Raw genomic sequence first — 57,671 nt, 5'->3', positions numbered from 1 at the left:
CGCCAACTCCATGCGACTCACCCTGGTTGCTCTCTATCTGGATGAAAGCCTGCCAAACAAAGCCTTGGCCCTACTCGACCGGATGGCTCCCGATATACGCCTCGACCAGTACCACCCGCAAATGTTGTCTTCCCTGGTGGAGCGGGCCGAAGCTTACGCCAAGCTCGGCAATGATGACAGCGCCAAGAAGGCTGCTCTCGCTGCCCTGGCCATGAGTCATTCCGATGACATCAGTGAGTGGCTGATGGTGGCCTATCAGGTGCTTTATCAAGTCGAGAAGAAACATGGCCACAACGCTGCCGCGCTGTCGTATTACGAACACTACGTTATCCAGGACAAGGGCTATCTCGATGACATCAGTGCCAGAGCGCTGGCTTACGAGATGGCGCAGCAGAAGATGCTCGTCCAAAAACTGGAGACAGAAAAACTCAGCAGGCAGAACAATGTTCTTCGATTACAACAGGCATTGGACAGCAAGGCGGTAGAGACCAGCCGCCTCTACATCATCCTGCTGTTCCTCATCCTGATCTCCGTCACCTTCTGGCTGCTACGACTCAAGCGCTCGCAACTTCGCTTCAAAGAATTGTCTTCGCTCGATGGGTTGACCGGTATCTTCAACCATCAGCACTTCATGAGCGAAGCCGGTGATGCCTTGCGCGGCCTGGAAAGGAAATTCGGCAACGCCTGCCTGGTGTTCATCGACCTGGACCACTTCAAGCAGGTCAACGATACCTATGGCCATGCCATGGGAGACGCGGTATTGAGACGCACCGTCACTATCTGCCGGCAACAGCTTCGCCCTGCAGATTTGTTCGGGCGCCTGGGAGGCGAGGAATTTGGCGTGCTACTACTCGAATACTCCCGCGCTCAGGGCATGGTCATTGCTGATCGCATTCGCCTTGCCATTGAAGCGGCGCGAGTCGATGTGGACGGATCCATCGTGTCGTTTTCGGCCAGCATCGGGCTGGCTTCCACTGACACATGCGGTTACGAACTGCAACGATTGTGCAGGGAGGCAGATACAGCGCTCTACAAAGCCAAGCGCACGGGCCGCAATCGCGTCATCGCCGACGTCGAAAATAATCGACTGGCCGGAGCTTGAAACCTGGCGCACTCCCCGGTCGGACGCAACAGAAACTCATTCAGATCGATCCTATTCAAAATGCACCAAGCATGCGCTTTGGAGCAAACACTCAGCTAATGTAGCCCACTGACAATGATGTCTCCGTCGGGCGCTTGAGAAGCGGACAGATAAGCCATGCACTTCGAACCCTTACCCCTGAACTCGGTCATTGGCGCATTCCTCATCGGATTTCCCGCCTTGTTTTCGATCGTCAATCCGGTGGGATCGTCGCTTATCTTCTATGAGCTTACGGCCAGCCGCTCCCATCGGGAGCGCGTAGCGATGGCGAGGTCTGTGGCGATAAACGCTTCCTTGGTGCTGATGGGATCACTTTGGCTAGGAAGTTATGTGCTCAACGTCTTTGGCGTCAGCCTGGGCGCCCTGCGCGTAGGTGGCGGATTGGTCGTTGCCGTGACCGCGTGGAAGCTGCTCATGCCGAAGAGTTCCGATAACGCGGCGGACAATGACAAGGCGAGTGAACCGATCAATCCGAAAGCCAGCCTGACCTTCTTTCCGCTTACCATGCCGATTACCACCGGCCCCGGGACGATTGCGGTCGCCATAGCCCTGGCCTCCGAACGCCCGTTGGTCGATGAGGGCACGATTTCATTCTTCATTGGCTTGACCTTGGCCGCGTTGGCAAACGCCATCCTGGTGTTTGTGGCTTATGTATTCGCCGACCGCGTTCTGCTGAAACTGGGCGACTCGGGCGCTCGCGTCGTCACGCAGCTGATGGCGTTTCTTCTGCTCTGCATCGGAGTACAAATCATCAGCAGTGGCGGTGAAGGACTGTTCGCAACCTGGCTTGCGCAAATGGCTCACTCACACGGCAAGTGAGCGACATTGCTTCGCTCGCGACGGCAGTGCGGAAGCGTGAAGAAATCCTCCATTGAATAAGTGCTACGCACGGTGGGCCGCGAAGCAGCCCACCGGCGAAACCTGCCGTGATAGCAGAAAAGCGCAGGTCTATTTCGTCTTACTTGCTCTTCTGCAAGTACCTCACCACCTTGTTCATCAAGATCGGCTCGAAAGTGCCGGCTGTTTCCGGCTGAAGATCGCGCCCACCGGCAAGGATGAAACTGAAATCCGATCCGCCGTGTTGCGCGTTGCCATGGCATCCCATGCAACCGCCCATGCTGTAAGCCATGCCGCTATAGGCAACGTTCTTGAATGGCTTTCCATCCTCGCTGAAGTCCGTAATGGTATTCACGAGGGTTCCACTTTTGTTGTTAAAGAACCCATGCGGATAGGGGTAGAACTGACCGCTGAAAACCTGCAAGTCGTAATCCGTCTCGATCGTGCTGTTCGCCTGGTAATAGGTGGAAGCGTCCGGTTTGTCGTAGGTCTTGCCGGGCGTCAACTTGTCAATCGGACGAGCCTGCACGCTGACAAGCTTGTAGTAGGCCCAGGGCGTCTTCGGGTCTTTCGGGAAGTGCTTACTCATATATGCAGCTATTGCATCGTGAGCTTCCTTGTTGACCTCGATGACATCCTTGGCGATCAAATGCTCACGCCGCTCAACCTTGATGGTGCCGGTGACAAGTCCGGTATTGGAGAGGTTGCTGTAGTTGAGCTCTTTATCGGCATCGCCAAATCCGTCTACGCTGAACGCAAAGGACTGTCCAGCATGAGGCGTCGCGTTGATGGACTCTATGTTTGGTTTCAACGGATGCGGCGCATCGCCCAGATAATTGCCGTCAGGATCTTCCGTCGGCCGGCCGTCGGCACCCACGATATTGTCGGCCTGCTCGAAGGTCGCAAAAATGAAATACGGCGCCGAAGGTGTTTTTTGAATGATGTGCAGACCGACGAGCGCAAGTGTTTCGTCGATATCGTGTATGCCGCCTCCCGCAGCATCCTTGACGTAATAGCGTGCCTTCGTGGTGTAGAAGCGACTGCGGTCTTCCTTCGGCCCCAGCCTGCGCCAGGCCGCCTTTACTTCGATCGTACCGTAGGGAAAGCTCACGAGCTCCTTGGAGCCCGCTTGTGGATCTTTATGGTTGTATTGAATGTATTGCCGCGTCGCATGCATGTACGGTGTAAGGATCGATCCCGACCACCAACCTTTGGGACAGACGTAGTCGAACTCTACGCGGTTTGCTTTCGCCATGAACAAAATCTGGTTGCTCAGGGGACGCGCCGTGCCCGCCGCAGTCCCTGCAAAAATGTGATCTAACCCGATCTGGCTGTTTTCATCCAGATTGATCCAGGGCGGATTGGCGCCCGACTTGGGCCCGTTTTCATAGTTGTACTGGGGCAAGGTGTCGTAATCGCATGTGTAGCGTGGATAGTCCTTGCCGCTATTGGCAGTCGCCCCGGGTGGAAGACCTGTTCCGGGAAAAATCTCGACCTTGCTGCGGAAGGTATGCCATACCAACGGCCCGGTGTAGCGCGGATCACCGAATTGTTCGGCGGTATTCGGCATATCTCGTGTATCGGGCTTGCCAGTCTGGGCAACTGCCGGCCAGTTCAACGCAATAAATTCTTCCCAGGCAAAACGGGCCGCATCGGTAAGTGTGGCGTGGGATGCGCCACCCGGTATGTCGCTAGGCACGTGCGAGCTGATTTTAATCGGTGACGTTCCCTGCGCCGTCACCAAAGAAGCGAATAAACACGACGCGATACTGATGGCTATCCCAGCACGCCGGACGGCTAAACAAACTTTCATAAGCAAATCCCCCTGTTGAAAACGTATGACGGTGCGCTACTGCAGGTTCGCTAATGGAACCTCTTGTATGCCGCGACACCGAACGGCGCACCGGTTATCGGTGGCGGCATGACTACACGCGCTTCTTAGGCGCGAGGAAAGCGTGTTACAAATCGGCATCGCCACCGTCGGCTGCAGATCAACGTCAAGCTTGAAGCCGTCTCGCAATACCACAGATACGGGCTTGTCCGCCGTGCGTTATCGGAATCTTGAATAGATTGATCATCAGCCCATGGCGCGCAAGAAAACGGTTCGCGCGACGAAGACACTCAACGGGCCGCTAGCGACCAGCAGCCTTTGGAAATGTCGCACTGGGTGTCCCGATAACCGGACGTCGGCCGACATACGGCCACGACGACGGGGCGGCTGTAGCCGCACCAACGCAAACATGCATCCCCTGCCCCCTGTCCTTTTGCAGTCTTCTGAAATCTAGCCGAGGCGCATGTCTAGGCCATGTGAAGCTCGGCTGGACCTTATGGATGCTCCACGAGCGATCGAACCCCTAGGAAACGGCCATACGGATGGCAGGCACCCGTGCACACGCCATCTCGCCCAAAAACAAGGCCTATCGTCCATGTCCATCTGCAAATCGTGCCCATATAAAAGCTGACATGAGGATCCGGCCTGTTTGCAAACTAACTACAGGATGAGGCCGCGCACCGGGCACGGCCTCATTCTTACATCACTGCTGCGGGCGCTCTACATTTTTGCCGAGTGATTCCTTCTCTCTTCCTTTTCAATCCCATCGATCTTTTCGGCCATAAACGTATTGGCCAGCTGGGCTAGCGTGGAAAGTGCATCGCCACCATTCGTACCCAATGCAATCTTCGGCACGATGGCGATCTGACCTTCGCGTAATGCGTCCGCAAATTGCCGGCCCAGGTCATTGATAAGTTGCATCCGGGCACCTTCACCTGTCAGCGCCTCAGCTTTGGCGCGTATCGCACTGGCCTCGGCCTTGCCCACGGATTCGGTCGCGGCAGCCTTGCCTTCGCCAACCGCGATCTGGCGTTTGCGCTCCGCATCGGCATTGATGTTGATGACCTGCGCTTCCTTCGTCGCCGCAGCAATCGCCGCATCACCCTCATTCGTCCTGATTTTTACGCTGATTTCGGACTTCGTCAGTTCTGTCTGGATCTGGGTTCTCGCCTGCGCTTCGCGCAAGCTGCGCTCCTTGATGGCCGCTTGCTGCTGCTGGTCATAGGTGTCCATTTGCTCCTTTGCCACCTGGCGATCCCGTAGCTGATTGAGAATAGTGTCGATCCGCTGACCGGAAGCGTCGCCCGCGTTGCCGTGCGGTGTACCGATCAGCACTTCCTGCAATTCAAGGTTGTAAGCGGCAAAGCGCTCCTTCATGTCGATGCTCGCCTTTTCCTGGATGGCCGAACGTTCTTGCAACAGTTCGAGCAGGGTCTTGGTCTGTCCGGTGTTCTTGAAATACGCCGACACCATGGGATCCAGCGTCTGATCCACCAGGCGCTTGATGTCGCCAAAGCGCTGCACCACGAGTGGCGCCTTGCGGTAATCGATGTGCACGACCACCGACAGGGGCATCAGTGGCTCGAAGGCGTCCTTGGTAATCAGTGCGACTTCGCTCAGGTTTTCATCGTATTTGTGCGCGTTGGTAATCTCCTTCGACCATTTCAGAATGAAATTGGTCGTCGGCACCAGCTGGATCTTGCCGGCGAAGGTGTTGAAGGCATACTTGCCCGGCAAAAGCGGTTCTTTCCAAACGCCGCGGCAACCGTTGTCGACCAGTTCGCCATGCGAATAACCGTCGCCGGAGCGGTCGGCTCCTGCCTTGCCAAAATAGGAAACCACGACGCCTACGCTGCCTACCGGCACCACGGTCTTCCTGATGAATTCGACGGTGGCGAACAGGCGATTGAGATAATACGTACCCTCCACCAGCACTTGGTGCTGCCGGCCGCGTCGACCACCCGCACGCAGAAAGGCATTGATGTTCTGGAAATTGTTGTGGAACGTCGCCCTGTCAGCGGGGTTCTCGCCGACCCTCGGCGCGACAATTTCATCCGGTGGCAGAACGGGGCCATCGTGGATCGTCACCACGCCAAGCACATCGCGCGGATCCTCATCCGTCCGTTCTGACCTGTCTGCCACGGCGGAAGAAGCGCCGCCGATGACAACCGGCGTGAAACCGTTACGGTCGCGCAATGCTTGCCCCATGTGATCGACAGTGTCTTTCTCTTCGTTCGAGAGCAGCAGACCATGCACGCGCGCTGCGGTGATGATGGCGAACTGCGCCACGTTGATGGCATGTGTGCCTTCGCGAAGCAGGGCGCGCTGCGGCCCTTTCTGGCCACCCGCCTTGAGGAAGGCGGCCGCATCCTCGATCCCGGCGTCGACGATGGCTCCCAGCGTTTGGCCGTCCATCAGTTCACGGCCATCGCGCGCGAAGACATAGCCGAGTTCACCTTGGGGGATGGTTACCAGGTCGACCTTGTGTACGCGGTACTGGAAAGGGAAAAAGTAGTGAATGCCGCCCCGCAAAACCTGAGGCTGAAAGCCGACCTCGCCATTCAGCGCAAGCAGGCCGCGAGTCAGTGAGGGGGCGCCCCAAAGGCGCTCCACGATCCCGACGCGGTCGTTCGGGATATAGACCACGGCGTTGGATAGGAAAGTAAACGCCACCAACACCGCCATGGTTACTGCCAATGCGATAAGGATGATCATTTGTGGTTGTCCTGGCTGGAAAAGGTGCCTGACCTACGGTCAGGTCCGTGATACATGACAAGCGCGCACATCCGTTCGAGGACTTGCGCTACCTGTCTTTGGCTGCAGTGAACCGCGACCCGACGGCGTGCGTGGGACGTAACTCATGAAGATTCAGTGTCCGTGCCCTGCGCGACGTGGACGACCACGTGCGCTGGCACGCGATGCGTTACTACGCGAATGCGTGCCTTATGGCTGAAGTGTGGTGTCGTCGTCGATCCGCAGGACTCTCTGGAAAACACCCGCTGCACGACAACTTCCGGCAGATCATGGAAGACATGGAAAATGGAATGGGCATGGCGATGACCACGAGCAAAGCAAGCGCCTAGCTGCTCTCGCTTGAGACCTGGAAGAAGTGGGAGAAGATGTCCCGGTTAGACGGGATGCTTTCGTGCGGCCATTTTGCGCAACGCGACGAAACCGAGGGGACAATGCAGAATGCGGATCATGTTGGCCGTTCACTCGACCTTTGATGCGCGCAAGTCTACTCCGTTTTTTGGGCGATGCCAGTGACGTTATAACAGAGCCGTCGCAGCGAATATCACGGCGAAATCCGGCGCACGGGAAAATCGAAGTAAGTGTCCGGATAAGGCTCGTTCTTCAGCGTGAAATGCCACCACTCCGTATCCAGCGGTACAAATCCGGCATCCACCATGAGTGATTGCAACAACAGTCGATTCGCCCTGGCCTGCGGCGTGATGTGTTGGAAAGACGGATGCGATACAGGGCTAAAACAATCGAAGCCCGTGCCAAAGTCGAGACTGTTGTCCGGCGCACGCGCTTTTTGTGGCCCGGTGCAAGCCACCAGCGTGGCCTCCTGCGGAAAAACAGGTATCACGCTACCTGATGGCACGATGGTGAGGTCGATCGTGCTTCCCCGGCTATGGCCGGAGTGAGCGGCGATGTAGCCCTCATCAAATAGCCGAGCCTTGGGAACGGATGGATAAAATTCCGCAGCCATCTTCGTGTCGTGCACACGGCTTGCCCATTGCACGAAATCGTCCACTGCTCGTTGTGGCCGATAACAGTCGTAGGCCTTGAGTGTCAGCCCCATGGCAAGGAGCCTGCCCTCGACGTTTGCCAATGCCCTAGCGGCTGGCTCGGTAAGCAGGCACACGCCCTGCTCATAACCGCGGATTCTTCGTCCGACAAAATTGTGACGGGAGATGTACCGCATATCGAATTGCATCTGAGGAATCATTTGGCCGACATCGACGAAATTCGATGGACGCCGGCTTTCCACCTTGAAAGCGCTATCCCACGCTGCCGAAACGGATGAGGCGAGTCCGATGACCAGCCCGGCGATGATGGCATGGCTTTTGATGTTCATACGCACTCCATTGGTTCATCGATTTCCATCCGATCCGTGACGCCCATGCGATCAGTAAAGCTGATCCCTGATACGGGTCAGTTCGTCTTCCCGCTTCGCGAGATCGGCTTGCGTCGCTTTCTCCGCATTGTCATCGATCTTCTGCGAGTAATCGTCATGGCCATGGGGGACCACTGCACTACCGTACTCACCTTCGTAAATAGCATTGAGCATGGCGACATCCTGGACCGCTCGGAAAAACCAGGCTCGCATCGCAGGATCCAGATCAAGCGTCCTGGTGCGCGCAGACTCCCACAGTTCGCCAATGGCCTTCTCCGACCTGCTTTTTGCAGCCTCAGCAGCTTCCCTGTCTTTTGGGATCTGACCCTTGAAGAAGCCGAACATATTGTCCCGTTGCATGGCCTCGACGCTAGACTTGAACTCATAAACAGCGTTTTCGCATGCGACCAGCTTCGTCCATAAATCGTCACTTGCACTTCTGGTCAACGATGCCTTGACCTGCTGCAGGTCAATACTGCTTTTGTAGCGCTCCAGGATAAAATTTCCATACAGCGTGATGAACGCCATCATCGCTCCGACAAAGAGCGCTATACATAGCTTCTCCGTGAGCATCATGCGCCACTCGTGATCCTGCCTGGATTGCTGCGCAAGATAGTCGAGCCGCACCCGTCGATCCAGCAACATGCAATCCCTTTCATATTGCGCTTGCAGGGTTCGATTCGCTTGCTGATCTATATAGCGACTGGTCTTTTTCATATGTCCTTGGCATCCATCATGGAGACGTTGATGCGGTGTCGTTGCACCGGTTTCTCAATCCATAGGCGAGCAATCACCGCAATAACTCCGGCAGGCTATTAGCAGCCTTTCTCACACAATGAGCCCGATCGCTTTTCCTATATGCTTGGAGTGACCTACCCCCGTCAGCTATCGGACATGCCTCGCGTCGATACCCATCCGCTTCGCTCCATGGCCGTGGCGATCAGCGTGTTGCTGGTTGCCATGGCATCGTATCAATGCGGTGCGGCCATCGCGAAACATCTGTTCCCCGCCGTGGGCGCGGAAGGCGCAACGGCGTATCGCCTCGGCCTGGGTGCCTTGATCCTGTTGATGCTGCGCCGCCCTTGGCGATCGCGCTCAACGAAGCAAAACAGACGTGCCTTGTGGGGTTATGGCTTGTCTCTCGGCGCCATGAATCTGATGTTCTACATGGCACTCCAGCGGATTCCCCTGGGCCTCGCCGTGGCACTGGAATTTACGGGCCCACTGGCCGTTGCGTTGTTCCACTCTCGTCGCTGGCTGGACATCGTGTGGATCGTGCTGGTCGGCATGGCGCTCGTGACATTGCTGCCGCTTGGACATACCGCGCAGCGCCTGGATCCGGCCGGCGTGGCTTACGCGTTCTGTGCCGGCGTCGGCTGGGCGCTTTATATTCTCTTTGGCCAGAAGGCCGGTGCTGCCTATGGAAACGACGCCGCAGCGTGGGGCACATCCATCGCCGCACTGCTGGCGTTACCTATTGGCTTTGCTCACGCGGGCCACGCGTTGCTTTCTCTTTCGCTGCTGTGGCCCGCCCTGGGGCTGGCCGTGCTCAGCTCCGCGCTGCCTTATTCGCTGGAAATGATTGCCCTGACGCGACTCACCGCCCGCACCTTCGGCGTGCTGTTGAGCCTGGAGCCAGCCTTGGCGGCGCTCGCAGGCATGCTCTTTCTTGGCGAGCGCCTGACTTCGCGGCAATGGTTCGCCATCGTCGCGATCATCATTGCATCCGCCGGCACCGTGATAAGTGTGCGACAGGTCGCGGCTGAACCACGGATACCGTAACGCCCTCGCCGTGCGGTCGGATGGTTTCCGCTAGCGCTTGCTGTCCTGCGCTTGCCGACACACGTGCCGCGCATGCTTGATGGCAACGCCATGCCACGCTCCTCAGCATGACTCACGAAAAGCGGTGCAGCAGCGCCATGCCGGGTGCGCAAGCCGATTCGAGGCGCATTCGCTCCTGCGCAGGCAAGGCCATCCATTTGGGCGGATTCTTACGTATCCGCCCGGCGGCCTGCGCAAGCCAGGAAGCATTATCGAGACGGGAATCCATAAAATGGACGATGCGCCGAAGCTCCGCTTCCGGCGCATCCAGCATCGACTCGTAGCGCACATGGAGTACCCGCTCGGCAGGTATCTGCTCCAGCATTTTCAGGCCCATGGCAATCATGCCGGACCACACCATGCCGATTCGCTCAATCGGCAGTTCGAAGCGCTGGAACACGTCGACGTCAAAACTTTCGGGCAACAAGCCGCGCCAGGCCGGCGGTAAATCCTCCGGTATTTCATCTGTCGGCGTGAGATAGAGCCCCGCGCCGAATCGTTGCCTGTACATGGCGCTGATCATGCCCATCCGCATCGGTGCAAAGCGGCTGGCCGAAAGCGCAAACTCCCGACCGTCGCGAAAGACGTGTATGAATTTGGCGTCTGGAAAGAAGTGCGATAGCGGATGCACCAGGCTGAGCGAAGCACCCGACCGCTCGCACCAGTAGCGACGACCCAAGCGTGTGCACAGCCATTGGAAGACGCGGAGATATTGCTGATGAACGCGATCTTCGGGCAGCGACTCGACGAACACGCGCAGTTCTTCATGCAGTGCGTCCGCGTCGTCGGTAAGCAGCGGAAGCGTCATGGCCAACAGCGGCGGGATGCCCGTTTCGCGGAAACGTAAAGCAGCGGCCAAGGGATAGCGAAACTCGTCAATGACAAGGCCACGCTCCATGAGGCGAAGCCACGCCGTATGACGGGGGCGCGGCTCGCTCAACACCGACCAGAAGTCCGGGCCATTGACGGGGTCCTTCCGAAAGCCCAGCGGATGGAGCGCGTTGAATAACTCGGAAAGGCTAAGGATGTCCGGATGCAAAGAAAGAAGCTCGGACAGCATCGTCGAACCGGAGCGACCCGTGCTGACGATAAACAGCGGCGCTTGGGACGGTTTTGTCATAACGGGGTTTGTACGTTATTGATCTCGAAACCGGAAGGGACGCGACGTCATTCTCTCGTGCGGCATCGGTCGCCATGAAGCCCGGACTGTCAGGGCGCAGGCATTGATTTACCGAACTGCTTCGTCGTGCGGCTCTCTCACCATGTTCTTTCCTTGGCAAATGCCATTCCGGCATATCTCGCCGCAGCACATGGCAAGCGTGCGATCGCGTGTTCGGTTTTACGGTTTTTCTACGGTCGCGTCGATGTTGTAGTGCAGCAATTTTACGTAATGAGCTTCTAACGTTCTCGCAGTTTTGCAAGGAAAAAGCGATGAACGTTAGGATTGTTTCAAAGCACCAAGACGTGCTTCACAGCCACCGTGCCGCAGCACGGCCCGAACAGCTATTTCTCAAGGCATCCGCCTTGTTGGCGCCGATGATTCGGTGGCGCAAGGCCATTGGCCAGTGCGGAGGCAGACACCACGCAAAGACGACTACCGCACCGGTCCTGTTGGGTCTTGTGGCGGCGGGTTTTTGTTTGCAGGCACAGGCGCAAACAGGCCCCTCTCCACCCGACACGACCACGGCAGCAGCCGCATCATCCAAAACGGCCAGAACGCTTGATGAAGTCACCGTGACCTCGCAAAAACGCGCCACGAATGAGCAGACGACGCCCGTCAGCATGAGCGTGGTAAGCGGCGATGCGTTGCAAGATCGCGGTATCACCAACTTCTCAAGCCTGGCTCAATCGACACCCGGCGTATCGCTCAAAAGCGAAGGCCCCGGCCAGACCGAAATTGAACTGCGTGGCATGACATCCAGCGGCGGCAATTCACCGACCGTTGGTTTTTATCTGGATGACATTCCGCTTACCGCACCAGCAGGCGCCCAAAACGGCAAGGTCGTCATCGATCCCACCTTGTACGACCTCAGCCAGGTCGAAGTGCTGCGTGGCCCTCAAGGCACTTTGTACGGCTCCGGTTCCATGGGCGGCACCGTTCGCCTGATCACCAACCGGCCGGACCTGAGCGGATTCAGTGGTTCCGCGGAGACCACGCTATCAGGCACGGATGGCGGCGGATTCAATCACGCCGAGAACGTGATGCTGAATATTCCGCTGGAGCAAGACAAGCTTGCGCTGCGTGTCGTGGCGACGCAGGCCGATACCAGCGGCTGGATTGATCGCATCGTTGAAAGTCCCTTCCCTCTTGTCAGCACCCATGGCGCGGTGCGCGGCGATGTGGAAAACGCACCCGTCGAAAAGCAGTATCCCGGTTCGAATGCACAACACCTCACGGGATTCAGAGCCACCCTGCTGTGGAAGCCGACCGATAACCTGAGCATCACGCCGTCCTTCTTCCTGGAGAACAGCAAGCAAAATGGCATCAGCGCCTACGACAGCGTCCCCGCCACGGATGCCCACTACCAGCCCTTCGATATCGCCGAGCCGCTGACCGACAAGATTTCCATTTTCAGCATCAACGCGAAATACAGTCTGGACACGGTCGACATCACGTCCACCACCGCCTATTGGAGCCGGCGTTCACAGCAGACAGAAGATGCCAGCGAGGATTTCAATAATCCCAATACCGGCGTGACATATGCTTCCAACTACGGCCTGCCAAATCCGGGCTATTACGGGCCCAGTGGCAGCGGGCCGGTCTGGGGTCATGAAGACGATCCTTCTCGCCAGTTGAGCGAGGAGCTCAGATTCGCCTCCAAGAGCGACGGACCCATCAATGGCGTGGGAGGACTTTTTTTCTCGGACTATTCGTCGACCTGGACGTTCAATGGCTCGACCGCCAATCCCTATGCCTTCATGGATGAAGGTACGTTCGAGCGAGCCACCACGACCCATTGGTTCGATGTCTTCTCACCCACGCACATGAAGCAATACGCGATTTTCGGCGACCTGACCTACAACATCACCGACTCGTTGAAGGCCGACTTGGGTCTTCGCTATTACCGTTACGATTACTGGTTTTCTTCGACCATCAGCGGCTGGGGTTCGGCACTGGGCGCCGCCACGCCGTCGGCATCGGGACTGATCACCCAGAATGGCGGCAGCTTTGATCCCAAATTCAATCTTTCTTATCAGCTCAACCCGAACATCATGGGTTACCTGACCATCTCGAAAGGCTCTCGACCGGGTGGCGGAAACGCCAGGTATCCCACCACTGGCGAATACTGGAGCGCGGTATTCAGCGCTTACAAATTCAACGGCGGGCATTGGCCGTCCAGCTACTCGCCCGACTTTGTCTGGAGTTACGAACTGGGCGAAAAGGGGGAATTCTTCGATCATCGCTTTTTGATCAATGCCGATGCCTATTATGAGAATTGGCGCAATATCCAGCTTGAAGCGCTGCCCGGCGACTGGGCTCTCAACATCAACGGAAAGGAAGCGCGCATTTACGGCAGCGAGGTAGAGACGCGCGCCATCCTCGGCCATGGCTTCGAGCTGTCTGTGTCGGGAAGCTACAACCATTCCTACGTCGATTCGGGTCCGCATTGGCAGATCACGCCGACCGACGTTCTCTCCGATGTCGCGCCCGTCGTCGGAAACATGATTTTCAGCTACACGAAGGATCTCGGGGATGTCTATTCGTTGAAGTTCCAGGTCGAGAATGCATACGTAGGCCGCCGTTACTCCCTGGCCTTCCCTTACGGTTACTCACTCAATGGCGAATACATCCGCCTGCCTTCGTACGACTTGACCAATATGCGCGTCACGCTGAGTTCGAGCGATGGCTGGAATGCCGCACTATTCGTCGACAACGCGTTTAACCGGCGCGCAGAACTGGAAAGTCTCTTCCAGGAAAATCTTCCCAGCGCCGCATTCAATCGCATCGTCACCAATCAACCGCGAACCATCGGTGTCGACTTGTCTTACAACTTTTAATGGAAATAAACGTTCCGGCCAGCGGGGCGATGATGTCCTCATCGCCCCGCTGGCCGGCCGCGTCCGTCGGACTAGGGTCGATGACTGGCTCAAGTCAACCGCTCATACGGAACTCCGATCCGCGGCCATGGTCGAGTTCTGAGCGTACCGGTTGGACGCGTTTAGGGGAGAGTTCAATGAAGAGGCGAACCTACAAGCTATTCGCCGTGGTCGCCGCGATGGCCATGGCAGTCCCAGCCATCGGAGCTACGCCGCCCAGCCTGTCCGTGGAAGGTCACGATCTAGCCGACTTGCATACGCTATGGAGCCGCTATCAGCAAGCTGTCGCGAAGAAAGATGCGAGAGCACTGCTGGCGATGTATGTAAGCGAGAATGTTTCGGTCATGGGCGGGATTGCTCCTAAATCCTACGCAATCATCACGGCAGCCAATAAACAACCGGTGCCACGTACCTTCCTGATGACCGCAAAGGAAAATGTTGTCGGTGAAATCAAGCTACCGCCAGATCAGACTGAAAACCTCGATATTCATTCCGATGGGGAAATCGGGTCAGTATCGTTTGACTATAGGGCCAAAGTAGGACATGGCCGGATCATCTGGACAACGGTCCATACAAACAAGGGATGGAAAATAGCTTCCGTCGTTTATTCGATCAATGTTCCTGCTGCGGACAGCAAGAGCACCTCGCGGTAACGATCCCTGTGGCGTATCCCGTGCGGTTGTAAGGGAAGGCAGATCTCCCGCACACGTCATCTCAAGCCGGGGTGTGCTCGCTTGGCGAACGTCCACGCTCCGCTGGCAGCATCGGACAGCATGACGCGTTCGCGTAAGTGTCACTCGACTTCGTGACGGAGTAACTTTCCCCAAGCAGAAAATCCCCGCCCGGGTGGAAGGGACTGTAACGGGTACGCGTCGGTCATCAATGGAAGATCGCCAGTGAGCGGTACACGTTCTCGTACCGCCGCACCGGTGTCATCGGCAGCGGCCACTGCTGCCTGAGCTTACCGGTTTGATACCGCATGGTCGCCATTCGCCTGGGCTTCCAGGGTGAGCACGGCATCGGTCGCCTTGTGCGTGTTTGGCCGCATCGTTACTTTGAACAATCCGGTGCGGGGATCCTGTGTGGTCGACAAGATGACGGCGCCTTCGGCATGTGCGACGACATGGCCCCGTGCGTAACCTGCCACCGTGATCGCCGTATCGTTTGCGGCGAATGCGAGTGTCAGCCGCGCACCATGGGCGAGATCCTGATAGGACGTCACGCGCACTCGCCCCATCGGAACGAACTTGCCCACATCGCCGATGACAGCCATGCCCGATGCCGACACCGGCGCGATGACGCGATAGGCAAACGCATCGGGGCCGACCAGTTTCCCAGTGATCGTCTGCTGGCTATCGGCCACCTCCAATGTTTCCGAGATCGGATCAAAAATGGCTACGCGTCCATGGAACCCGAGCGCCGCCGGCGCCACGGAGAAATCCATCGGCGGTTTCGCGGGATCATCGGCAAACGCCAGCAGGTAAGCGGTGCTGTGGTGGCCGTGACGGGTGAATGTGGCAGCGATGATCGGCGCATGGGTCCGCTCCGCCTGGGTCAGGTAGCTGACGTCGAGCGGCATGAGCGGTTGATCGGGTTTGACGATCTCTCCGTCAGCACGTGCGACTTTGAAAATAGTGCTGCGATCAAGATCCTCGAACGCATCGCCTACGCCGACCGGGCCGCCGGAAAGCGTCGCGAACAACATCGCTGCCGTATCCTTCGATGGCATGACGTCTGTCGCCGGCCATGCACCTACTTCGTGAATCAAGCGCGCGTTGAAGGCGAGCTGCGTCCATCGCGAACGTGCCAACCCATCGCCCGCCGCGCGGATGGTGGTCAAGTTCGGGTACTTCACGCCCTGCAGCATGTGCAGCGGATAGGCCATGCAGTACTGCATCGTGATGCCATGCGCGGCCATCGCTGCTGCCATGCCATCCATGAATCGCTCGCCCAAGCCGGGTACGCTGTGCAATGCCGGCGAGAACTTGTAAGTCGCGTCAAGCCAATCCTGAAGATAAACCGCGATGCCGCTGCTGGCGGCGTAGTTCGCCAGTTCGTTCCAATATCGACGATCGACCGCAGCGACGCCAGAGATCTCATAGCGCGCGCGATACGGACTGTCTTTGTCGATAAAACGGTTATGCGCCAGGAAAGGCAGATGGACGCGCTCATGGAAGGCCGCCAATCCCTTGGGGAATACGCCAGGCTGCGCCTTCCATTCGAGCAGGCCCCCGTAACGATTCCAGGCTTCGTCGGGTAACGCGGGATTCTTGATCCGGCCCACCTTCTGCTCGGGATTCCACGAACTCTTGGCGTACCACCAGCTATCGAGCTGCAGATAACCGAAGGGATAGCCGGCCTGGCGACTGCGCTCGATGAATCGCACCAGCGAGTCTTCGTAATTCAAGCCCTCGGCATAATCGTAGTTGTAGTAATAATGACCGCCCGCGTTATCGGTGAGTATGCCGATATAACGCAGGATGGGATCAGCATCGGGAGGCGCAGGGCTGCGATGGTAGAGCCCGCGCAACGCGGCGCCCCAGGCGTCGTAGGCCGTCGCGATATCCGGTGCCGCAGCGATCAGCGCCGTGGACGAAAAACCGACCGGCCATGCCTTTACTTCCGGATTCAGTCCGACCGCAACGCGCGTCCTGGCGTCGCCAAGCATGCTCGCGAGGAAGAAATCCGATGCCGGCGAGATGATCAGTGCCCGGCCGCTTTCGTTGAACAGCACCCATGGCGTCGATACATCCTGCGGCGCATCGAAGACGGGCGGAGCGAAATTCAATTGCCGATGCGACAGCGAATGCAGCCCGGCGGGCACTACGTTGAAATCAGGAAAGGCCGGTGACTGCGTGACGGGATGCTTCCCCACGACTTTCCAGGAAAACAGCAGAGCATCAGATTTTCCCGGTACCGGCGAGACAGCCGCCTCGATACCCTGGCTGAGCAAAAAGTGTAATCCGCTGTCGGCGGTGGTGACGCGCGACGCACCACCCGGCAGGCGACCTCCGAAATGCAGCCCGTCACTATCGAGCGTATAGGCGCCGGTCGCGTCGTCGATCGAAAAGACCAGCTTGCCACTTTGAATCTCATGTTGCATCGCGGCGCCCGCCTGAGGCAGCAAAAGGCACGTGCACAGCAAGAAAAAACCCGGAAAACCCAAGCGGTTTTTCATATCGGAGATGCCAAGGGGTAATAACCGAATGATTGACCGTCGCAGGAGCTGACGTCAATGAAGCACGTCATCAAACAGGAAGACGCCAGATTTTTCCAACAGTCGCGGTCATGATCGGCGCTCTTTATAAGTGCGTCGGACAACGACTTCCACTGCCGTTACATGGCGTCTTCGCCAATCCGACTGTGTGACGACATATCCAGTGTTTTTGCCATTTCGGTGGTGCCGTTCCAACCCAGGCCCTGATACAGCGGCTTGCCTTTCGCCGTTGCATGCAGAACGGCATAGCAGGCCCCGCGCGCGGCAAATTCCGCTTCCGCCAGAGTCATCAGTTCACGAGCCAATCCGCGATTTCGGTAATCGGGTTCGACAAAGACATTCAGGACATAGCCGCGTTTATCCTGCGTTGGATGCTCGGGATGCGGCGGCCAGTCGATCAGCATCAGGCCAATGCCGGCGACAGGCACATCATCGTCCAACATCACATAGCCAAAATACGATCCGTCCGACAGGCGCGGCATGACCCATTCGCGGAAATGCCTGGTCATAAGCATCAATACATCATCGCTTCTACCCGCATCCCGAAACATTTCTTCGCGGTGCCGACAAACGAGGTCCAGATCACTGGCACGGAGCGTTCGAATATCCATGATGATTCCGACGTAGCAAGGTCAAACCGTCTGCACGAAAGATGATTCCGCATGCCCAACCCATCTCAGAGGCCTGCAAGCGCGCAACCGAAAAATCAGAAATCCCCTACATACACGGACATGGTGTTTGGATATTTTCGGCAGGTCATCCGCGCTGTTGTTTGTTGGGCTACGCGGGTGGCCATTGCAGTGATGCAGTGAGCGCGGATCGCATGGGTGGCACCCCACACGACCCGCTAACCACAACCAGCTAACACGGAGTTGATCATGGCTGTCATGGATCATACGGCACGCGCACGCCTGCCAAAACCCTTCCGCCCGCTCGGCCCTCCGCCGGAACCGGGCCGCACCGATCCGCAACGCGCAGAACGTCATGCACGCCTCACCAAGATTGCTGAAACGGCCTTGGCGATAGGTGTCTTGCAGAGACTGCTGAGCAATAGCGAGGCCTTCCATCGGGCCATGGCGGAAAACATTCCACCGGGCATCCACCACTGGCCGTTGAACAGCACGCAAGTGGAAGGGCTGCATGCAGCATTGCATGTACTTCGTCAGCAGCACGATGAGCTGCTGAGGGCCGAAGGTATCGGCTAGGTCGTTCGCATCCGCATGATCCCTGCCCGCGACACATCCACTGGAGGCTGGTGTGTCGCACTTGGGATCGCGTGACTGCAAGCGATCTTCGTCGAACGCGGATGGTTCTCCGACTTCGCGCGACGACCTCGTTTGCTTATCGGCCTTGGCTGGAGGCAGCCACGGATACACCACCCATCGCGATCCTCCCGCCGCGCTGCACGAACCCGATGCGCAAGCCGTCCTGCTGAGCCATGTCTCAACCCTCGGCAATAGACACCCTGTCGGGCGTTAGGCGCGTTCTGCCGTAATAGCTTCCAGTTCGGCCAACACCGCTTCCGTAAGCACAAGCTCGGCCGCTGCGAGATTTTCGCGTAGATGCGCGGTGGACGAGGTGCCCGGAATCAGCAGCATATTCGGAGCACGTGCGAGCAACCATGCCAGCGCCACTTGCATGGGCGTGGCGCCGATACGCTGAGCCACCGCGGACAAGGTCTCGGACTGAAGCGGGGTGAAACCGCCGAGCGGAAAGAAAGGTACGTACGCGATGCCCTTTTGATGCAGCTCGTCGATCAGCGCGTCGTCGGCCCGCTGCACTAGGTTGTAGTGGTTCTGCACGCAGACCACCGGTGCGATGCGCTGCGCTTGTGTCACTTGCGCCGAGGTCGCATTGCTCAGGCCGAGGTGTCGGATCAACCCTTGCTGCTGCAGTTCGGCCAGTGCCGTGAACGGTTCTTCGATAGATCCTTCACTGGGCGCGTGGATATTGCCCATGATGCGCAAGTTCACGACATCCAGCACATCCACGCCAAGATTGCGTAGGTTGTCGTGCACGGCGCGCGTCAACTCGGCGGGGCTTTGCGCCGCGTTCCACGATGCATCGGCGCCGCGCACTGCACCCACCTTGGTCACGATCACCAGATCCTGCGTATAGGGATGCAGTGCTTCACGGATCAGCTGATTGGTGATGTGCGGGCCATAGAAGTCGCTGGTGTCGATGTGATTGACACCGGAAGCCAGCGCGTCGCGAAGCACCGCCAGCGCTGCCTCGCGATCCTTGGGCGGCCCGAATACGCCGGGACCTGCAAGCTGCATGGCGCCATAGCCCATGCGGTTTACGCTTCGATCGCCCAACAAAAAACGGCCTGCCTTCGAAAGATTGACCATGGATGCCTCTGGATAGGGTGGTTACGGCTGAGTCGGGGCGAACTATAGGCGTCGATCGATTGCGCGATAATCCCCAAAAATCTACACGGGTTGTGCGGGGTGCCGAACAATGGTCACGGATTTTCAGGATCTCTCCGCGTTTCTAGCCGTGGTGCAGGCAGGTGGATTCCGCGAGGGCGCCCGTGCCAGCGGCACCTCCGCCTCCAGCTTGAGTGAAGCCATTCGCCGGCTTGAAACACGGTTGGGTGTGCGCTTGCTCAACCGCACCACGCGCAGTGTTTCGCCGACCGAGGCAGGTGCCCGCCTGGCCGAACGGCTGGTGCCGGCATTCGGGGAGGTAGAAGCGGCATTGGACGTGATCAACCGCTTTCGCGATCGCCCCACCGGCACGCTTCGGCTCAACGTGCCGGCAAGCGCCGCTCGCCTGGTGCTCCCTGCGATCGTCACCCCGTTCCTCAAGACCTATCCAGAGATCAAGCTTGAGGTGGTGGTCGAAGACAGTTTCGTCGACATGCTCGCGGCCGGCTGCGATGCGGGTATCCGCTACGACGAGCGACTGGAGCAAGACATGATCGCCGTGCCTATCGGCCCGCGCTTCCAACGTTTTGCAGCCGCCGCCTCGCCGGAATATCTGCGCACCAGAGGCCATCCGGAACATCCACGCGATCTGCTCGCCCACGCCTGTTTGCGCGGTCAGTTTGCCAGTGGCGCCATGCCGACCTGGGAGTTTGAACGCGACGGCGAGCTGGTGCGCGTCGATCCCAGCGGCCCGCTGATCGTGCGCCTGGGCGCTGCCGTGGATCTGGCGATTGAAGCAGCCGTGGGCGGCTTGGGCGTGATCTATCTGTTTGAAGATTGGCTGCGTCCCTACCTTGATCGTGGCGTGCTCGAGCCCGTGCTTGAGTCATGGTGGCCACGTTTTACCGGTCCATTTCTCTATTACCCAGGGCGCCGTCATCTGCCGGCTCCGTTGCGCGCGTTCGTGGATTTTATTCGGGCGCAGCAACCCGGCTGATATCTCGCGCATCTGCACGATTCATCGGCGCCGCCAAAGGGCGCAGCTCGGCGGCGGAAGAAAGGCGCGAAGCACGGCTCTCGTTATGGCGGTGCCTGCTTCAATCGCTTGCGTAATGCACGGACGTCAGCCTGCGACGCGGCACTGCTTTGATTTCCCCATGCATCGCGTATGTATGCGGTGGGCACGCCTTGCGTGGATGGCACGCTTGGCGCCGTGCGGGACAATAGCTACTACCGTATCCGGCTGCGATGCCGTAAGTCCGACGAGTTCCTCCTGCGGCATAAGCTTCGCGATGCGCGGATTTGCAGCAAGGCCACTGGCGAGCCATCCGAAGCCCGCCAGAAAGTGTCTTTTACGCCCGCGAGTGCGCGTCGCTCTTTATCGCTACCGCGCCGTCCAGCGGCTCGGTAGCGCTCTCAACCGATGACCTCATGGTCTAAGCTAACTCGCTTCTTCTCCAAGGGAGTTCCTTGATGTCTACCACCCTCGTTCTGATCGAACGCTATTACGCCGCCTTCAATCGCGGTGAATGGCAAGCCATGCTGGATTGCCTGACCGATGACGTGGCCCACGACACCAACCAAGGCACACGCGAAGTGGGACAGGAAGCGTTTCGTGCCTTCCTGGCGCGGATGCAGCGCAGTTACCGCGAGCAGTTGACGGACATCGTGGTGATGGCCACATCCGACAGCAGCCGGGCCGCGGCGGAATACGTCGTTCACGGCGAATACCTGGCCGACGATGAAGGATTGCCCCCGGCGCATGGACAACGCTACGTATTGCCGGGTGGCGCGTTCTTCGATATTCGCGATGGCAAGATCGCCCGCGTGACGAATTACTACAATCTCAACGACTGGATCGCCCAGGTTTCGGATTGAACGCGAGGATCAGGCTATGACGGTGCGTATCATCACTTGCACCGGTGAAGCGGTTGCGCCCTATGTACGTGACCTGGCGCGGCTACGTACGACCGTATTCCGCGATTACCCGTATTTGTACGAAGGCAGTGCGGATTACGAAAGCGAGTACTTGAAAGCCTATGCGCGCTCGCCGCGCAGCGTATTTGTATTGGCATTGGATGGGGAACACGTGGTGGGCGCGTCCACCGGCATTCCACTGCTGGACGATCAAGCCGCTTTTCAGCTTCCTTTCCGCGAGCGAGGCTATGCACCGGAAGAGGTGTTTTATTTTGGCGAGTCGGTGCTGCTTCGCGATTATCGCGGTCACGGCATCGGACATCGCTTTTTTGACGAGCGCGAAGCCCATGCACGGCGGATGGGTGCGTTCAAGCTGACCGCATTCTGCGCGGTAGAGCGCAATCAACATGATCCTCGCCAGCCGGCGGATTATCGGCCGAACGACGCGTTCTGGACAAAGCGCGGCTACCAGCGCCAGCACGATCTGTTTTGCAAGCTGGAATGGCGCGAGCTTGGCGAACGCGCTGCCAGCCCCCATCTGTTGCGATTCTGGCTGCGCCCTCTGGAGGCTTGAACGATGAAGGTGACATTTGCCGTGAGCCAGTGGCAGATCGGCGCGCCGGCGCATTTCGATGATTTCGCGGGTCGCGTGGAACGCGAGCTGGGCGTGGCTGCCGCGCATGGCGCGCAGTTGGTTTTACTGCCGGAATATCTGGCACTGGAACTGGCCCATGTGTTCGGCCCGGCTATCTATGGCGATCTGCACCGTTCGCTGGAGGCCGTGGACACACTGTACCCGCAGTGGATGGCGTTGTTCGGGGAGCTGGCGCGGCGGCACGGCATGTATATCGTCGCCGGCAGTTTTCTGCGTCGCCAGGACGATGGGGTTTACCGCAACCGTGCCCTATTGTTCGATCCGCACGGCCAGCATGGGTGGCAGGACAAGTTGCGCCTGACCGGCTACGAGAAAGACGCCAAGGCGATTTCGCCGGGCGATGCGCTGAAAGTATTCGATACGGCCTTTGGACGCGTCGGCATCAACATCTGCTATGACGTGGAATTTCCGCTGTATGCGCGCACGCAGGTCGAGGCGGGGGCTGCGCTGCTGCTGGTACCCAGCTGCACGGATACCGCAGCGGGTGCCGCACGGGTACGCATCGGTTGCCAGGCGCGCGCGCTGGAGAATCAGATTCCCGTGTTGTGCGCTGTGACGGCCGGCGTGAGCGCATGGAGTCCGGCGCTGGATGTGAATACCGGTCGCGCCGGCATTTATGTGCAGCCTGATCGCGGCTTGCCGGATGCCGGCGTGCTGGCGGAACTGCAGGATGAATCGAGCTGGCTGATCAGCGAGATCGACGTGGAAGCGCTAAAGGCCGCTCGCGCGATCGGGCAAGTCGGCGTGGCTGGGGATTGGGATGGACAGCGACTGCCGGCAGTGCAGCGAGCGCGGCTGGCTGCCTTCGAAGGCAGTTGATGCGGCGAGCGTGCCTTCCCCTGCTTGCGCAGGGGAGGCGTGTTCCATGGGCATCAGGTTTCTTCTGGCCAGTACAAACGCCGCGGGTTGTCGACCAACAGTTTCTGCTGCAGTTCCGGCGTTACCGCGATGCGTGGAATGAAGTCGACCAGCTTGCCGTCGTCCGGCATGTGGCTTGTCATGTTCGGGTGCGGCCAATCGGTACCCCACAGCACGCGATCGGGAAAGTGTTCGACGAGATAGCGCGCGAAGGGTGCAACGTCGTCATACGCGGGCGGTCCGGCGTGTGAGAGACGTTCCGGACAGGTGACCTTGCTCCACACGTTTTCGTGTTCGGCCATCAAGCGCACGAATGACTGGAATTCCGCACCCTCGATCGGCTTGGTGACGTCGGGCCGACCCATGTGATCGACCACCACCGTGGTGGGCAGCGACGTGAAGAAATGCCAGCGTTCGGCAAGATCTGCCGCCTCGAAGTACACCACGACCTGCCAACCCAGCGGCGCGATGCGCTCGATGATCTTGCGGTAGTACGCATCCGGTTTTGGATCGACCAGGCGACGCACGAAGTTGAAACGCACGCCGCGCGCACCGGCAGCGTGCAGGATGTGAAGTTCTTCATCGCTCACGCTGTCGCGCACGGTGGCGATACCGCGCGCACGGCCATGGGAGGCCTGCAACGCATCGACCAAGGCGCGATTGTCGGCGCCATGGCAGGTGGCCTGCACGATCACGTTACGTTCAAAGCCGAGGAAATCGCGAAGGGCGAACAGTTTGTCCTTGCCGGCATCGCAGGGGGTGTATTTGCGCTCGGGCGCATAGGGAAACTGATCGCCTGGACCGAACACATGGCAGTGTGCATCCACTGCGCCCAACGGCAGCTTGTAATGCGGCTTGCTGGGATGGGGATCGAAATCCAGCCAATTGGCGTCTTGCTGGAACGCGTTCATCATTTACCTCGTGCTTTCAGCTGCGCATCGAGCCGCGGATAGACGCGGCGGGCATTGCCTTCGTAGACCTTCCGCTTGTCGGCATCAGGAATGGCCAACGCATCGATATAGCGGCGGGTGTCGTCGAAGTAGTGACCTGTGGTCGGATCGATGCCGCGCACCGCGCCCACCATCTCCGAGCCGAACAGGATGTTGTCGATATCGATGACTTCGAACAGCAGATCGATGCCGGGCTGATGATAGACGCAGGTGTCGAAGTAGACATTCTTCATGACATGCTCGCTCAACGGCGGCTTTTTCAGCATGTCTGCCAGGCCGCGATAACGCCCCCAATGATAGGGCACGGCCCCGCCGCCATGCGGAATGATGAATCGCAGCGTTGGAAAATCCTTGAACAGATCACCTTGCAGAAATTGCATGAACGCCGTGGTGTCGGCGTTGAGGTAGTGCGCCCCGGTAGCGTGGAAATTGGGGTTGCAGCTGCCGGAGACGTGGATCATCGCGGGCACATCGAGTTCCACCATTTTCTCGAAGAATGGATACCAGGCGCGGTCGGTGAGCGGCGGACCGTTCCAGTGACCGCCGGACGGATCAGGATTGAGATTGCAGCCGACGAAGCCGAGTTGGTTGACGCAACGTTCCAGCTCGGCCATCGCGTTGCGGAGGGTGACACCCGGCGATTGCGGTAACTGGCATACACCGATGAAGGTCTCCGGATACAGGCCGACCACGCGCGCGATGAGATCGTTGCAGTGGCCCGTCCATGTCTGGCTGACGGCCTCATCGCCCTGGTGATGCGCCATGGTGCTGGCACGCGGCGAGAAGATCGTCATGTCGGCACCGCGTTCGCGCAGCAGACGCAATTGATTCGTCTCGATGCTTTCGCGGATGTCATCATCGGAAATGTGCGGATAGACCGGGCGCGGCTGCGTCGGATCGCCGAAATGATTCAGCTGCGCGGTGCGGAAGGCATCGTGCGCGGTCGGCGCGGTGGTGTAGTGCCCATGGCAGTCGATGATCATGCAATAAATCGCTCGTTGGGTTCTGTGGGGGGAGAACGGTCACCAGCCCAGCATCTGCGCCACATGGATATCCACGCGCAGGCCGAGGACCAAGGCGTTGGGGATGTCGTGCTTTTGCTTGGTCGCGTAAATCGGGTCGGGGTTGATGATGTATTGGATGTTCGGCAGCACGCGCAGGCCGCGATACACGGCGATGCCGTAGCCGAATTCGCTGATGTATTCGTTGGCGTGGGGGGTGCCAAAACCGCCGGCCAGCTGACGCAAATCACCCAGGTATGCAATTTCCTGGTGATCGAAGCGGGTGTCGGAAATGAACATCTGCAGGGTGTCGTGTTCGCGCCCCGGGAAGGTGCCGGTCAGGACTCCGCCGACTGAGCCGAACTGTTTCACTGCCTGCGGATTGCCGGTATTGGCGAACAGGCGCAGGAACAGCTGCAGATTGCGCCCGGTCCCACGCCACACTGTCTGGTCGATCATGCCGTACCAGGCCATGCGTCCGCCGGTGAGTTTGGCCAAGGGCTTGTGTGCCAGCGCTGCCGCGGTGCCTTCAGCGTCGAAATATGGACTCGTGCCTGCATCGGTGTTGTGGTAATAGCCGATGCGATACGCATGCGGCAAGGTATCCGTGCCTGCCGGTACTTCATTGCCGAATTCGGTGGCGGTCAGTACGCCGGTGCCTCTGCCGAGATCGAAATCCAGGCCATTCTTATGCGCGAGATTGAGCGTGTTGTTGTAGTCGAAGGCGCCGGACTGGATATACCAGTCATGCTTGAAGTCGTAACGCACCACACCGCCCCAGGATGAATTGGGGTAGGCGGTGATGCCGATGTCGCTGATCGGTCCATACGGCGTCAGGCACATGGCGTTGCTCATGAAGACGCAATCCAGCGGCGAACGATTGAAGTACGTATTCAAAGCCACGCGGCCAGCGGTGATCGAGAGGCCGTTGTCGAAGCGATGATTGATGTCGAACTGGGTCAGGCGTCCGCCTGCAACCGGGCGCCAGGTTTGCTGCGAGCTGATCGAATTGCCGATGTATGTCCGCGCAAGATTGCCACCGCCGAACCATGCGGCGTAGAAATCGAAGGTGGTGTTCTTCCAGCCGAATAGTTTGTCGAAGTCGAAGGTGGCGCCGATTTTGATCCAGCCGGACTGCTTGTAGCCCTGGCGTACGCCGCCCACCGGATTGGCGGCGCCATTGCCGACGAAATCCAGCACGGGATCGATGCCATCCAGCATCTTGGGCTTATCCGGATGCTTGGATGGCGACGGCGGCGAGTTGCTGTCGGTCTTCGTGGCGGCGGATGAATCGTCTGTTTGCGCGGCGGCGACCGGCAGCAAAGCCATGCAGATCAGTCCGGCGAAAAACCACTTCGATGCGTTTTGGCAAAACATAGGCACAAACCTCCCCTACCGGCCCATGGGCCGGGACACTCTGTTTTGGTTGGGTGGGTGTCCGGTCGTCCGTGCGCCGGCACGTTTTAGTTATTCAGTGCAGCGTTGCTTCATGCGCTACGGCATGGCGTTCGCGCAGCGCGCGCCTGCCAATGGTGGCCGCCAACAGTTGCTGGTCGAGCTTGCCTTCCCAGCGGGCGATGACGACGGTGGCCAGGGCATTGCCGACCAAATTCACGAAGGTCAGCCCCTCAGCCAAAATGCGGTGGATACCCAGGATCAGCGCGATGCTCGCCACCGGGATCGTACCGGTGGTTTGCAACGTGGCGGCAAGCACCACGAACGCTGCGCCCGCCACACCGGCTGCGCCCTTGGACGTGAGCAGCAGGACGGCGATCAATGCGAGTTCGTGCCAGAAGGTGAGGTGCGTATGGGTGGCCTGGGCCAGGAATACTGCGACAGTCGTGAGATAGAGGCAGGTGCCGTCGAGGTTGAAGGAATAGCCGGCTGGAATCACAAAGCCGACCACGCTTTCCTCGCAGCCCGCCTGCTTCATCTTTTCGATCAGGCGTGGCATCACCGTTTCGGTGGAAGTGGTCGCAGCGACGACGACGATTTCGTCGCGGATGTAATAGAGCAGCCGCGTCAGGCTGACATTGCACCACCACGCCACGCTGCCCAGGACCAGCACCGTGAAGGCCGCGCACACCACGAAGAATTCCAGGATCAACTCACCTAGCGAGAGCAGCGATTGCGTGCCGAATTGACCCACCGTGAAGGCAATGGCGCCGAACGCGCCCAGCGGCGCGAAATACATGATGAAGCCGATGATCTTGAAGACAGCTTGTGCTGCGCCACCGATCACTTTCAGCACCGGCGCACCCGCCTCGCCCACCGAGGCCAGGCCCGCACCAAACAGCACCGACACGAACAGCACCTGCAATACATGGGCTTCGGTCAGCGCGCTGAACAGGGTGGTGGGAATGATCGCCATCAAGTATGCGGTGACCGATTCACTATGTGCGGTAGCGATGTAGCCTTTGATCGACGTGGTATCGATGGTGGCGGCATTCACATTCATGCCGGCGCCCGGTTGCCACAGATTGACGGCGATCAGGCCGATGATCAGCGCCAGGATGGTGATGGCTTCGAAGTAAATCAGCGATTTCAGCGCAACGCGGCCGACACTCTTCATGTCGTTCATGCCGGCGATGCCATGCACCACCGTCACGAAGATCACCGGGCCGATCATCATGCGGATCAATTTGATAAACGCATCGCCCAGCGGCTTCATCGACGTCGCAGCATGCGGCGCCAGCCAGCCGAGCAATGCACCGAGCACCGTGCCAACCAGCACCTGGAACCATAGTTGGCCCAGCAGGCCGAACCGTCCCCGTTGTTTTGCCGCAACCGCCATGATCTAACCTCTCAGAAATCGTTCGCCGCGCATCGCTTAGCCGAACAGTATGCCGTCGAACAATTTTCGCGCCGTACGCATGGTGCCGGCGCGTGTCACTTGGCGGTGGTCGTCGACTTCCAACATGCAAGCCATCGATCCGCTCGGATGTTCCACTTCGAGCATTTTGCGGCGCCCATCGGGTACGTTTGCCCATTCCGCCGCGGGACTGCCCTCGATCAGGCAAGCCGTGGCCACGCTCACCGCACCCAGCACGCCGATCGATGCGTGGCAGCGATGCGGAATGAAAGAACGCACGCAGATCGCGCCACCGGCGCGCGGCGGCGCGACCAGCATCATCTTGGGCACCGATTGTTCGCGTACGTCGCCCAGCCGCATGAGCGGACCGGCCTGCAGGCGGATCGATTCGAGCTTCGCCTTGAGTGTGTCGTTGGCATCGAGGGTGTCGCGCTCTTCGTAACCGCTGATGCCGAGATCCTGCGCGCGCAACACCACGCAAGGCATGCCGTTGTCGATCAGGGTGACGGTGATGCCGTCGATGGTGTCCGTCGCATGACCGGTCGGCAGCAAGGCACCGCAACTGGAGCCGGCAATATCGCTGAAAGTCAGGGCGATGGGTGCGGCGGTGCCGGGCACGCCGTCGATGCGCGCCGTACCCGCGTAGTTCACTTTGCCGGCGGGCGTCTTGATCGTGGCGGTAGCGAGCTTGCCGGTGTTGACCATATAGATGGTCACGTCGGTCTCGTCGGATTGTGCGGATATCAGCCCGCGCTCGATGGCAAACGGTCCAACGCCGGCCAGCATGTTGCCGCAGTTCTGGGCATCGCTGACCAGCGCCTGGTCGACGAACACTTGCAGAAACAGGTAATCCACGTCGGCACCCGGATGCTGGGAGCGCGATACCACCGCCACCTTGGAGGTGAGTGGATCAGCGCCGCCCATGCCGTCGATCTGACGTGCGTCGGGCGATCCATAAGCACGCAGCAGAAACGCGTCTCGCTCCTGTGGATCGGCAGGCAATTCGTCTGCCAGGAAGAATCCACCCTTGGACGTACCGCCGCGCATCCACATCGCGCGTACGGCGGTCAGTTCAGCTTGCTCAGACATATTTCAATCCCTTCTGGGCAAGCCGTTCGCGCATGTTGTAGATATCCAGGCCGAGTTCGCCTGCAGCGAGGCGATGACGTTTTTCTTCTTCGCGTGCTTCGCGCTCCTGTGCCTTTTTCAGTGTGTCGGCGGCTTGGGCTTGCGGCACCACGCAGACGCCGTCGTCGTCGGCGACGATCACGTCACCGGCATGAATCAAGGCACCGGCGCACACCACCGGCACGTTTACCGAGCCGAGTGTTTCCTTCACGGTACCTTGTGCGTGGATGGCTTTGCTCCATACCGGAAAAGCCATCGCGGTCAGTTCGCGCACGTCGCGTACACCGGCGTCGATCACCAGCCCACGGCAGCCACGTGCCCTGGCCGAGGTGGCGAGCAGGTCGCCAAAATAGCCGTCTTCACACGGGCTCGTGGTCGCGGCGACCAGGATATCCCCCTCGCGCAACTGTTCGATCGCCACATGCATCATCCAGTTATCGCCCGGCGGCATCAGCACGGTTACGGCCGAACCGGCCATGCGCGCGCCAGGAAAAATCGGGCGCAGGCTCGAATGCAGCAGGCCGGTGCGGCCTTGTGCTTCGTGCACTGTCGCTACGCCAGCCCAGCCGAGACCTTCGATCGTTGCCACGCTCGCTCGCTGGATTTGGGTCTTCACCACACTCATGAACGTTTCTCCTTCGAGTGGGTGGAGTCTCGGCTCGCGACCGCGCCAGACCAAGTTCGAAATTCGTAACGACTATTGCATTTGGTTATAGTTGAGTGATGACGGAAGTTCATGAGCTCAACATGCGGCATCTGCTGGCGATCGTTGCCGTAGCGGAAGCCGGCAGCATCAGCGCGGCGCTGCCACTGGTGAGCCTTTCCCAGCCGGCGCTCACGCAGGCGATCGGACGCCTGGAGAAACAGCTCGATACAAGCTTGTTCGCACGCCATCCAGGCGGCATGACAGCGACCGAAGCCGGGCAACTGCTGGTGCCGCGCATATTGCGTGCACGCGGCTACGTCGCGCGCGGCATCCGGCTTGCCCGCCGCACCATGCGCTTGCCGATGACCACCGGCCTGGAGCGACACGTGACCTTGGGCCAGTTGCGCGCCCTGACCGAAGTCGCTGACGGCGGTAGTTATTCGCTCGCGGCGGCGCGATCGGGCATCTCGCAGCCGGCGGTGTACCGCGCCATGAGCGAACTCGCCGAAGTGGTGGAATTCCCGTTGGTGCAACGGCGCGGCAAGACGCTGCAATTGAGTGCCGCCGCGACGCGCATGCTGCGTTTTGCGCGACTGGCGCGCAGTGAATTACAGGCCGGCTTGGATGAATTGGCCGCGCTGCGCTCGCAGGGCGCCGGCCGGGTGGTGCTGGGTACGTTGCCGCTCGCGCGCACTGTTCTGCTGCCACAGGTGCTCGCACGCTTTTCGCGCGCCAACCCCAGTGCTGCGATAAGCGTGGTCGAAGGGCCTTATGTGGAGTTGCTCAGCCATTTGCGCGAGGGCAGCCTGGACATGGTCGTCGGCGCCATGCGCAATCCCTTGCCAGTACGGGATGTGGTGCAGGAGGGCATGTTCGACGATGAGCCTGTGATCGTGGCACGCAGCGGCCATCCACTGGCCGGCCGTCCGCTCGATTTTCGTACCCTGCTCGACTATCCATGGGTGGTATCCGCTCAAGGCGCGCCAGTACGTGCTCGCTGGGAAAAGATGTTTCGCGAACGCAAGCTTGAGCCGCCACGCCTGCGCATCGAGTGCGGCTCCGTGCTCATCGTCCGCGGCCTGATGCTCGAAGACGACTGGCTGACACTGATGTCGCGCGACCAGTTCATGATCGAGCAGCGCGCGGGACTGCTATGCGAACTGGGCACCGCCGGCGCGAGCGTGCGTCGACGCATCGGCCTGACGACCCGTAGCGACTGGCACCCTACTCGCCTGCAGGCGCAGTTCGTGGATACGTTCAAACAGGTGTGCGCCGAACGGGGCCGCCAGCCTCGGAAATGGCCGTTCCGCTACCCTTGAGCAAACATTTTTGCTGCATTCGCAAATGAATTTGTGGAAGTCGCAACACTCGTCATATTGCCTCGCGACCGATTCCCATTGGCGAGGTAAATGCAGACGCCAGTTCACTTCAAGCCATAAGAAATAGTTAATTATGGGTGTCTGATGGGTCAGACAAAACTCGTCGGCATAAAACCGCGATGCTTGTCAGACAAGACGATGGCGCAAGTTCGATGAAACCCCTTAGTGTTGCAAGTTGCGTTGCGGCATTTCTATCAGGGCCTTCGTTGGCCCCAACCGAACTTTGGCCGAAGAACCTCAAGCTGTAGCATCACTCATCTGGCGCCGCCGATTGCGCCCAACGTAGGCAAGCAGCAAATGGTAGCCGGCCCCTTCATTGTCCAAGACATCGTGCAAGAAAAATTCACGGAGGTCCATTGGTGCGAGCGGTCTGAATACGGGAACAAGAATATTCCGGGCATCCACGTCATCACCCCTGAGTCCAAGGACAGATGGGATCGTTGGCGAGCCGTCCTGGATTGGTATGCAAAAAAGCTGCATTCAGGTCGTGCGGCAGTATTTCCGTGCCAGCCCCGCATTCAGGTCTTTTCCATTTCTGAAGAACTGACGGCCGTAGCAGCATATTTTTCTCGTCTCCTGGGTGCTCATTTTGTCCAGCGCAAACAAGACATAACCAAGGTCGATTCCATTTACGTATTCGGCAAGCCCGAAAGCATGACAAACCGCCTGCTGACGGAATTTCGCGACCGCTTCAGCCATACGAGCTTCTTGCCAGCCATCGACCTACCCGGCGCCAGCTTTATTGCGGCTAAGCTGCTTCTCGCAGGCATGGCAGATAAACCCGGCAACCATCTCATTTGCGATGCTTTGGCTAGCAATACCTCTGATTTTTCTGCGCTGATAACTCCGGCTGATTGCATACCTAGTAGTTCCACCGAGTTGGGCACCGTTGTCATTCAAGCTCATGGCGACAGCGCTCACGCCAACGTCGGCAATGTTGTGATGTGTGGGCGCGTTGGGAGAAAGGAGTATCTGTCGGATGGCTCATCCATTCCCGGCTGCGAGCATAGGCCAGACAGTCCGCATTGCAAACGCAAAAGCCCCAAGCATGCCGGCGTATGCGTCGCGCAAGACATGCAAGCGCAAAGTATGGCGTTTCTTACCTGCAACCCTTTTACCCTTGGGGACGGTCAGTATCCGTCAACGTCCAATCTGGTGATTAGCGCACTTGAAGGTTACGTTTCCGCCGTTATCGCCGCGCATTGCAGTTACATCGCTCACCCAGGAGAATTAACGCTGGCAGAAAGAACCCTGAATACCGGCGAAACACTTTTCCAGCTTTATTTGAAACTTCGTTCGCTACGAAGTGCATTGAATATCATAGATCCTTTTGTGTATTCAGGTCTTATCCATACATCTTTCGATAATCCATCTTCGGGCATAGATGTTGACGGTAACGATCTCGCAGAGCAACAAATGCAGACCTTATCAATCAGCGAGCTTGAATTGGCCCTAACCGCATGGCAACGCATGCTTGTTCAAATAGGGCGCAGATTTAGCGAGCACTTGGCATCACTACGCCTGATAGCTCTTAAAAGCCCAACGCATAGCGTGACCAATAGTAAAGAGATATTCCTTGCTTTTGAAAACGGCGTATCGCACTACCTTACCCTCACATTAGCCTTTCTTTCCGAAGTAGAGCACTGGAAAATCAATAAGTTCGGTCATAATAAGGCACTTAAGTTATTCCAACAGGCCATACGAGTTGGCAAAGATTGCGACGCACACCTTATTGAAAATTTGTTGGTCTGCTTTCAAAGCAGTGATTATGCGTTGGGTGAATTCGGAAAACGCAAAAGCAAATTGGAAAAGACTTCCTTATTATGTGAAAATTGCGGAAACGATTTATTCCAGACAAAATTTTCCTCATTTTTATTTGAAGGTATATCTGGATATCGCAGGACTTGCCTAACCTGTGGAGCATTCGAAATCGGACTACCTGCCGCCGGGCAGTTGTCCGTATCTGCCAGCACCACTTGGCGCAGAGGAGACGACGTATCGATAACGGCAACCCTGAAGAGAAAACGGGACGACCTAGTGTGGCAACAACTCGACTGGGGCTCGGTGTTCGGCTTTCATATCACACATTACGGACACGCACCGTATTTGTCCCGCGTGGTCGGTCCAGTTTCAAAAGGCAATGCAGCCATTAACTTCCAATGTCCACTCGAAATGCATCCTGATATCTATTCGATCACCGTGGCCGCGATTCTCGGCGGCCGGATATCAATCAAACGCATCCGAACTCGATGTGTATAATTTTTCGCCATTATCTGAATAACAGGGCCGGCTATCCTCGATAGGTATGGCGTTTTGCGGTTGCGCTGCAACCGCAAAACGGTTCAACCTAAACCGTGCAACCACACCTTATCACTCATGAAGCAATGGAGCATCTATTCGTTTGCATGCCTTGTCATGGCCACAGACCGTTTTTTGAAGACAATCCACCCATAGCATCAGCTCCAAGATCTGTCATCGTTAGAGCAGAGGCCGGCAAGAATATCGGTGATCGAGCAGGTATCAGCCAATTTAGAAGCGGATGTAGCCTGCGATTGAACTCCAGTAACGGTTGCCTTCGGTAACGTTTGATGGAGAACGGAGGTTGCGGGTATCGCGAACGTGATGGAAGCAGCCGCAAACACTTTTCCCATGACTTCAATTTTTTTACTCATAAGCACAATCACTCCTTTGGCTTTGATTAACGGAAAATCGCTGCGCGTACCGATGAATGCAGCGTTTCAGATACGATCAAATCGCGACTTTTGTGTCAAGAAGAATATATTTGCGCCAATCCAACACGCCAACGCGCCCCATTTCCAGCAAACGCGCCGGTGGCGTCTATATTTGCAGGTCAAGCTACAAAGTACTCGCGAATGGCTTCGGCGATCTCGTTCGCGTGCGTCTCCAGTGCGAAATGCCCGGTGTCGAAGAAGCGGACTTGTGCATCGGGAATGTCGCGCTTGAAAGCTTCCGCACCCGGCGGCAGGAAGAACGGATCGTTCTTGCCCCATACCGCCAGGAAGCGCGGCCGATGGTTGCGGAAATAGGCTTGGAACGTCGGATAGAGCGCGACGTTGCTGCGGTAGTCGTAGAACAGATCCAGTTGGACCTCGTCGGCTCCTTCGCGTGCCAGGTAGTAGTTGTCCAGCGCGATGCTGTCGGGGGAGACGAGCGATTCATCGGCCACGCCATGCGTGTATTGCCAACGTGTCGTCTCTGGCTTCAGGAATGCACGCAGTGCCTGGCGGTTCGCATCCGAGGGATCTTGCCAGTAGGCCTGGATCGGGTTCCACCCTTCGCTCAGCCCTTCCTGGTAGGCATTGCCGTTCTGAGAAATGATGCCGGTGATGCGCTCGGGGTGTTTGACGGCCATGCGGAAGCCGGTGGGCGCGCCGTAGTCGAAGACATAGATGGCGAAGCGATCGAAACCCACCACGTCGGTGAAGCGGGTCATCACCTCGGCAATGTGATCGAAGGTATAGGTGAATTGGCTGCGGGGCGGCATGTCGGACTGGCCGAAGCCTGGCAGATCGGGGGCGACGATGTGGAATTGATCAGCCAGCAATGGAATAAGGTCGCGGAACATGTGTCCGGCGCTGGGGAATCCGTGCAGCAGTAGCAGCTTCGGCTTTCCGGCCATGCCGGCTTCGCGATAGAAGATGTTGAAACCGTCTACATCGGCGCGACGATAACGAATGGCGTTCATGATGGTTCTCCTTTGATGAGGGGGATCCGCGATGCGGAATGGCTAATGGCTAAAGTTGCTTGAGCAGGGTCATGGCGTGCTTGCGTGTGGGCCATCGACTGCTGCCCGGCGCTTCCGGCCGCAGGTACGAAAACAGGGCAATACAGATCAATCCGAAACCAGCCAGCGGAGCGGTCGCCGACACCAACGCTGCCGTGGCAAAAATCAGGATCGTCACCAGCGAACGACGTCTCGCCATGCGCTGCATGCGTTGACACATCTGCGAAGGAGTTGCTTGCTTGAGTACTTCCGACTCGAACAGGCGGTAAGCAATGTTCACGATCACGAACATGGCGGCATACAAGGTGACCGGCGCTGCTTGCAGCCGTGTGCGCGCTACCCACGCCGTGGCAAATGGGATCAGCGATATCGCAAACAGATGCGCGAAATTTATCCAGATCAGGCGAGGGGTGGCCGAGTGGACGAACCGCAGGAGGTGATGGTGATTCATCCAGATGATGGCAATGAAGAGATAACTCACGGCGTAACTCACCGCGGTCGGCCACAGTGGCAAGAGCGCCGAGAACGTTGCGGCTTCCGGCGCTTTCAGTTCGAGCACCATGAGCGTGATGACCACTGCAATGACACCGTCCGAAAACGCAGCGGTACGTTGCCCGGAAATCTTCTGTGTGCGCATAACACTTTCCCCGTGATGCCCGCAGAAAAAGCAGACTAAGAGCTTGCTAAGCGGCGACCTGAGCCAGGGCCTCGACGATCATCTTTTCGACAAGTCCGGGCGCGGTAACGCTTGGGACGTGATCGACGGGATAGGCGCTGATGCGGGCGTTCATGCGTTCGGCCACGAAGCGCTGGGTCTCTTCCGGAATCATGTGGTCCTGTTCCGCCAGCAAATACCACGCGGGCACTTCTTTCCAGAGCGGGCGTCCCACTGGCACGGTGATGCACGTCGGTGAAATGGGCGGCTGGGTGGCGGCGAGCGCTTTCTGCTCTTCCAGCGTGGCGTGCTGGGCAAACGCCGTTCCGAACGCTTCAAAGGGAAGTCGGATCAGTCCATCGGCATCCGGTGCCAAAACCGGGGCCTTGTCGTCGTGCCCGTAGCGATTGAACACCTCCGCGACGGTCTCTCCCTCGTCGGGCGCGATACCGGCGATGTAGACCAGTGCGCGTACCTGCTTGCTGCGCGTCGCGCCGATGACCGCGCCAGCATACGCATGCCCCGCGAGAACGACCGGGCCGTCTATGGCCTGAAGCGTCTTATCGAGCGCCGCCACATCGTCGTCCAGTGACGTCAGCGGAAGCCGGACAGTAACCACCTTGACGCCGCTTTTGCCTAGCAGATCGACGACCTTGCCCCAACTCGCCTCCCCTGCCCAGGCACCATGAGCCAATACCACGGTTGCGTTATTCGTGTTCATGAAAGTCCCCTCCTCAAGGGTCAAAAGCAGGCGTCAAAGCAGGCCGGCAAGCTTGAAATTTGATAACCGCACCAATCTTGATTTGGAGGTTACATATCTCAAATGTAACTTGTCAAGTGCCTTTTAGATGGTTATCTTTAGGTGAAAAGGAGCTTACCCATGGCGCAATCCGCCCCCGCCCTCTTTGTCGCCGATTCGCTCGGCTTGGATTTCTTGAATTCAGTCGCCACGCCCGTCGACACCCCTGTTGACTGGCTCGATGACGGAGAGGGGTTACTGCGTTGGCTTCGACAGGCACGACTGGTACCGGATGAGGTACTCCAGTCTGCACAGGCACGCGCACTCCCAGGGGAAATCGACCGCTTGGCCGACCAGGCGCGGAACCTGAGAGAGTGGTTCCGCGCTTTCGTCCAGGCCCATAAGGGCCAGCCGCTGCAAGCCTCCGATCTGGCGGCGCTGGAGCCGCTCAATCAGTTGCTCAAGCGCGACGAGGCGTTTGAAGAAATCGTTGTGCAGAACGATAGCGAGCCGTTGACCTTTGGCTTGGTTCGATCGCGGCGATGGAGCTCACCGGAGGCCCTGCTGTTGCCGATTGCCGAATCGATGGCGAGTCTGGTTTGCGAAGAAAATTTTTTGTACGTGAAAGCATGCGAAGGCCCAGCCTGCACGTTACTGTTCGCCGATCACACCCGAGGTCACGCGCGCCGATGGTGCAGCATGGCGCTGTGCGGCAACCGCGCAAAGCAGGCTGCGCATCGGCTTCGTCGCAAGGCAGCGGCCGATAACGCCTGATGCATGTGATACATGCATTTCAGGCGTTGTTGTACTCACCGGAATGTCCGCACCCACGTGCATTAGTGAGAGCGCCAGGACTTGAAGCGGACGGGTGCTGCAGATCTGCTTGAACCGGCCATGGGCAATCTAAGGCTTCGTCGCTCTGAGAATGCGTACGAAGTTCTGCACTATCGCGGACTTTTCGCGAACCCTATGCACCAGCGCTATGGTGGTGCGCAAGGCCTGATGCTTGATCGCATGATAGGTAACACCGTCGGCATGTATTTGCTGAATCGAGGAAGGAATCAACGCGACTCCGAAACCGGCAGCAACCATTTCAAGAAGCCATTCATAGGTATTGGATTCGGTACAGGCAACAACTTACGCTGGCGACACGTCAGTCACACATCGTCACTAGCATGATCAGCACAGGTCATGTTTTGCCGGGTCCCGCTGATCCCACGTAACGAAGGAGTTCCACCGTGTCCATCCCTTTTGAATGGCCGGCAGCCGCTTCGATAAAAGCGGGCGCCAGGCAGGATGATCTCGTCTCCGTTCTCGCGTCTATCGTCGGGAAAGAGCATGTGTTGACGTCCGAGAGCGCAACGCGTCGTTACCGGACGGGCTTTCGATTCGGCACGGGTAAGGCGCTGGCCGTGGTGCGGCCGGGCTCGCTGGTGGAACAGTGGGGCGTGCTCAAGGCATGCATCAATGCCAACGTCATTCTTATTCCGCAGGCATCCAATACCGGTCTCACCGGGGGTTCGACGCCCGATGGCGAAGACTACGACCGCGACATCGTCATTATCAGCACTAGTCGCATGAAGAAGGCTTACCTCGTCGAAGGCGGCAAGCAGGTCGTCTGTCTTCCGGGTGCGACACTGGACCAGTTGGAACACATGCTGCGGCCGATCGGTCGGGAACCGCATTCGGTGATTGGCTCCAGTTGCATCGGCGCTTCCGTCTTCGGCGGCGTGTGCAACAACTCCGGCGGTGCACTGGTCCGACGCGGCCCTGCCTATACGCAAATGTCGCTGTTTGCGCAGGTGGACGGCGCCGGCGAGTTGCACCTGGTCAACCATCTCGGCATTCGGCTACAAGGCCCCGAAGAAAAAATTCTTGCTCGCCTGGATCGCGGAGATATTCCGGCATCCGATGTGCTTCATGATGTGGCCGCGGGATCGGATCATCATTACGCGCAGCATGTGCGCCAGATCGATGAACCTACGCCGGCGCGCTTTAACGCGGACCCGCACCGGCTCTATGAGTCATCGGGATCGGCCGGTAAAGTGATGGTGTTTGCCGTGCGCCTGGACACGTTTCCGATCGAAAAGGACGCGAAAGTGTTCTACATCGGCACGAACAAAACCGACGAACTGACCGATATACGGCGGCATATTCTGGGTGCGTTCAAGCACCTGCCTATTTCCGGCGAGTATCTGCATCGCGATGCGTTTGCAGTGGCCGAGAAGTACGGCAAGGATACCTTCCTGATGATCCAGTACTTCGGCACGTCGCGTCTGCCCAGGTTATTCGGCGTGAAGGCGCGCTTCGACGCCCTCTTCGATCGGCTGGGTTTTCTTCCGGCACATTTGACCGATCGCATCATGCAGGCCTTGAGCCGCTTGTTTCCGAATCATCTTCCCAAGCGCATGAAGGAATTCCATGCGTCGTTCGAGCATCATTTGCTGCTCAAGGTTTCGGCTGAAGGCGCCGAGGAAGCACGCTCGTTTCTGACGAGCTACTTTTCCAAGGCCAGCGGACGCTTCTTCGAATGCACGAAAGAAGAAGGCGACAAGGCTTTTCTGCATCGCTTTGCAGCGGCGGGTGCCGCTATTCGCTATCGCGCGGCCCACCCACGGGAGGTGGAAGATATCGTCGCGCTGGACATCGCGCTTCCTCGCAACGAACAGCAGTGGTTCGAGACATTACCGCCGGACATTGAAGCGCCGATCATGATCAAGCTCTATTACGGCCACTTCTTATGCCATGTATTCCATCAGGACTACATTGTAAGAAAAGGCCAGGACTGCATGGACCTCGAACACCGGATGTGGAAGCTGCTCGACCGCCGCGATGCGGAATACCCGGCCGAGCATAATGTCGGCCACCTCTATCATGCCAAGCCCGCACTTCGTGACCATTACATGAGCCTCGATCCCTGCAACTGCTTCAACCCGGGCATTGGGCATACCTCCAAGCGCGCGCATTACGTTTAGAACCTGTCGCGCGATTTCAAAGCACCATACCTGTTCGCGATGGCCGCTGGCAGAACACCTTTGACGCGGCGATCCATGCTGTGAGTTCGCCTCCGTCACACCGATGCTGGCCGGGTACGGCACACGTGCCGGCAACAGGCAAAGGCGCCCGATGTGATGCGCGTGATACGAGGTCCGCTGCAACGGCCTCTCCATTCCCCCAATTTGTTATATTATAACAAATCTAGCGAACTACTTCCCGAAGTTGCATCCATGCCGCAAGTCATTCATTTTTTCAGTCTTTCCCTTGCCAGCCTTGGCGTCGCGGCTGCGTCGCTCACCGGCAGACTCGTCGTATGGTTGCCGAAACAGCGTCTGCTGGCGTGGCTGCCCTGGTTCCAGGCGATCGCCGCGGGCCTGCTGCTGGGCGATGCACTGATGCATATGCTGCCGGAAGCGATGGAACATGGTGTGTCGGCGGAACGCGTGGGCGACAACCTGGCGCTTGGCGTACTTGGCTTGCTGATCGTCGAATGCCTGGTGCGCTCGGTCAGCACGTCCATGGCCGTAGCCGTGTTTGCCCGCATGGACATCGTGGGCGACATCTTCCATCACCTGGTAGACGGCATCGTGATCGGCGCCAGCTTCATGATCGATAGGACACTGGGCGTAGTTGTTGCCTTGGCCATCATGGCCCACGAACTTCCACGGGAAGTCAGCAACGCGGGCGTACTGGTGGCCGGCGGCTACGAACCGCGGCGTGCATTCCTGTTATCTGTGGCGACGACGGCGGCCATTCCATTGGGTGCCATCGCCATCGCACTGATCGGGCAATCATCCCTTTTTCTCGGCACCAGTCTCGCATTGGCCGCAGGCACGACGATTTATCTCGCGTGCGGCGACGTGCTGCCTGGCGTGTGGAGGAACTTGCGCGAAGGCCACGGTTTCACGCCCGCGTTGGGCGTCGCGGCAGGTCTCGCGTTTATGTGGCTGGCTGCGGCGTTCGACCACGCGCACTAAACAGATAATGCACGTCCGTCGCCGTCGGAGCGGGCCGTCATTCGTCCGGCAACCAACGCGCTTCCGACTTCAATGGTCCATGCACACCAAACAACTGCTTGAACTGCGATGGCTGTGAGCGCAAGTACTGCTTGGGCGCGCGTACTTGCGCGCCAAGTACGGCGGCTGCATGCCACGGCCAGCGAGGGTCGTACAGCACCGTGCGCGCGAGTGCGATCATGTCCGCATCGCCGGTGGCGATGATCGCTTCCGCCTGCGTCGGCTCGGTGATCAAGCCGACCGCCACCACCGGCATGCTCACTTCCGCTTTCACCGCACGCGCCAGCGGAACCTGATAGCTCGGTCCCACCGGAATCTTCTGCGCAGGATGCAAACCGCCACTGGAAACATGGATGGCGTCGCAACCGCGCGCTTCGAGCGCCTTGGCGAAGACGATGATCTGTTCGACATCCAACCCGCCTTCCACCCAATCAGTGCCCGATACGCGTACCGTCACCACCTTGTCCGCCGGAAACGCAGCGCGTACTGCATCAAACACTTCGAGCGGAAAACGCATGCGGTTTTGCAGCGATCCGCCGTATTCGTCCGTACGATGATTCGACAATGGCGAAAGAAATTGATGCAGCAGATAACCATGCGCCGCATGCAGCTGCACGGCATCCACGCCAAGTCTGGCGGCGCGCTTCGCAGCCGCCACAAAGGCTTCGCGCACGCGCACCATACCTTCTTTATCCAGCGCTGCCGGTGTCTGATAACCATCATCGAACGCTAGCGCCGATGGCGCCTGGATCGGCCATCCATGCGGATGATCGGCGGCCATCGGTCCGCCACCAGCCCAAGGCACCTCCGTCGAAGCTTTGCGTCCGGCATGGGCCAGCTGCACTGCGATGGGCATGCTCGACCAGTGGCGGATGCCATCCAATACACGGCGCATGGCGGCTTCGGTCTGGTCGTCGTACAAGCCGACGTCCGCATACGTAATGCGCGCCTCTGGCAAAACCGCTGTCGCTTCGATGGTCAACAGCGCCGCACCGGACATGGCGAGATGGCCCAGGTGCATCAGGTGCCAGTCGTTCATGCAGCCATCCACGGCCGAGTACTGGCACATCGGCGCAATCACGATGCGATTCGCCAACGCCAGGTTGCGCACATGGATGGGTTTGAAAAGCGCTGGCTGAGCCATGTCGAAACTCCTGCAATAAATCATCTTGCCAGTGGGGATGGATCGCCTGGAACGAAAGTTATGCGAACGGGAATCTCGCAACCGGTGGCGGGCGACAACCAGACCCTTTGTGTATGGGCGCCTTCCTGGCTCCTCAAGTCACCTTCTTGAGGGTTTTGAGAAACGCTTCGCTGGTAGGGCCCACATGGGCGCCGGTCCGGCGGATGATGCTCAATGGCCGCAGCACTCTCAGCCGTTTGATGGGGAGTATTTGCAGGCTGCCTTCGCGCAGCTCCTGCGTCACGCTGATCAGCGGCAGCCATGCGATGCCGCCACCGTGCAAGGTAGCCTGCTTCAGCGCCTCGGTGTTGCCGAACTCCATCACGCTACCCTGCTGGATGCCGTTCTGTTCCAGCAGTTCGGCAATCAACTCGCGCGTGCCGGAACCTTTCTCACGCATCAGCAGCGGCTGGCCCGAAATATCTTCCAGCGCCAGGCGTTTTTTCTGCAGCAATTCGTGTTGTGCCGATACGACAGGTACCAACTCGTCTTTCTGGAAAGGCTCCGCTACCAAGCCGCTTACATGTAACGGGCCTTCGATGAAGCCAAGCGTGAAACGCATGTCCGCAACACCTTGCGAAACCTGCGCGGTATTGCCGACATACATCGCAATACGCACGCCCGGATTGGCGCGGCGAAACACCGCCAGCATGCGCGGCAGAAGATAAGTGCCCACCGTATTGCTGGCACCGATCGACAGCAGCCCCTGACGGGCGTCGGCGATTTCCCGCATGGCCGACTCCGCCATGCGGGAAATATCGAACAGGCGATTCGCATAGTCGCGCAGCACTTCGCCCGCGTGCGTCAGGCGCATGCCGCGCGGCATGCGTTCGAACAAAGTCACGCCGAGGCGCGCCTCAAAATCCTTCAGTTCCCGCGATAGCGCGGGCTGGGAAATGTAAAGCCGCTGCGAGGCGGCGGAAATGCTGCCGGTCTCGGCAATCGCATGAAAGACGGCAAGGTGATGGAGGTTCATATGCATTTAATGCATGAGTCGATGGCATTAATTGTATTAGCTCTATGTCGCGGCCGGAGCAAGACTACGCGCCATCCACCGCAGCCCGAACGCTCTGGCCAATGGCTACGGATGTCCACCGAGTAAAGGAATTCGCCATGCGCACTTTCACGACCCTCCTTGCCACCGCCGTTCTTGCCACCGCCTCCGTCACGGCCAGCGCCGGCGATACTTCCGCGTCGTTCTGGGCCACGCCCACCATCACCGGCTACGGCAAGATTCATTATTTGCCCAATGCTGCGTACAAGCCGCAGCGTGACCAGACCTATCGGATTGTTTTCGCGCTTACTCAGGCGCCTAAATCACCGAATCAAGTCAATCCGGCACTGGATCACGTCGCCCGCACCGTCAACTTGTATGCAGCTGCCGGTGTTCCCCTCGATCATCTGAAGTTCGTGGCCGTGGCCTATGGCGCCGCGACACCGCTGGCGCTGGATGACGCGCACTATCGCGCCGCCTACGGTGTGGCCAATCCCAATCTTGCCCTGATTACCGAACTGCACCATGCAGGCGTTGACGTCGCCGTGTGCGCCCAAGCGGTTGCGGAACATCACTTCCAATACGGCTGGATCGCGCCCAGTGTCACCTTGGCGCTTTCCGGCCTGACCACCGTCACCACGCTCGAAACCCAGGGCTATAGCCTCATGCAGATGTAAGGCCGCCCGCATCGCGGTTTGCACGGATGCCGAACGCATCGCAAGCATCTTCTGGAGAAAATCATGTCGATCAAACTCTCAGCGGCCATCGCCGCCTGGGCACTGGCCCTTGCTGCCCACGCAAGTCCCCTGCCCAATACCTCCGCCCTCCCTCAAAGCGCCAACGCTGCCAGCGAAAAGTTCGCGCCGCCATGGCAACACGGCGAAAACAACGACGCAGCCCATCGCGGCTTCGAGTTCACCGTACCCGATGCGGACAACCTCGCCGATTTCCACGGCAACCCTTTGCATCCCGCGCTATCGCTCTACGTCGGCGGCAATTACTTCTTCGCGATGGCGCCGCTCGTTGCCGCTTTTGAAGCGAAATACCCCGAATACAAAGGGCGCCTGTATTGGGAAACCATTCCCCCTGGCCTGCTCGTACGCCAGATGAAAGCCGGCGGCACGGTCACCGTCGGCAACATGACCTGGACTGTGAAACCCGATGTCTACCTGGCCGGACTCAAGGCCGTGCAGAAGCAAATCGGCACCGGCATGTTGCAGGCCCCGGCTGTGCCGTACGTCACCAATACGCTGACCATCATGGTGCCCGCCGGCAATCCCATGCACATTACCGACCTGTCGAACCTGAGTCGCCCGAGCTTGCGATTGGCCATGCCCAATCCGGAGTTCGAAGGCATTGCACGACAGATCCAGGCATCGTTGATCAAGAGCGGCGGCAAGACGTTGGAGACCGCGGTGTACGACACCAAGGTCAACCAGGGCAGCACCGAACTGACGCACATCCACCACCGGCAAACGCCGCTGTGGATCATGCAGGGACGCGTGGATGCAGGCGTGACCTGGCAATCGGAAGCGATCTTCCAGGAACGTGCCGGCCATCCGATCAGCCACGTCGATATTCCCGCCAGTGAAAACACCACGGCCGTCTATGCCGGCGCCATCGTGAAAGGCACGCCGCACACGGTCGCCGCCCAACGCTGGCTGGATTTCATCCGGTCGAAGGAAGCCTTGGCGATTTTCCAGCGCTACGGCTTCAAGCCCTATACCGCTGCCGCGCACTGAGCGCGTACCGGCGCGACATTTCTCATCGCGCCGGGCCACAGGACATTTATTTATGCAAACCGCATCGCCTGCCATCAAACACACTCCCGACTTTCAACACGCATGGCACCTGGCCGCCATGGCGCTCGTCACCGTCCGCTTCGTGCAGGGCTGGATCTACTGGGGTGGCGGTTCGCGCCGCTTCTTCTACGCACCCTCCAAGCTCGACCCGCATGCGCAGCATTGGATGGCTTACAAATTCCAGACCGCCATGCCCGGCGCGCTGCTTGGCATGGGACACGTGGTTTCCTGGCTCCTGCAGCATTTCGTGTGGCTCTATGCCAGCGTGATTTTCTTCAGCGCCATCGAATTGATTGCCGGACTCATGCTGATAACCGGCACGCTGACACGCCTCGCTGCCGCCTGCTCGATCGGCCTGGCCTTCATGCTGATGCTGCTGTTCGGCTGGCAAGGCGCCACCTGCATCGACGAATGGACGATGGCGGCCTGCAACTTCGGCATGGGCATCACGCTGTTGCTCGCCGGCGGCGGCGCCTGGTCGGTGGATAGCTGGCTGGCCCGCACGCGTCCGCAACTGGCGCAAGCGCGCTGGTTCCAGTGGCTCGGCGGCGTCGCGCCCTTGCCCATCAGCGATAAAGCCTTCAAGAAAACCAGCGCGGTGTTGTTCGCTCTCAGCGTGATCTTCATCGTCGGCACCTATGACTACTATCGCGGCTCCGTCGTATCGCCATTTCATGGCGGCCCGGTCAGCCCCACTGCTCATCATTGGGCATTGAGCGAAGGCCAACTGACCGCGGATGGACACGTCCGCTTCAAGGCCTACGTGGATGCGGGCACGCCGGAAGCGCCTTCCGACATCGTTCGCGCAGCACTGACGGATGCAAAGGGAAAGCTGATCCAGAGCTGGAATGCCGCGCAACTGTCCGCGCTACCCAAGGCGGCCTTCCGCAACGACTATGCCTACCAGAAGATCCACACCGGACCCTTCGGCCTGATCGGTCCGATCGGTTCCAAGGCAACGCTGACCCTGCCGGCCACACAACCCTCGCTCTCTCTGGCAAGCGGTCATTACCTGCTGCAACTCACCTCGGTGAATGGCCGCGCATGGACACTGCCGCTCAACCTTCCCTGACATCGTCACGCCAGGCAACGGCAGCCATGATCGGTTGGTCATGGCTGCCTGCCTGATGACGATCTGCCCTACAGTGCAGGCCCTGCACACTTACGATCTGCCCACACTCGCCCTACCGGCCCTCGATGGTCGCGTCGTCCATCCCTCAAGCTCGAAAACACCGGTCGACCGCGCCGCATCTTTCAGCGGCGTCAATGCCACACCAAGCACGGTCGGTGCCGTCGCCGGATCGCCATCTTCTCTAGCGTACGATCGCATCCCGTTTACGCGCGGCTCACACGCCTTCTCGCGCTTCCTATACACGGCACCGCTCATGATCTCCGCGGCTTGAGTCAGGCACAGCCATGAACCTGTTTCCCTTGCTGGTCAATCTTCAGAACATCACCGTGCTCGTGGTGGGTGGAGGCGCGGCGGCCGAACATGTTGTAGACGTCCTGCTTCACTCAGGCGCCAAGGTCGAACTCGGCGCGCCGCGCATTTCCCGTCGTCTTGCGGCGTGGTCGCGCGCGGGGCGCATCCACTATCGCAAAGGACTGTTCCATCCCGACTGGCTGGACGACGTATGGCTGGTCGTCGCTGCAACATCGCATCAAGCGGTGGATACCGAAATCGCTGCGCAAGCTTGCATGCGACGCATCCTCGCTTATGTCGCCGACAACGCGGCCTTGTCGCGCTTTCAGATACCCGCTGTGGAAGAGAAGCGCTGCACGTTCGCCCACCAGGTTGTTCCAGCCGATATCGTCGACGCGTCGATGCCCCACGCAGGCACGTACAGCCGCTCACCGCGGCCTCGATAACGAGGACGGCGCGATCTCGCATCGCCCATAACTGCTGACCTTACGAGCCATCCAAGCCGTGCTGCACTCGCCATGGCGCGACACCGCGCGTGGGCGGCGATGTTCATGCATGGCGTTCGACACCCTGTGGGGCATCGCAGACCAGACATTCAGGCGGCTATGCAGGGCTGGAATCATCCATGCATCAAAGGCATGGATAAGTTAGAAACATTGCATTTTTAGCCATGCTCACATCGGCGCACACTTCTTTTGCGCCAGGAAAAAACGAATCGAAACCGAAACGTTTTCGACATGGCACTGGGCACGAGGGCAAGCACAGCGCCTCACCCAACATTCTTCGCTAACGCCTGCACGGCAGGCGCCGAACGACAGAGGATCCGATCATGAACACTGCAAACCTTCATTCCATAGGCTCTCGCGCCCTGATGCTGCTTCCGCTTGCATTCGCCATGGCAGGCTGCCAAGGCACTTTGCATACGCGCTGGGCAGAGCAAGCCGACACTTACGACCGCTGGGCTCCGCAGATGGCGACGCTACCCGTCGAAGTGCATGGCACCATTCCCGGCCTGAGTCATGCCGAGACGGTGGCGCACATTCCGCAAGGCACAACCGCCAGGCGCTTTTCAGCCGAGCAACCGACGGCGCCCGGGCTGACTATCGCACCTCGCGTCGTGCTTTATGTCGGCGGCGACACACTCCCCACTAACAGCAGCTATTGCAGCGCCTCACCCGAGCTGCGCAGCGTCCACCACCACAAGGACGACGTGATGCTAGCTGCCGCCTTGTGCGACGGTCCCCGTCTCATCGATCGGTCCCGGCGCGTGGTGAACGCGGATCACCTCAGTGCAGCTGACCTGGATACCACGATCAAGAGCGTCGAGTCGCAATTACTGTTCGGGCTGACCGTCAGCCAGGCACAAACGCCGCCTGAAGATAACAACGGCTGATGCGTTCCGGGTGGTTGTTGCCATGACTGCTCGCCGAGGTGCCCGACTTCAGGCACTCGGCGAGCGGCTCAAAACAGTGTGTGATGGCAACCTGTCACGGATACACGTATTTCTCATTGGTTTTCGCACTCAAAGAGCCTCGCCATGTACTACCTCGACAATGCCGCCACTTCATGGCCCAAGCCGGAGACCGTGTATCAAACCCTTGATGCAGGTTTTCGCCATTTCCTCAGCGCGAAGCGCGGAACGTCCCGCATCTCGCGCGAAGGTGCGCTCACGCTCAACGAGGCGCGGCAGGCGCTGGCCGATCTGTTTCACATAGAAAACCCCTCGCAGATTGTTTTCACCGGCGGCTGTACGCAATCGCTCAATCTCGCTGTGCAGGCGTTTCCGTGGCAGCCGGGCGATGGTGTCGTGATAAGCGCGCTCGAGCACCATGCGTTGTCCCGCCCGGTGAGGAAGATGGTGCGCGACAAGCAGATCGAACTCTATGTCGTTCCCTATAGCGACAACGAACCCTTCCGTCTGGACGCATACGAGAAGCTGCTGCAAACCAAGCCGAATATCCGGCTGGTTGCGACGACACATGCCAGCAATGTCATCGGTTCGGTGCTTCCGGTCGAGCAGATCGGGCGCCTCGCCAGGCAATACGGAAAACGTTATGTGCTGGATGGCGCCCAGTCTGCCGGAGTGTTACCCATCGACGTGCAGCAGTATCAGGTGGACATGCTGGCGATTCCTGCTCACAAATCACTCTACGGTCCTCCAGGCATCGGTGCGCTGTACGTCAGTGACGATGTGGCACTGCCGCCCTTTATGGAAGGCGGAACCGGCAGCGACTCCGGTGAACACCTAATGTCACGCATCATGCCGGACATGCTGGAGGTAGGCACCCTTCCCGTCCCGCAAATCCAGGCCATGGCAGCCGGCGCTCACTGGGTGATGGACACCGGCCTCGACGCCATTCGCCAGCACGAAACACATCTGCTGGACTCTTTGCTGCAAGGGCTCGCAGAGATTTCCGGTGTGTGCATCTACGGCCACACCGATGTTCAGCACAAGACACCGGTAGTGTCATTCAACCTGACGGGAAAGCATCCCAAAGATGTCGGGCAGCTGTTGTTCGATCGCTATGACATCGCATTGCGCGCCGGTTTTCATTGCGCCCCCATGGCGCACGAGGCCATCGGCACATTGCCTTTGGGCGGCACAGTACGCGCCAGCCTCGGTTATTACACCACCCAGGCGGATGTCGATGCGCTGCTCTCCGCCCTCCGCGAACATGCGCGCTGGTAATCACGCTAACCATCGGCACCGGTCGTCCCGCTGTAACGCAGGCACGATCTAAGCGAAAGAACAGACGGAATGCCCCGCGAGCCGCTGCCGCGCTGCGCTCCGCCCTCTCTCAGAACGCGAGCAACCCTATGCACCCGTCCGCTTCGTCCGACCACACGCTGTCCACCGTCCTGGCACGCCTGGGAGGATTGATGTATGCCGCCTGGGGCATCTTTCACGTCCGCGTTGCATGGGACATCTATGAACTAGGCCATGCCCAGTCCGGGCTTGCCCAAGGCCGCATTTATCAATTGGCCGCCTACATGCTGACGATTGCCCTGTTCGTCTGCATCGTCGGCCTCAGCTTGAATTGGCGCAATGATCGGCGCGGCTATTGGCTCAACCTGTGCGTAGCCGGCTGGGCGGATTCCATCTGGGTGGCCGTCGTGGTGCTGCCGGGATATGTCGGCCTGGTTCGCGGCCTGGTGCCACCGGCCATCTTCGTCGCCGGTGCCCTTCTCACCAGCATCAGCTATCGGCTGCGTGCCCGCTCGACGCGGGGTTAACGTCCGCCGGGTTCCCGATAGTGTCTGCCTGAAAACCAATATATCCCGTCGATCCCGCCGGCGAACTGGCCACCCAGCGTGATTCGGCACCCACCGACCGGAGCACCCGCACGCTGTTGTCCTGATTGGATCGGATTACCCAGGATGGACGTGCCTCCGCATCCTGCTGCTTGTCCAAACCTTGAAGCGCTTCAAGCAGCTGCTTGGCGGCAGGTGCGTGCACGGCGAATCCTTCGTTTGAAAGACCCGCCCCTGCGATACCGAGCTTGCCGCACAGCATCTGCATGGCATGCGCCTGCTGCACCCCTTCTTCGCGCAGTTGCACGATCTGGTGGCGGGTCTCGGCATCGACGACTTCGCCATCACGCAGCAAAGGTGCGGATGCTGTCCATGCTTCGGGTGGACAAAGCTTGTTGGCCGGCGAGAACGCTATGAACGGATTGATTTCGGCCGGGTAAATACGACAAGCATGCGGCCGCTCCGCATAGATATTGCACCGAAAGTCCGCTTTCAGATTGGGACAGGCCCCAGCATAGACCGCGGTCAGCGTAGCGATCACACGTATCGGCAAATCACCGCTTCGTGCCGCAAACGACCGGCGCCGCTTGTAGGCCGCCAGGCCATTGGAAGGATCCGGTTCCTCCGGCCACGGTATGGCTTCGCATAGCAGCTCAATCACGCCGTTGCCGCGCATCAACCACGCGATCGCCTCGCGGGGCGTCAAGGGAAGGCGCAGGTCATGGCAACACTTGCCACACGACGTACATCCGAAATTGAAATCTGCCATGTTTCTCCTTTCGCTTCGGATGCCGACACTCGTCGCCGTCCTCGTACCTTGCTGCCGCCAGCCTGCCGTCCGGGCCTCATGAAGGCAGCCATCGTGCCTCCTCTGACGGAGGCACGACAGCTTGGCATGGCCGGCAAACGCCAACCTTACTCGTTGAAGCCCTGATCCTCACGCACAATCGCTATGCCGTTCGTGGCCGCGCTGGGGATCGTGGCAAGCCCTTGCAGCGTGAAATTGCCATCGCCGTCCACATTGAAAATGGAAACGTGCGAGACACTTCCATTCGCGTCGATCACAGCGGCCAGGTTTTCTTGATACGTAATATCCGTGGGATCACCACTGAACTTGGCGACCACCGCTGCGTCCTGGATGATCTTCTGGCCGTAGACCACATAACGCGATACCGACTGGCTGGGAGAATTGGCAGAGAACAGGAACGGGCCATCAAGCGTCACCCAGCACGGCGCCGACTGCGTACCGGAGCTCGTCACGGTGAGCACGGCATCATTGCGCACCAGGCTGATCTCGTTGGCATGCGCAATGGACACATATGCATCAGCGCCGCGCGTCGCCAGACCGAAAGGCGCGTTGACGTTGGAAGGAATATTCGCCACCAGTTTCGTCGTGCCGCTGACCGCGCCACGGCCATCCAGATTGACGGTTTCGATCGCATTGCTCTTCTCGGTCAGCATCAGCTGCCCCGGCAGCACACCCACCTGAGCCGCCGAACCGTCGCCAATGACCAGCTTCGCCTTGCCATCTGCGGTCGATTCGACGCCATTGCTATCGATGCGATGCGATTCGATATAGCCGGCCGTCAGGATGTACAGATGATCGTTGCCGAACGCGACGCTGACCGGATTGGTGAGCGCGGGCACCAGTTTCTCGAAACGCAACCCATTCTGGCCACGCTCTTTATCAAATACGGAAACATTGCCGGAACCAAAATTGACCACGGCCAGCTGATCGTGATCTTGCGCAATGCCGCCGGCATTGCCGCTCACGCCACCTTCACCGTGCGTCGGCACCTGCCCCAGCAGGGCGCCGTGCGTGTTGTAGATCAACAGCTGATTTTGCGCAGTATTGGATGCCGTCACGACGAAAACATCATTGTCCCTCGACAACGAACTGTCCTGTGCGTAGAGCGAACCGGCAATCAGCAAGGAAAGCAAAGCCATGCCACAAAGTGTCTTTTTCATGCGTACGTCCTCAATCGAACCAAAAGAGTGATCCCCCTGACCCGATGCGCAGTCAGGGAACCGGCGCATCGGGCTCTAGTTCTTCGTCGAGGAACAAACGAGGTTACGAATGCGATGCGCGAAAAATGTCGACGCGAGCACATTCCGGCAACGCCGCTCTCCAGCACATGCATCAAGACATCCTTGTATCCATGCACAAACATATAGCGTGCACATGCCTGCGCCGCACATGGCGCATGCCGATGTTTCGCGTATGCCGTTGTCAGGGCCGGCTGTCTTGTATCGATGCGCTTAGAATGTCTCCACCGCCACGCACTTGAACGAGCGCCGCTGTCATCAGATGAGACATGGAAGGCGGCGGCAGCGCGTAAGCCTGTTCATTTCCACGCCACGATCCCAGACGGATGAGTTCACGTACGACGTTACGCTGCGGCAAGGTAAGGCCACTGTTTTCGCCGCCGCCGATTGCCACGTGCAGCGTGCGCGGGTCATAACGCACCAGCCATACCTCACCGGCTCTATTCGTCGGCGCGGACTTCACGATAACCTGATCTTTCGACCACGCAATCGATGGTCCATCGCTGTCGGCGTGATCGATGGCGTCATCAAGGCGACGGCGATCATTCCCGATCAAATCCACATCGCCATTGACGTAGACCTGGGGCGTCCAGACCGTATCGCGGCTGCGATAGTGCGCGTAGTCCCATTGCCGCGCCGTATTGGCTTCGCTCGCGAACGTGTCCTTCCAGCCGAGACCGTCCCAGTAAGTCACGCCATAGGAAAGGGCCAATACGCCGGGCTCGCCGGCAATCGCGTTGAGGTTCGCCTCTGCTGGCGGACACGATGAACAACCCTGGCTTTGAAACAGCTCTACGACAACAAGCTTCTGCGGCGGCAACGAAGATGGTTCCTGAGCCGAAGCGATACCGCACAGAAGCACAAGACCTGCGGCAATCATCCGGTACATCGATATGAGACGGGGCATGGGAATCCTTGCTTGGTGCGAGCAGCCGTCTCCGTGCACGGCTGCCCATTCATGCACTTCTTCGCTCCCCCATGCCCGGGAGTTACGCCGTCCCGACAGATCGCTGACGTACGGCGCATCCGTGGATACGCTCGCGCAGACGCTCAGGCTTCACGCAAGGACTGATACGCACTCAATGCCGCATCCCGCGTCGCGGCCAGGTCGACCATTGGCGCCGGATAACCGGTGCGTCTGATCACCTCGGGATCCTTCCATGGTTCGTGCAGCAGGCTGATGGGCAAGCTCGCAAGCTCGGGCAGCCATCGGCGCAGGTAGACACCCTGTGGATCGAATTTCTTCGCCTGAAGCACCGGATTGAACACGCGGAAATACGGTGCCGCGTCGACCCCGCAGCCCGCGACCCACTGCCAGCCCAGTGTGTTGTTGGCCAAATCTGCATCCACCAAGGTATCCCAGAACCATTGGGCACCGCACAGCCAATGCTGGCGCAGGTTCTTAGTCAGAAAGCTCGCTACGGCCATACGCACGCGGTTATGCATCCAGCCGGTATGCCAGAGTTCGCGCATGCCTGCGTCCACCAGCGGAATACCGGTGCGCCCCTGCTGCCAGCGCTTCAACCGTGCCTCGGTGGCTGGCTCCCAGGGAAAATCAGCAAAACGTGGATTGAAGCTTTCGGTCAGCGTGTGCGGATAGTGGAATAGCACGTGGTAAGCGAATTCGCGCCAACCCAGTTCGCGCAGATAGGGCTCGATGTCCGGACGCCGGCGTGCCGTGAAACGCTGCATGTATTGATGCAGCGCATAATAAATCTGCCGCGGCGATATTTCGCCAAAATGCAGATGAGGAGAGAGGCGCGAGGTACCGTGACGGCCCGGCATGTCGCGCGCCTCTGCATAGTTGACCATGGCGTCTTCACAAAAAAGTTGTAACGCCTCGTGCGCACCGTGCTCGCCGGGACGCCAGTGTTCTGCCAGACCCGTATCCCAGCGAGCCTGCGGAAGCAGTTCGAAATCCGATAGCGGCAATCCGACCGGAAACTCGATCCAGTGGATATCCGCAGGCTCCGGCCATGGCGGAGTGAGGGTAATCTGCGGTCGCGCGCTTCGCCAGTAAGGTGTGAAAACGCGATAGGGATCGCCCTGCCTGGTCTGCACCTGCCAGGGTTCCGACCAGAGATTGGCCGAATAGCTGTGCACCGCAACACCCTGGTCGCGCAATGCCGCCTTGATCTGCCGGTCGCGCTCGATGGCCCACGGTTCATACCGTCTGCTCCAGAACACCGCCTCGGCGCCCGTGCGCTTGATGATGGAACGCAGCACCGCCAGCGTATCGCCCTTGCGCAGATGCAAAGCCGATCCGCGTTCACGCAGTTGCGTCCGCAATGCATCGAGCGAGTGATGAAGCCACCAGCGGCTGGCAGCTCCCATCTTCCACGGGTCTTCTTCCTCTTCCCCATAGATATAAAGCGGCAAAACGCGCGTATATGCCGCATTCGCAGCCACTAACGCGGTGTTGTCGAGCAACCGCAAGTCGCGACGAAAAAGCATGATCGCAAGCGTCATGGCAACACCCATCTTGCGTGACGATCGATATGAACAACCATGCGCACTGTCCCCCTAGCGTTTCACCGTCCCTCATCGAATCGCAGTGGCGCTGCCATGGACGCCCTCCATCCCTGGCAAGGTAACGAGCCGTGGCGTGATGGGCTCGTCGAAAACCCTGCCAGCGGGAAAAACCACCTGTCCCGGAGTATCCCCACCCCGCTCCTGCACGATCATAGCCCGTTCGCTGCGATGAAGAACGCATCCTGGCTTGCTTGCGCCGGCCGCGATGGCATGAGTGGCGCAATCACTCAGAACCGGGCCTGAACTGCGCGGCCTTTTAGTGGCATGACGAAGCAGACGTCTTTCGAAGACTCGCTCACAGACGTCACGGCCACCATGTCATGGATCGTTGCTGCAAAAAAGAGCGATGCCGCTCGCAAAGCGGCGGTCATGGAAGGATGCTGTTCAGTCAAGTGCGCTAGTCTCCTCTTCGGCCTCGAGCAGTCGAGCGTACGACTGCACGATCACTCTGGCCCATGGGGACCTTCACACGATGAAACAAAAGCTACTCGCAGCCGCATTCATTCCCTTTTTTGCGCTGACCTTCACGGCTTCCGCAGTGATGGCGCACAGCTATGACCAGGGCCAGGACTGGCATGGCGACGACCATGACCATGGCGATCACGATGATCATGGCCACCATGATGACCACGATGCTCACTGGCACGGCAATGAGCATGACGCCCACGGTCACCATGGGGGCTGGGATAGGCATTACGGTCGCGGCGACCACTTGCCCGAGCGCTACCGTGGACGGGAATTCTATGTCGACGACTACGCGCGCTATCACCTGCACGCACCGCCGGTGGGCTATCACTGGATTCGCGGCGACAACGGTCAATTCGTGCTGGTGGCACTGGCGACCGGCCTGATCGTGCAGGAAATCATCGGGCACTGATCGCGTTCTGGCGCTGGCTTAGCTGACGACAGTCCCGCCCTGTGCGGGACTGTTTTTCCCCGATACGTTGTGTTCCTGGTTGATCCTTGCCATGCGATCGCTTCGATGCGCGGCGCCTCTGGCAACGGTCCTGATCCCACCCGGCCATCCGCCAAGGCGTGCATGGATCTCACGCTCGCACCCGTCGTGCAGCAGCACATTTTCGTGCAGTGCAGTGCAATGCATACCCGTTCTGCAAACGGCCTTGATCTGCGTGCACCAACGAGCCGTTAATCATCCAAAGCCGTGCACTCGCACGCTTATCTTTGCCGAAAAATCCACGCTGCCTCGGCGCCACGCCCGCCATGCAGAACGCATCTGGTCATCATGGTTGCACTTGCCACCCGTCGCCATGATGAAAAATGTCGCCGATCTCCTCGAACGACGCTTTCAACTGCGTCAACCACGCTGCTGTCTGCGTGCTCTTACAAAAGCGCGTGATACGTCCCTGACAGCACCCTGTGTCCGCCTCGTGCAAGAACAATAGCGCGACGAGCGTTCCGCTTGATCCTGATCAAGTCGCGGCATCACGCACCGCACAATGCTGTGCGTGCGGTCGGGGAAGGTGATTCGGTACACCGTGGCCTCTGCGCCACGCGCCTTGCCGAATTCCACATGCGGTGACCGCACTGCCGCCATCCGCGGGCGTGGACAGCGCGCGGACGGCGGCAGGTTTTGCCGATGTTTTCACGGCGGCATTCCATGACGGATTGATTTACGTCAATGCTTCGTGGGCTAAAGCATCGCAGCCTAAACGGCATGCCCGACTCTCGCTCATCCCCTCGACATCCGGCTGACCCGTGCCAGCTGCGCCATGCCGTCGATCATCAGGAGCGCTTTCATGCCAACACCGCTGTCACCCCAACACGTGGAACAAATGGACGCCTACTGGCGTGCCGCCAATTACCTCGCCGTGGGCCAGATCTACCTGCGCGACAATCCTTTGCTGGAAGAGCCATTGAAGCGCGAGCACATCAAGCCGCGCCTGCTTGGACACTGGGGCACCACTCCCGGCTTGAACATGCTCTACGTGCATCTCAACCGGCTGATCAAACAGCATGATCTGAACATGATCTTCGTCACCGGTCCCGGCCACGGCGGCCCGGCCCTGCTGGCGCAAACCTATCTGGAAGGTTCGTATACCGAGCGGTATCCCGCGATCGAGCGCAGCCGCAACGGCATGCAGCGTTTGTTCCGGCAATTCTCCTGGCCTTACGGCGTGCCGAGTCATGTGGCACCGGAAACGCCCGGCTCCATCCACGAAGGCGGCGAGCTCGGCTATTCGCTGGCGCATGCCTACGGCGCCGCGTTCGACAATCCGGATTTGATCGTGGCCTGCGTCGTCGGCGATGGCGAAGCCGAAACCGGTGCCCTCGCCACCAGCTGGCACTCCAACAAATTCCTCAATCCGGCGCGTGATGGCGCCGTGCTGCCGATCCTGCACTTGAACGGCTACAAGATCGCCAATCCGACCGTGCTTTCGCGCATCCCCCGTACCGAGCTGCTGGATCTGTTTCGCGGTTACGGATACGAACCCTACGTTGTCGAAGGTCACGATCCTCACACGGTGCACCACGAGCTTGCCAGTACGCTCGACGACATCCTTGCGCGCATTCAATCCATTCAACGCGCTGCACGCACCGGTGATACGACATGCAAACGCCCGCGCTGGCCCATGCTGGTGTTTCGCACACCCAAGGGCTGGACCGGCCCCAAGGAAGTGGACGGACTGCCAGTGGAAGGCACCTGGCGTTCGCATCAGGTGCCGCTTGCGCACTTTGAAAATCCTCAGCACGTCCAGCAGTTGGAAACATGGATGAAGAGCTATCGGCCCGAACAGTTGTTCGATGAAAACGGTCGGTTTCGCCAGGAAATCGCCGCCATTGCACCGACCGGCCATCGGCGCATGGGCTCCAATCCGCACGCCAACGGCGGCGAGTTGCTGAAGCCCTTGCAGTTGCCGAGTTTTCGCGAGCATGCCATCGATGTGCCACAACCGGGCGCGGTGCAAGGCGAAGCCACGCGGACACTCGGCGGCTTTCTGCGCGAAGTGATGCGGCTCAATCTGGCTGAGCAAAATTTCCGCCTGTTCGGGCCCGATGAAACGGCTTCGAATCGACTGGATGCGGTCTATGACGTTTCCGGCAAGGAATGGATGGCCACCATCGAACCCTCCGACGATCATCTCAATCGCGACGGTCGCGTGATGGAAGTGCTCAGCGAACATCTTTGCGAAGGCTGGTTGGAAGGCTATCTGCTCACCGGACGCCACGGCTTCTTTTCCTGCTACGAAGCGTTTATCCACATCGTCGATTCCATGTTCAACCAGCATGCGAAGTGGTTGAAGGTGGCGCGGCATATTCCCTGGCGCACACCGGTCGCATCATTGAACTACCTGCTCACGTCGCATGTGTGGCGACAGGATCACAATGGCTTTTCGCATCAGGATCCCGGCTTCATCGACATCGTCGCCAACAAGAAGGCAGAGACCGTCCGCATCTACTTGCCACCCGATGCCAACTGCCTGTTGTCGGTCGCCGATCATTGCCTGCGCAGCCGCAACTACGTCAACCTGATCGTTGCCGGCAAACAGCCTTCCTGGCAGTGGCTGGACATCGATGCGGCCGCGAAACATTGCGCGGCCGGCGCAGGCATCTGGGAGTGGGCCAGCAATGACAACAGCGATCCCGATGTCGTGATGGCGTGTGCCGGCGACGTGCCTACGCTCGAATGCCTGGCTGCCGTATCGCTATTGCGCGACTACCTGCCCGATATCCGCATCCGCGTCGTCAACGTGGTGGACCTGATGGTGCTGCAACCGCAGTCCGAACATCCGCACGGATTATCCGACCGCGACTTCGAAGCGCTGTTCACCGCCGACAAACCGGTGATCTTCGCCTATCACGGCTATCCGACACTCATCCACAAGCTCACCTATCGCCGCCGCCACGCCGACCGCATCCACGTTCGCGGCTACAAAGACGAAGGCACCACCACCACGCCCTTCGACATGGTGGTGCTCAACAACCTCGACCGCTACCAGCTCTCGCTCGACGCCATCAGCCGCATTCCGCGTTTCAACGCGCAGGTACCCACAGCCACCGCGCGCTATTGGTCGATCATGGAAAAGCACAAGCTCTACATCAGCGAATACGGCGAAGATCTCCCAGAAGTGCAGCATTGGCAGTGGCCGATACACATCGAAGCCAACGTGCTTTCTTCGGTGCGATAAAAGCCGCTGCGGACGCGATTCGAACATCGCGATCCGATGGGACCAATCCCGTACCTTCGCGATACGCAGCTCACCCTCTCCTGTCGCGCAGCAGAGGGTGACGTGGCTTGAGCCTGCCGCCATCAAATCCGGTGGCGACCGTGTCCCGTGCGTGCCTATTTATCGGCTGGCCACACTTTGAGACTGTTCGGGCTTTTGCGCCCCCACATGCAAGCCCTATGTTCCCTGCCTCATTTGCCTGACGCGCGCCGCTTCTTCCGCGCGTCATCACTACAGGGAACTTCACATGTCCGGTCATCAGGACATCCTTGCTGCGTCGTCGCACGGCTTTTCTCACCAGACCTACTTCACCGATGTCCCCGGTGTCAGCGGTGCCGAAGCACTGGATGTGGTGTCCTTCGACGTGCACGAAGCCC

General features: G+C 59.1%; 49 protein-coding genes and 1 pseudogene (1 of these 50 running past the window's edge). 24 read left to right on the top strand and 26 right to left on the bottom strand.

Annotated elements, in window-relative coordinates; translation table 11 throughout:
* On the top strand, positions 1–1,102 hold the 3' portion of the coding sequence (locus AC4HNJ_RS07675) for a sensor domain-containing diguanylate cyclase (protein WP_490478968.1). It extends 608 nt beyond the left edge of the window; 1,102 of the gene's 1,710 nt are visible here — the last part of the coding sequence; the start codon falls outside the window, past its left edge; the stop codon is at positions 1,100–1,102.
* Between the two features lie 156 nt (positions 1,103–1,258).
* Entirely contained in the window at positions 1,259–1,960 is a 702-nt protein-coding gene (locus tag AC4HNJ_RS07670) for a MarC family protein (RefSeq protein WP_490478967.1), read from the top strand.
* 139 nt (positions 1,961–2,099) lie between these two features.
* On the opposite strand, the gene AC4HNJ_RS07665 is transcribed toward AC4HNJ_RS07670, so the two are convergent.
* The 4 genes from AC4HNJ_RS07665 to AC4HNJ_RS07650 all read right to left on the bottom strand — a co-directional run bounded on the left by AC4HNJ_RS07665 (position 2,100) and on the right by AC4HNJ_RS07650 (position 8,649).
* The gene (locus tag AC4HNJ_RS07665) at positions 2,100–3,677 is read right to left on the bottom strand and encodes a hypothetical protein (protein WP_490478966.1); all 1,578 of its coding nucleotides are present in this window, start codon (positions 3,675–3,677) and stop codon (positions 2,100–2,102) included.
* A gap of 852 nt (positions 3,678–4,529) precedes the next feature.
* A complete protein-coding gene (locus tag AC4HNJ_RS07660; protein WP_490478965.1) occupies positions 4,530–6,524 on the bottom strand; it encodes an SPFH domain-containing protein in 1,995 nt (664 codons plus the stop codon).
* Positions 6,525–7,104: 580 nt separating this feature from the next.
* On the bottom strand, positions 7,105–7,893 hold the full coding sequence (locus AC4HNJ_RS07655; RefSeq protein ID WP_490478964.1) for a M15 family metallopeptidase: 789 nt from the start codon (positions 7,891–7,893) through the stop codon (positions 7,105–7,107).
* A 51-nt stretch (positions 7,894–7,944) separates the two neighbouring features.
* Positions 7,945–8,649 carry a hypothetical protein gene (locus tag AC4HNJ_RS07650; RefSeq protein WP_490478963.1) on the bottom strand — a complete coding sequence of 235 codons (705 nt, stop codon included), beginning with the start codon at positions 8,647–8,649 and terminating at the stop codon, positions 7,945–7,947.
* Between the two features lie 177 nt (positions 8,650–8,826).
* Between AC4HNJ_RS07650 and AC4HNJ_RS07645 the strand changes: the two genes are divergently transcribed.
* Positions 8,827–9,714 carry an EamA family transporter gene (locus AC4HNJ_RS07645; RefSeq protein ID WP_490478962.1) on the top strand — a complete coding sequence of 296 codons (888 nt, stop codon included), beginning with the start codon at positions 8,827–8,829 and terminating at the stop codon, positions 9,712–9,714.
* A 112-nt stretch (positions 9,715–9,826) separates the two neighbouring features.
* On the opposite strand, the gene AC4HNJ_RS07640 is transcribed toward AC4HNJ_RS07645, so the two are convergent.
* Positions 9,827–10,873 (bottom strand): sulfotransferase family protein, encoded by a 1,047-nt coding sequence (locus tag AC4HNJ_RS07640; RefSeq protein WP_490478961.1) that lies wholly within the window; start codon positions 10,871–10,873, stop codon positions 9,827–9,829.
* Positions 10,874–11,184: 311 nt separating this feature from the next.
* On the opposite strand from AC4HNJ_RS07640, the gene AC4HNJ_RS07635 reads away from it, so the two are divergent.
* Together AC4HNJ_RS07635 and AC4HNJ_RS07630 are read left to right on the top strand one after the other, a co-directional pair.
* Positions 11,185–13,752: a TonB-dependent receptor gene (locus AC4HNJ_RS07635; RefSeq protein ID WP_490478960.1), complete on the top strand. Its 2,568-nt coding sequence runs from the start codon at positions 11,185–11,187 to the stop codon at positions 13,750–13,752.
* A 176-nt stretch (positions 13,753–13,928) separates the two neighbouring features.
* A complete protein-coding gene (locus tag AC4HNJ_RS07630; protein WP_490478959.1) occupies positions 13,929–14,444 on the top strand; it encodes a hypothetical protein in 516 nt (171 codons plus the stop codon).
* 308 nt (positions 14,445–14,752) lie between these two features.
* Here the strand turns inward: AC4HNJ_RS07630 and AC4HNJ_RS07625 are convergent, their stop codons facing one another.
* Positions 14,753–16,894 carry a hypothetical protein gene (locus tag AC4HNJ_RS07625; RefSeq protein WP_490478958.1) on the bottom strand — a complete coding sequence of 714 codons (2,142 nt, stop codon included), beginning with the start codon at positions 16,892–16,894 and terminating at the stop codon, positions 14,753–14,755.
* A 233-nt stretch (positions 16,895–17,127) separates the two neighbouring features.
* Positions 17,128–17,619: a GNAT family N-acetyltransferase gene (locus AC4HNJ_RS07620; RefSeq protein WP_490478957.1), complete on the bottom strand. Its 492-nt coding sequence runs from the start codon at positions 17,617–17,619 to the stop codon at positions 17,128–17,130.
* Between the two features lie 267 nt (positions 17,620–17,886).
* Between AC4HNJ_RS07620 and AC4HNJ_RS07615 the strand changes: the two genes are divergently transcribed.
* Positions 17,887–18,213 (top strand): hypothetical protein, encoded by a 327-nt coding sequence (locus tag AC4HNJ_RS07615; RefSeq protein WP_490478956.1) that lies wholly within the window; start codon positions 17,887–17,889, stop codon positions 18,211–18,213.
* Between the two features lie 270 nt (positions 18,214–18,483).
* Here the strand turns inward: AC4HNJ_RS07615 and AC4HNJ_RS07610 are convergent, their stop codons facing one another.
* A complete protein-coding gene (locus AC4HNJ_RS07610; RefSeq protein WP_490478955.1) occupies positions 18,484–19,359 on the bottom strand; it encodes an aldo/keto reductase family oxidoreductase in 876 nt (291 codons plus the stop codon).
* A 109-nt stretch (positions 19,360–19,468) separates the two neighbouring features.
* Between AC4HNJ_RS07610 and AC4HNJ_RS07605 the strand changes: the two genes are divergently transcribed.
* From AC4HNJ_RS07605 to AC4HNJ_RS07590, 4 genes are all read left to right on the top strand, one after another.
* Positions 19,469–20,374: a LysR family transcriptional regulator gene (locus tag AC4HNJ_RS07605; protein WP_490478954.1), complete on the top strand. Its 906-nt coding sequence runs from the start codon at positions 19,469–19,471 to the stop codon at positions 20,372–20,374.
* Positions 20,375–20,850: 476 nt separating this feature from the next.
* Positions 20,851–21,255, top strand: coding sequence for a ketosteroid isomerase-related protein (locus AC4HNJ_RS07600; protein WP_490478953.1), 405 nt, complete (start codon positions 20,851–20,853; stop codon positions 21,253–21,255).
* A 16-nt stretch (positions 21,256–21,271) separates the two neighbouring features.
* On the top strand, positions 21,272–21,868 hold the full coding sequence (locus AC4HNJ_RS07595) for a GNAT family N-acetyltransferase (protein ID WP_490478952.1): 597 nt from the start codon (positions 21,272–21,274) through the stop codon (positions 21,866–21,868).
* A 3-nt stretch (positions 21,869–21,871) separates the two neighbouring features.
* Complete coding sequence (locus tag AC4HNJ_RS07590; RefSeq protein ID WP_490478951.1) at positions 21,872–22,768, top strand: carbon-nitrogen hydrolase family protein; 897 nt, start codon at positions 21,872–21,874, stop codon at positions 22,766–22,768.
* Positions 22,769–22,821: 53 nt separating this feature from the next.
* On the opposite strand, the gene AC4HNJ_RS07585 is transcribed toward AC4HNJ_RS07590, so the two are convergent.
* From AC4HNJ_RS07585 to AC4HNJ_RS07560, 6 genes are all read right to left on the bottom strand, one after another.
* A complete protein-coding gene (locus AC4HNJ_RS07585; protein WP_490478950.1) occupies positions 22,822–23,718 on the bottom strand; it encodes an amidohydrolase family protein in 897 nt (298 codons plus the stop codon).
* Complete coding sequence (locus AC4HNJ_RS07580; RefSeq protein ID WP_490478949.1) at positions 23,718–24,740, bottom strand: amidohydrolase family protein; 1,023 nt, start codon at positions 24,738–24,740, stop codon at positions 23,718–23,720. Before AC4HNJ_RS07580 ends, AC4HNJ_RS07585 begins: the two co-directional genes overlap by 1 nt.
* 39 nt (positions 24,741–24,779) lie before the next feature.
* On the bottom strand, positions 24,780–26,135 hold the full coding sequence (locus tag AC4HNJ_RS07575; protein ID WP_490478948.1) for a carbohydrate porin: 1,356 nt from the start codon (positions 26,133–26,135) through the stop codon (positions 24,780–24,782).
* A gap of 94 nt (positions 26,136–26,229) precedes the next feature.
* Positions 26,230–27,552 (bottom strand): C4-dicarboxylate transporter DctA, encoded by a 1,323-nt coding sequence (gene dctA, locus AC4HNJ_RS07570; RefSeq protein ID WP_490478947.1) that lies wholly within the window; start codon positions 27,550–27,552, stop codon positions 26,230–26,232.
* A 36-nt stretch (positions 27,553–27,588) separates the two neighbouring features.
* On the bottom strand, positions 27,589–28,659 hold the full coding sequence (locus tag AC4HNJ_RS07565; RefSeq protein ID WP_490478946.1) for a 4-oxalomesaconate tautomerase: 1,071 nt from the start codon (positions 28,657–28,659) through the stop codon (positions 27,589–27,591).
* Positions 28,652–29,323 (bottom strand): 4-carboxy-4-hydroxy-2-oxoadipate aldolase/oxaloacetate decarboxylase, encoded by a 672-nt coding sequence (locus AC4HNJ_RS07560; protein WP_490478945.1) that lies wholly within the window; start codon positions 29,321–29,323, stop codon positions 28,652–28,654. Before AC4HNJ_RS07560 ends, AC4HNJ_RS07565 begins: the two co-directional genes overlap by 8 nt.
* Positions 29,324–29,421: 98 nt before the next feature.
* Between AC4HNJ_RS07560 and AC4HNJ_RS07555 the strand changes: the two genes are divergently transcribed.
* Together AC4HNJ_RS07555 and AC4HNJ_RS07550 are read left to right on the top strand one after the other, a co-directional pair.
* Positions 29,422–30,663: a LysR family transcriptional regulator gene (locus AC4HNJ_RS07555; RefSeq protein WP_490478944.1), complete on the top strand. Its 1,242-nt coding sequence runs from the start codon at positions 29,422–29,424 to the stop codon at positions 30,661–30,663.
* A 357-nt stretch (positions 30,664–31,020) separates the two neighbouring features.
* A complete protein-coding gene (locus AC4HNJ_RS07550; protein ID WP_490478943.1) occupies positions 31,021–32,982 on the top strand; it encodes a hypothetical protein in 1,962 nt (653 codons plus the stop codon).
* Between the two features lie 197 nt (positions 32,983–33,179).
* Here the strand turns inward: AC4HNJ_RS07550 and AC4HNJ_RS07545 are convergent, their stop codons facing one another.
* From AC4HNJ_RS07545 to AC4HNJ_RS07530, 4 genes are all read right to left on the bottom strand, one after another.
* Positions 33,180–33,395: a hypothetical protein gene (locus tag AC4HNJ_RS07545; RefSeq protein WP_490478942.1), complete on the bottom strand. Its 216-nt coding sequence runs from the start codon at positions 33,393–33,395 to the stop codon at positions 33,180–33,182.
* A 179-nt stretch (positions 33,396–33,574) separates the two neighbouring features.
* On the bottom strand, positions 33,575–34,429 hold the full coding sequence (locus tag AC4HNJ_RS07540) for an alpha/beta fold hydrolase (protein WP_490478941.1): 855 nt from the start codon (positions 34,427–34,429) through the stop codon (positions 33,575–33,577).
* A 49-nt stretch (positions 34,430–34,478) separates the two neighbouring features.
* Positions 34,479–35,105 carry a TMEM175 family protein gene (locus tag AC4HNJ_RS07535; protein ID WP_490478940.1) on the bottom strand — a complete coding sequence of 209 codons (627 nt, stop codon included), beginning with the start codon at positions 35,103–35,105 and terminating at the stop codon, positions 34,479–34,481.
* Between the two features lie 46 nt (positions 35,106–35,151).
* On the bottom strand, positions 35,152–35,844 hold the full coding sequence (locus tag AC4HNJ_RS07530; RefSeq protein WP_490478939.1) for an alpha/beta fold hydrolase: 693 nt from the start codon (positions 35,842–35,844) through the stop codon (positions 35,152–35,154).
* A 159-nt stretch (positions 35,845–36,003) separates the two neighbouring features.
* On the opposite strand from AC4HNJ_RS07530, the gene AC4HNJ_RS07525 reads away from it, so the two are divergent.
* Positions 36,004–36,636: a CGNR zinc finger domain-containing protein gene (locus AC4HNJ_RS07525; RefSeq protein ID WP_490478938.1), complete on the top strand. Its 633-nt coding sequence runs from the start codon at positions 36,004–36,006 to the stop codon at positions 36,634–36,636.
* A gap of 129 nt (positions 36,637–36,765) precedes the next feature.
* Here the strand turns inward: AC4HNJ_RS07525 and AC4HNJ_RS07520 are convergent.
* Positions 36,766–36,975 (bottom strand): annotated as a pseudogene (locus AC4HNJ_RS07520) (LysR substrate-binding domain-containing protein); the annotation flags it as partial.
* 161 nt (positions 36,976–37,136) lie between these two features.
* Between AC4HNJ_RS07520 and dld the strand changes: the two are divergent.
* Together dld and AC4HNJ_RS07510 are read left to right on the top strand one after the other, a co-directional pair.
* Entirely contained in the window at positions 37,137–38,837 is a 1,701-nt protein-coding gene (gene dld / locus AC4HNJ_RS07515; protein ID WP_490479192.1) for a D-lactate dehydrogenase, read from the top strand.
* Between the two features lie 252 nt (positions 38,838–39,089).
* Complete coding sequence (locus tag AC4HNJ_RS07510) at positions 39,090–39,836, top strand: ZIP family metal transporter (RefSeq protein ID WP_490478937.1); 747 nt, start codon at positions 39,090–39,092, stop codon at positions 39,834–39,836.
* 37 nt (positions 39,837–39,873) lie between these two features.
* Here the strand turns inward: AC4HNJ_RS07510 and AC4HNJ_RS07505 are convergent, their stop codons facing one another.
* Entirely contained in the window at positions 39,874–41,019 is a 1,146-nt protein-coding gene (locus tag AC4HNJ_RS07505) for an NADH:flavin oxidoreductase/NADH oxidase (protein WP_490478936.1), read from the bottom strand.
* A 133-nt stretch (positions 41,020–41,152) separates the two neighbouring features.
* Positions 41,153–42,034 carry a LysR family transcriptional regulator gene (locus tag AC4HNJ_RS07500; RefSeq protein WP_490478935.1) on the bottom strand — a complete coding sequence of 294 codons (882 nt, stop codon included), beginning with the start codon at positions 42,032–42,034 and terminating at the stop codon, positions 41,153–41,155.
* A gap of 137 nt (positions 42,035–42,171) precedes the next feature.
* On the opposite strand from AC4HNJ_RS07500, the gene AC4HNJ_RS07495 reads away from it, so the two are divergent.
* From AC4HNJ_RS07495 to AC4HNJ_RS07465, 7 genes are all read left to right on the top strand, one after another.
* Positions 42,172–42,729 (top strand): DsrE family protein, encoded by a 558-nt coding sequence (locus AC4HNJ_RS07495; protein WP_490478934.1) that lies wholly within the window; start codon positions 42,172–42,174, stop codon positions 42,727–42,729.
* A gap of 63 nt (positions 42,730–42,792) precedes the next feature.
* The gene (locus AC4HNJ_RS07490; RefSeq protein WP_490478933.1) at positions 42,793–43,794 is read left to right on the top strand and encodes a substrate-binding domain-containing protein; all 1,002 of its coding nucleotides are present in this window, start codon (positions 42,793–42,795) and stop codon (positions 43,792–43,794) included.
* A gap of 52 nt (positions 43,795–43,846) precedes the next feature.
* Positions 43,847–44,926 (top strand): TQO small subunit DoxD, encoded by a 1,080-nt coding sequence (locus AC4HNJ_RS07485; protein WP_490478932.1) that lies wholly within the window; start codon positions 43,847–43,849, stop codon positions 44,924–44,926.
* Between the two features lie 344 nt (positions 44,927–45,270).
* On the top strand, positions 45,271–45,723 hold the full coding sequence (locus tag AC4HNJ_RS07480) for a precorrin-2 dehydrogenase/sirohydrochlorin ferrochelatase family protein (RefSeq protein ID WP_490478931.1): 453 nt from the start codon (positions 45,271–45,273) through the stop codon (positions 45,721–45,723).
* A 383-nt stretch (positions 45,724–46,106) separates the two neighbouring features.
* Positions 46,107–46,670 (top strand): hypothetical protein, encoded by a 564-nt coding sequence (locus tag AC4HNJ_RS07475; protein ID WP_490478930.1) that lies wholly within the window; start codon positions 46,107–46,109, stop codon positions 46,668–46,670.
* A 144-nt stretch (positions 46,671–46,814) separates the two neighbouring features.
* Positions 46,815–47,966 carry an aminotransferase class V-fold PLP-dependent enzyme gene (locus AC4HNJ_RS07470; RefSeq protein WP_490478929.1) on the top strand — a complete coding sequence of 384 codons (1,152 nt, stop codon included), beginning with the start codon at positions 46,815–46,817 and terminating at the stop codon, positions 47,964–47,966.
* A gap of 128 nt (positions 47,967–48,094) precedes the next feature.
* On the top strand, positions 48,095–48,511 hold the full coding sequence (locus AC4HNJ_RS07465) for a hypothetical protein (protein ID WP_490478928.1): 417 nt from the start codon (positions 48,095–48,097) through the stop codon (positions 48,509–48,511).
* On the opposite strand, the gene AC4HNJ_RS07460 is transcribed toward AC4HNJ_RS07465, so the two are convergent.
* From AC4HNJ_RS07460 to AC4HNJ_RS07440, 5 genes are all read right to left on the bottom strand, one after another.
* On the bottom strand, positions 48,474–49,298 hold the full coding sequence (locus tag AC4HNJ_RS07460) for a YkgJ family cysteine cluster protein (protein ID WP_490478927.1): 825 nt from the start codon (positions 49,296–49,298) through the stop codon (positions 48,474–48,476). The two genes, AC4HNJ_RS07465 and AC4HNJ_RS07460, sit on opposite strands and share 38 nt — an antisense overlap.
* 146 nt (positions 49,299–49,444) lie before the next feature.
* On the bottom strand, positions 49,445–50,497 hold the full coding sequence (locus tag AC4HNJ_RS07455; RefSeq protein ID WP_490478926.1) for a hypothetical protein: 1,053 nt from the start codon (positions 50,495–50,497) through the stop codon (positions 49,445–49,447).
* A 262-nt stretch (positions 50,498–50,759) separates the two neighbouring features.
* On the bottom strand, positions 50,760–51,482 hold the full coding sequence (locus AC4HNJ_RS07450; protein ID WP_490478925.1) for a DUF1223 domain-containing protein: 723 nt from the start codon (positions 51,480–51,482) through the stop codon (positions 50,760–50,762).
* A gap of 143 nt (positions 51,483–51,625) precedes the next feature.
* A complete protein-coding gene (locus AC4HNJ_RS07445) occupies positions 51,626–53,044 on the bottom strand; it encodes a cryptochrome/photolyase family protein (RefSeq protein WP_490478924.1) in 1,419 nt (472 codons plus the stop codon).
* A 290-nt stretch (positions 53,045–53,334) separates the two neighbouring features.
* The gene (locus AC4HNJ_RS07440; protein ID WP_490478923.1) at positions 53,335–53,499 is read right to left on the bottom strand and encodes a hypothetical protein; all 165 of its coding nucleotides are present in this window, start codon (positions 53,497–53,499) and stop codon (positions 53,335–53,337) included.
* An 80-nt stretch (positions 53,500–53,579) separates the two neighbouring features.
* On the opposite strand from AC4HNJ_RS07440, the gene AC4HNJ_RS07435 reads away from it, so the two are divergent.
* Entirely contained in the window at positions 53,580–53,984 is a 405-nt protein-coding gene (locus tag AC4HNJ_RS07435; protein WP_490478922.1) for an RcnB family protein, read from the top strand.
* Positions 53,985–54,864: 880 nt separating this feature from the next.
* Positions 54,865–57,255, top strand: coding sequence for a phosphoketolase family protein (locus tag AC4HNJ_RS07430; RefSeq protein WP_490478921.1), 2,391 nt, complete (start codon positions 54,865–54,867; stop codon positions 57,253–57,255).
* Positions 57,256–57,671: the final 416 nt, after the last annotated feature.

It is taken from the genome of Dyella sp. SYSU CM1112 (assembly GCF_058216415.1).
Note: the sequence above shows the minus strand (reverse complement) of the source record. Positions and strands in the feature narration are given on the sequence as shown.

Excerpts from the sequence above, each read along its gene's own strand:
- AC4HNJ_RS07475 (WP_490478930.1), top strand. The coding sequence starts at position 46,107 with ATGAACACTGCAAACCTTCATTCCATAGGCTCTCGCGCCCTGATGCTG.
- AC4HNJ_RS07645 (WP_490478962.1), top strand. The coding sequence starts at position 8,827 with ATGCCTCGCGTCGATACCCATCCGCTTCGCTCCATGGCCGTGGCGATC.
- AC4HNJ_RS07655 (WP_490478964.1), bottom strand. The coding sequence starts at position 7,893 with ATGAACATCAAAAGCCATGCCATCATCGCCGGGCTGGTCATCGGACTC.
- AC4HNJ_RS07565 (WP_490478946.1), bottom strand. The coding sequence starts at position 28,659 with ATGTCTGAGCAAGCTGAACTGACCGCCGTACGCGCGATGTGGATGCGC.
- AC4HNJ_RS07550 (WP_490478943.1), top strand. The coding sequence starts at position 31,021 with ATGGTAGCCGGCCCCTTCATTGTCCAAGACATCGTGCAAGAAAAATTC.
- AC4HNJ_RS07455 (WP_490478926.1), bottom strand. The coding sequence starts at position 50,497 with ATGAAAAAGACACTTTGTGGCATGGCTTTGCTTTCCTTGCTGATTGCC.
- AC4HNJ_RS07535 (WP_490478940.1), bottom strand. The coding sequence starts at position 35,105 with ATGCGCACACAGAAGATTTCCGGGCAACGTACCGCTGCGTTTTCGGAC.
- AC4HNJ_RS07605 (WP_490478954.1), top strand. The coding sequence starts at position 19,469 with ATGGTCACGGATTTTCAGGATCTCTCCGCGTTTCTAGCCGTGGTGCAG.
- AC4HNJ_RS07470 (WP_490478929.1), top strand. The coding sequence starts at position 46,815 with ATGTACTACCTCGACAATGCCGCCACTTCATGGCCCAAGCCGGAGACC.
- AC4HNJ_RS07600 (WP_490478953.1), top strand. The coding sequence starts at position 20,851 with ATGTCTACCACCCTCGTTCTGATCGAACGCTATTACGCCGCCTTCAAT.
- AC4HNJ_RS07635 (WP_490478960.1), top strand. The coding sequence starts at position 11,185 with ATGAACGTTAGGATTGTTTCAAAGCACCAAGACGTGCTTCACAGCCAC.
- AC4HNJ_RS07450 (WP_490478925.1), bottom strand. The coding sequence starts at position 51,482 with ATGCCCCGTCTCATATCGATGTACCGGATGATTGCCGCAGGTCTTGTG.
- AC4HNJ_RS07480 (WP_490478931.1), top strand. The coding sequence starts at position 45,271 with ATGAACCTGTTTCCCTTGCTGGTCAATCTTCAGAACATCACCGTGCTC.
- AC4HNJ_RS07630 (WP_490478959.1), top strand. The coding sequence starts at position 13,929 with ATGAAGAGGCGAACCTACAAGCTATTCGCCGTGGTCGCCGCGATGGCC.
- AC4HNJ_RS07670 (WP_490478967.1), top strand. The coding sequence starts at position 1,259 with ATGCACTTCGAACCCTTACCCCTGAACTCGGTCATTGGCGCATTCCTC.
- AC4HNJ_RS07490 (WP_490478933.1), top strand. The coding sequence starts at position 42,793 with ATGTCGATCAAACTCTCAGCGGCCATCGCCGCCTGGGCACTGGCCCTT.
- AC4HNJ_RS07540 (WP_490478941.1), bottom strand. The coding sequence starts at position 34,429 with ATGAACGCCATTCGTTATCGTCGCGCCGATGTAGACGGTTTCAACATC.
- AC4HNJ_RS07495 (WP_490478934.1), top strand. The coding sequence starts at position 42,172 with ATGCGCACTTTCACGACCCTCCTTGCCACCGCCGTTCTTGCCACCGCC.
- AC4HNJ_RS07530 (WP_490478939.1), bottom strand. The coding sequence starts at position 35,844 with ATGAACACGAATAACGCAACCGTGGTATTGGCTCATGGTGCCTGGGCA.
- AC4HNJ_RS07505 (WP_490478936.1), bottom strand. The coding sequence starts at position 41,019 with ATGGCTCAGCCAGCGCTTTTCAAACCCATCCATGTGCGCAACCTGGCG.
- AC4HNJ_RS07545 (WP_490478942.1), bottom strand. The coding sequence starts at position 33,395 with ATGAGTAAAAAAATTGAAGTCATGGGAAAAGTGTTTGCGGCTGCTTCC.
- AC4HNJ_RS07430 (WP_490478921.1), top strand. The coding sequence starts at position 54,865 with ATGCCAACACCGCTGTCACCCCAACACGTGGAACAAATGGACGCCTAC.
- dctA (WP_490478947.1), bottom strand. The coding sequence starts at position 27,552 with ATGGCGGTTGCGGCAAAACAACGGGGACGGTTCGGCCTGCTGGGCCAA.
- AC4HNJ_RS07460 (WP_490478927.1), bottom strand. The coding sequence starts at position 49,298 with ATGGCAGATTTCAATTTCGGATGTACGTCGTGTGGCAAGTGTTGCCAT.
- AC4HNJ_RS07610 (WP_490478955.1), bottom strand. The coding sequence starts at position 19,359 with ATGGTCAATCTTTCGAAGGCAGGCCGTTTTTTGTTGGGCGATCGAAGC.
- AC4HNJ_RS07510 (WP_490478937.1), top strand. The coding sequence starts at position 39,090 with ATGCCGCAAGTCATTCATTTTTTCAGTCTTTCCCTTGCCAGCCTTGGC.
- AC4HNJ_RS07595 (WP_490478952.1), top strand. The coding sequence starts at position 21,272 with ATGACGGTGCGTATCATCACTTGCACCGGTGAAGCGGTTGCGCCCTAT.
- AC4HNJ_RS07585 (WP_490478950.1), bottom strand. The coding sequence starts at position 23,718 with ATGAACGCGTTCCAGCAAGACGCCAATTGGCTGGATTTCGATCCCCAT.
- AC4HNJ_RS07560 (WP_490478945.1), bottom strand. The coding sequence starts at position 29,323 with ATGAGTGTGGTGAAGACCCAAATCCAGCGAGCGAGCGTGGCAACGATC.
- AC4HNJ_RS07465 (WP_490478928.1), top strand. The coding sequence starts at position 48,095 with ATGCACCCGTCCGCTTCGTCCGACCACACGCTGTCCACCGTCCTGGCA.
- AC4HNJ_RS07555 (WP_490478944.1), top strand. The coding sequence starts at position 29,422 with ATGACGGAAGTTCATGAGCTCAACATGCGGCATCTGCTGGCGATCGTT.
- AC4HNJ_RS07590 (WP_490478951.1), top strand. The coding sequence starts at position 21,872 with ATGAAGGTGACATTTGCCGTGAGCCAGTGGCAGATCGGCGCGCCGGCG.
- AC4HNJ_RS07640 (WP_490478961.1), bottom strand. The coding sequence starts at position 10,873 with ATGACAAAACCGTCCCAAGCGCCGCTGTTTATCGTCAGCACGGGTCGC.
- AC4HNJ_RS07525 (WP_490478938.1), top strand. The coding sequence starts at position 36,004 with ATGGCGCAATCCGCCCCCGCCCTCTTTGTCGCCGATTCGCTCGGCTTG.
- AC4HNJ_RS07625 (WP_490478958.1), bottom strand. The coding sequence starts at position 16,894 with ATGCAACATGAGATTCAAAGTGGCAAGCTGGTCTTTTCGATCGACGAC.
- AC4HNJ_RS07580 (WP_490478949.1), bottom strand. The coding sequence starts at position 24,740 with ATGATCATCGACTGCCATGGGCACTACACCACCGCGCCGACCGCGCAC.
- AC4HNJ_RS07660 (WP_490478965.1), bottom strand. The coding sequence starts at position 6,524 with ATGATCATCCTTATCGCATTGGCAGTAACCATGGCGGTGTTGGTGGCG.
- AC4HNJ_RS07650 (WP_490478963.1), bottom strand. The coding sequence starts at position 8,649 with ATGAAAAAGACCAGTCGCTATATAGATCAGCAAGCGAATCGAACCCTG.
- AC4HNJ_RS07445 (WP_490478924.1), bottom strand. The coding sequence starts at position 53,044 with ATGACGCTTGCGATCATGCTTTTTCGTCGCGACTTGCGGTTGCTCGAC.
- AC4HNJ_RS07500 (WP_490478935.1), bottom strand. The coding sequence starts at position 42,034 with ATGAACCTCCATCACCTTGCCGTCTTTCATGCGATTGCCGAGACCGGC.
- AC4HNJ_RS07435 (WP_490478922.1), top strand. The coding sequence starts at position 53,580 with ATGAAACAAAAGCTACTCGCAGCCGCATTCATTCCCTTTTTTGCGCTG.
- AC4HNJ_RS07485 (WP_490478932.1), top strand. The coding sequence starts at position 43,847 with ATGCAAACCGCATCGCCTGCCATCAAACACACTCCCGACTTTCAACAC.
- AC4HNJ_RS07575 (WP_490478948.1), bottom strand. The coding sequence starts at position 26,135 with ATGTTTTGCCAAAACGCATCGAAGTGGTTTTTCGCCGGACTGATCTGC.
- AC4HNJ_RS07615 (WP_490478956.1), top strand. The coding sequence starts at position 17,887 with ATGGCTGTCATGGATCATACGGCACGCGCACGCCTGCCAAAACCCTTC.
- AC4HNJ_RS07620 (WP_490478957.1), bottom strand. The coding sequence starts at position 17,619 with ATGGATATTCGAACGCTCCGTGCCAGTGATCTGGACCTCGTTTGTCGG.